At 64.1% G+C, this 42,067-nt stretch carries 39 protein-coding genes, 1 tRNA gene and 2 pseudogenes; 21 read left to right on the forward strand and 21 right to left on the reverse strand.

Annotation, left to right across the window (positions count from 1 at the left end; genetic code table 11):
- Positions 1–66: 66 nt before the first annotated feature.
- Together AU465_RS05620 and AU465_RS05625 are read right to left on the reverse strand one after the other, a co-directional pair.
- A tRNA-Ile gene (locus AU465_RS05620) sits at positions 67–134 on the reverse strand.
- Between the two features lie 292 nt (positions 135–426).
- A complete protein-coding gene (locus AU465_RS05625) occupies positions 427–975 on the reverse strand; it encodes a histidine phosphatase family protein (protein ID WP_192244774.1) in 549 nt (182 codons plus the stop codon).
- A gap of 176 nt (positions 976–1,151) precedes the next feature.
- On the opposite strand from AU465_RS05625, the gene AU465_RS05630 reads away from it, so the two are divergent.
- From AU465_RS05630 to AU465_RS05640, 3 genes are all read left to right on the forward strand, one after another.
- Entirely contained in the window at positions 1,152–2,102 is a 951-nt protein-coding gene (locus tag AU465_RS05630; RefSeq protein WP_192244843.1) for an AEC family transporter, read from the forward strand.
- Between the two features lie 170 nt (positions 2,103–2,272).
- Positions 2,273–3,730: an NAD-dependent succinate-semialdehyde dehydrogenase gene (locus tag AU465_RS05635; RefSeq protein WP_192244776.1), complete on the forward strand. Its 1,458-nt coding sequence runs from the start codon at positions 2,273–2,275 to the stop codon at positions 3,728–3,730.
- 96 nt (positions 3,731–3,826) lie between these two features.
- The gene (locus AU465_RS05640; RefSeq protein ID WP_192244778.1) at positions 3,827–4,864 is read left to right on the forward strand and encodes an aldose epimerase family protein; all 1,038 of its coding nucleotides are present in this window, start codon (positions 3,827–3,829) and stop codon (positions 4,862–4,864) included.
- Here AU465_RS05640 and AU465_RS05645 read toward each other — a convergent pair.
- Entirely contained in the window at positions 4,843–5,763 is a 921-nt protein-coding gene (locus AU465_RS05645; RefSeq protein ID WP_192244780.1) for a sugar kinase, read from the reverse strand. The two genes, AU465_RS05640 and AU465_RS05645, sit on opposite strands and share 22 nt — an antisense overlap.
- A gap of 155 nt (positions 5,764–5,918) precedes the next feature.
- On the opposite strand from AU465_RS05645, the gene AU465_RS05650 reads away from it, so the two are divergent.
- Entirely contained in the window at positions 5,919–6,362 is a 444-nt protein-coding gene (locus AU465_RS05650) for a FixH family protein (RefSeq protein ID WP_192244782.1), read from the forward strand.
- Between the two features lie 7 nt (positions 6,363–6,369).
- Entirely contained in the window at positions 6,370–7,578 is a 1,209-nt protein-coding gene (locus tag AU465_RS05655) for a cytochrome-c peroxidase (protein ID WP_192244784.1), read from the forward strand.
- On the opposite strand, the gene AU465_RS05660 is transcribed toward AU465_RS05655, so the two are convergent.
- Positions 7,579–8,031: an Lrp/AsnC ligand binding domain-containing protein gene (locus tag AU465_RS05660; RefSeq protein ID WP_192244845.1), complete on the reverse strand. Its 453-nt coding sequence runs from the start codon at positions 8,029–8,031 to the stop codon at positions 7,579–7,581.
- 164 nt (positions 8,032–8,195) lie between these two features.
- Between AU465_RS05660 and putA the strand changes: the two genes are divergently transcribed.
- Positions 8,196–11,804 (forward strand): bifunctional proline dehydrogenase/L-glutamate gamma-semialdehyde dehydrogenase PutA, encoded by a 3,609-nt coding sequence (putA, locus tag AU465_RS05665; protein ID WP_192244787.1) that lies wholly within the window; start codon positions 8,196–8,198, stop codon positions 11,802–11,804.
- A gap of 240 nt (positions 11,805–12,044) precedes the next feature.
- Here the strand turns inward: putA and hmuQ are convergent, their stop codons facing one another.
- From hmuQ to AU465_RS05685, 4 genes and pseudogenes are all read right to left on the reverse strand, one after another.
- Positions 12,045–12,359 (reverse strand): heme-degrading protein HmuQ, encoded by a 315-nt coding sequence (gene hmuQ / locus AU465_RS05670; protein ID WP_192244789.1) that lies wholly within the window; start codon positions 12,357–12,359, stop codon positions 12,045–12,047.
- A 68-nt stretch (positions 12,360–12,427) separates the two neighbouring features.
- A complete protein-coding gene (locus AU465_RS05675; RefSeq protein ID WP_312891216.1) occupies positions 12,428–13,528 on the reverse strand; it encodes an energy transducer TonB family protein in 1,101 nt (366 codons plus the stop codon).
- 6 nt (positions 13,529–13,534) lie between these two features.
- Positions 13,535–13,974: pseudogene (locus AU465_RS05680) on the reverse strand (hypothetical protein).
- A 6-nt stretch (positions 13,975–13,980) separates the two neighbouring features.
- Positions 13,981–16,194 (reverse strand): TonB-dependent hemoglobin/transferrin/lactoferrin family receptor, encoded by a 2,214-nt coding sequence (locus AU465_RS05685; protein ID WP_192244791.1) that lies wholly within the window; start codon positions 16,192–16,194, stop codon positions 13,981–13,983.
- A gap of 199 nt (positions 16,195–16,393) precedes the next feature.
- Between AU465_RS05685 and hemP the strand changes: the two genes are divergently transcribed.
- The 5 genes and pseudogenes from hemP (at position 16,394) to AU465_RS05710 (ending at position 20,522) form a co-directional block, all read left to right on the forward strand.
- A complete protein-coding gene (hemP, locus tag AU465_RS05690; RefSeq protein ID WP_192244793.1) occupies positions 16,394–16,600 on the forward strand; it encodes a hemin uptake protein HemP in 207 nt (68 codons plus the stop codon).
- A 50-nt stretch (positions 16,601–16,650) separates the two neighbouring features.
- A complete protein-coding gene (locus AU465_RS05695; protein WP_192244795.1) occupies positions 16,651–17,712 on the forward strand; it encodes a hemin-degrading factor in 1,062 nt (353 codons plus the stop codon).
- An 11-nt stretch (positions 17,713–17,723) separates the two neighbouring features.
- The gene (locus AU465_RS05700) at positions 17,724–18,617 is read left to right on the forward strand and encodes a heme/hemin ABC transporter substrate-binding protein (protein ID WP_192244797.1); all 894 of its coding nucleotides are present in this window, start codon (positions 17,724–17,726) and stop codon (positions 18,615–18,617) included.
- A gap of 6 nt (positions 18,618–18,623) precedes the next feature.
- Positions 18,624–19,726, forward strand: a pseudogene (locus AU465_RS05705) (FecCD family ABC transporter permease).
- Positions 19,727–19,733: 7 nt separating this feature from the next.
- A complete protein-coding gene (locus AU465_RS05710) occupies positions 19,734–20,522 on the forward strand; it encodes a heme ABC transporter ATP-binding protein (RefSeq protein WP_192244799.1) in 789 nt (262 codons plus the stop codon).
- Here the strand turns inward: AU465_RS05710 and rirA are convergent.
- A complete protein-coding gene (gene rirA, locus AU465_RS05715) occupies positions 20,519–20,980 on the reverse strand; it encodes an iron-responsive transcriptional regulator RirA (protein WP_192244802.1) in 462 nt (153 codons plus the stop codon). The genes AU465_RS05710 and rirA overlap by 4 nt on opposite strands.
- Positions 20,981–21,191: 211 nt before the next feature.
- Here rirA and AU465_RS05720 point away from each other — a divergent pair, with 211 nt between their 5' ends.
- From AU465_RS05720 to AU465_RS05730, 3 genes are all read left to right on the forward strand, one after another.
- A complete protein-coding gene (locus tag AU465_RS05720; RefSeq protein WP_192244804.1) occupies positions 21,192–22,487 on the forward strand; it encodes a DUF445 domain-containing protein in 1,296 nt (431 codons plus the stop codon).
- Positions 22,488–22,554: 67 nt separating this feature from the next.
- Positions 22,555–22,983 (forward strand): phasin family protein, encoded by a 429-nt coding sequence (locus AU465_RS05725; RefSeq protein WP_192244806.1) that lies wholly within the window; start codon positions 22,555–22,557, stop codon positions 22,981–22,983.
- 136 nt (positions 22,984–23,119) lie between these two features.
- A complete protein-coding gene (locus tag AU465_RS05730; protein ID WP_192244808.1) occupies positions 23,120–23,617 on the forward strand; it encodes a MaoC family dehydratase in 498 nt (165 codons plus the stop codon).
- Positions 23,618–23,635: 18 nt separating this feature from the next.
- Here AU465_RS05730 and AU465_RS05735 read toward each other — a convergent pair whose 3' ends face one another.
- Positions 23,636–25,033 carry an aminotransferase-like domain-containing protein gene (locus tag AU465_RS05735; RefSeq protein WP_246505891.1) on the reverse strand — a complete coding sequence of 466 codons (1,398 nt, stop codon included), beginning with the start codon at positions 25,031–25,033 and terminating at the stop codon, positions 23,636–23,638.
- Positions 25,034–25,135: 102 nt separating this feature from the next.
- On the opposite strand from AU465_RS05735, the gene AU465_RS05740 reads away from it, so the two are divergent.
- On the forward strand, positions 25,136–26,029 hold the full coding sequence (locus AU465_RS05740; protein ID WP_192244812.1) for a DMT family transporter: 894 nt from the start codon (positions 25,136–25,138) through the stop codon (positions 26,027–26,029).
- A 15-nt stretch (positions 26,030–26,044) separates the two neighbouring features.
- Here the strand turns inward: AU465_RS05740 and AU465_RS05745 are convergent, their stop codons facing one another.
- Genes AU465_RS05745 through AU465_RS05755 form a run of 3 tightly spaced genes read right to left on the reverse strand, consistent with a single transcriptional unit; the run spans position 26,045 to position 28,450 of the window.
- The gene (locus AU465_RS05745) at positions 26,045–27,085 is read right to left on the reverse strand and encodes a zinc-dependent alcohol dehydrogenase family protein (RefSeq protein WP_192244814.1); all 1,041 of its coding nucleotides are present in this window, start codon (positions 27,083–27,085) and stop codon (positions 26,045–26,047) included.
- A 12-nt stretch (positions 27,086–27,097) separates the two neighbouring features.
- Entirely contained in the window at positions 27,098–27,748 is a 651-nt protein-coding gene (maiA, locus tag AU465_RS05750) for a maleylacetoacetate isomerase (protein WP_192244816.1), read from the reverse strand.
- Positions 27,749–27,751: 3 nt separating this feature from the next.
- On the reverse strand, positions 27,752–28,450 hold the full coding sequence (locus AU465_RS05755) for a fumarylacetoacetate hydrolase family protein (RefSeq protein WP_192244818.1): 699 nt from the start codon (positions 28,448–28,450) through the stop codon (positions 27,752–27,754).
- A gap of 226 nt (positions 28,451–28,676) precedes the next feature.
- Here AU465_RS05755 and AU465_RS05760 point away from each other — a divergent pair, with 226 nt between their 5' ends.
- Positions 28,677–29,360, forward strand: coding sequence for a response regulator (locus AU465_RS05760; protein WP_192244820.1), 684 nt, complete (start codon positions 28,677–28,679; stop codon positions 29,358–29,360).
- Positions 29,361–29,497: 137 nt separating this feature from the next.
- On the opposite strand, the gene AU465_RS05765 is transcribed toward AU465_RS05760, so the two are convergent.
- From AU465_RS05765 to AU465_RS05780, 4 genes are all read right to left on the reverse strand, one after another.
- Entirely contained in the window at positions 29,498–29,809 is a 312-nt protein-coding gene (locus AU465_RS05765) for a hypothetical protein (RefSeq protein ID WP_192244822.1), read from the reverse strand.
- Positions 29,810–29,839: 30 nt separating this feature from the next.
- A complete protein-coding gene (locus AU465_RS05770; protein ID WP_192244823.1) occupies positions 29,840–30,334 on the reverse strand; it encodes a hypothetical protein in 495 nt (164 codons plus the stop codon).
- Between the two features lie 356 nt (positions 30,335–30,690).
- The gene (locus AU465_RS05775; RefSeq protein WP_192244825.1) at positions 30,691–32,031 is read right to left on the reverse strand and encodes an ATP-binding response regulator; all 1,341 of its coding nucleotides are present in this window, start codon (positions 32,029–32,031) and stop codon (positions 30,691–30,693) included.
- A 6-nt stretch (positions 32,032–32,037) separates the two neighbouring features.
- On the reverse strand, positions 32,038–33,225 hold the full coding sequence (locus AU465_RS05780) for an FIST signal transduction protein (protein ID WP_192244849.1): 1,188 nt from the start codon (positions 33,223–33,225) through the stop codon (positions 32,038–32,040).
- Positions 33,226–33,484: 259 nt separating this feature from the next.
- Here AU465_RS05780 and AU465_RS05785 point away from each other — a divergent pair, with 259 nt between their 5' ends.
- The 4 genes from AU465_RS05785 to AU465_RS05800 all read left to right on the forward strand — a co-directional run bounded on the left by AU465_RS05785 (position 33,485) and on the right by AU465_RS05800 (position 38,594).
- Positions 33,485–33,985, forward strand: a complete 501-nt coding sequence (locus AU465_RS05785) for a (2Fe-2S)-binding protein (RefSeq protein ID WP_192244827.1) — start codon at positions 33,485–33,487, stop codon at positions 33,983–33,985.
- Between the two features lie 115 nt (positions 33,986–34,100).
- Entirely contained in the window at positions 34,101–36,449 is a 2,349-nt protein-coding gene (locus AU465_RS05790; RefSeq protein ID WP_192244829.1) for a xanthine dehydrogenase family protein molybdopterin-binding subunit, read from the forward strand.
- Positions 36,450–36,562: 113 nt separating this feature from the next.
- Positions 36,563–37,360 (forward strand): FAD binding domain-containing protein, encoded by a 798-nt coding sequence (locus AU465_RS05795; RefSeq protein ID WP_192244831.1) that lies wholly within the window; start codon positions 36,563–36,565, stop codon positions 37,358–37,360.
- A gap of 211 nt (positions 37,361–37,571) precedes the next feature.
- Positions 37,572–38,594 carry an acyltransferase family protein gene (locus AU465_RS05800; RefSeq protein WP_192244833.1) on the forward strand — a complete coding sequence of 341 codons (1,023 nt, stop codon included), beginning with the start codon at positions 37,572–37,574 and terminating at the stop codon, positions 38,592–38,594.
- Between the two features lie 3 nt (positions 38,595–38,597).
- On the opposite strand, the gene AU465_RS05805 is transcribed toward AU465_RS05800, so the two are convergent.
- From AU465_RS05805 to AU465_RS05815, 3 genes are all read right to left on the reverse strand, one after another.
- On the reverse strand, positions 38,598–39,089 hold the full coding sequence (locus AU465_RS05805; RefSeq protein ID WP_192244835.1) for an SRPBCC family protein: 492 nt from the start codon (positions 39,087–39,089) through the stop codon (positions 38,598–38,600).
- Positions 39,090–39,225: 136 nt separating this feature from the next.
- Entirely contained in the window at positions 39,226–39,735 is a 510-nt protein-coding gene (locus tag AU465_RS05810; protein WP_246505892.1) for a GNAT family N-acetyltransferase, read from the reverse strand.
- Positions 39,735–40,496: a copper homeostasis protein CutC gene (locus AU465_RS05815; RefSeq protein ID WP_192244837.1), complete on the reverse strand. Its 762-nt coding sequence runs from the start codon at positions 40,494–40,496 to the stop codon at positions 39,735–39,737. The genes AU465_RS05810 and AU465_RS05815 overlap by 1 nt, the downstream gene beginning before the upstream one ends.
- Positions 40,497–40,730: 234 nt before the next feature.
- Between AU465_RS05815 and AU465_RS05820 the strand changes: the two genes are divergently transcribed.
- Complete coding sequence (locus tag AU465_RS05820; RefSeq protein ID WP_192244839.1) at positions 40,731–41,186, forward strand: carboxymuconolactone decarboxylase family protein; 456 nt, start codon at positions 40,731–40,733, stop codon at positions 41,184–41,186.
- A gap of 68 nt (positions 41,187–41,254) precedes the next feature.
- Here the strand turns inward: AU465_RS05820 and AU465_RS05825 are convergent, their stop codons facing one another.
- A complete protein-coding gene (locus AU465_RS05825) occupies positions 41,255–41,686 on the reverse strand; it encodes a cupin domain-containing protein (RefSeq protein WP_192244841.1) in 432 nt (143 codons plus the stop codon).
- Positions 41,687–42,067 lie beyond the last annotated feature (381 nt).

Genomic DNA, 42,067 nt, shown 5'->3' on the forward strand with positions numbered 1-42,067 from the left:
GTTACCCATGTCTCCGGTATGAACCGTAACCTATGTGTCCAGAATGGACCCCGGCTTATCAGGCCGTTGGAGAAGGATTCGAACCTTCGACAGTCAGATTATGAGTCTGATGCTCTAACCAATTGAGCTATCCGTGTCGTGGGTGTGGGAATTGAACCCTGCCTCCGGACCCAAATCCGGCGCTCTCCATGAGCTACACCCGCAAGTCCCAACACTCCGAAACGGCGCCGTACACAGCGCGGCAAAGCCGCCTGCGCGGGCGGAGACGAAAGCTCCAACCGTTCTGCTCGCTTCGGTTTTCGTGACCGGGAGCGCGCCTATAGACCCTGCGACGGGTTGTCGCAAGCGGCATTGTCGCGGCGGATTTGCGGCTTCTTTCGGCGGTGGCATTTTGGCAACAGTCCTGAGCCGTGCAGGCCGACGCCCTCAGAAGGTGACGCGGCCGAGCACCTTGAGTCCGTCGCCCTCCGGCGCCACGACCACGGCTTCGCCCTCGCGTGGTGCGATGCCGGTGAGCGCCACGATGTTTTCCAGATGCGTGACCAGCACCAGATTGTCGGAACCGGAATAGCCGCGGATCTCCTTCATCACTGCCTCCATCTGGGCAGCCTTCTGCTCCGGGTCGGTCTTGAGCAGATCGAGCGGCGCAAACGGTTCCGGTTCGGCCTCAAAAGCGATGCGGGCCGTATCGAGGCAGCGGCAGTAGCGGCTGGAGAGCACGCGCTCTATTGGCGCCGCGCGCGCCGCGAAGAGGGCGCCGATGCGGCTTGACTGCTGCTTGCCGCGTTCCGACAGGTTGAGCTGAGTGGCGCAGTTGCCGATGTCGAAATTCGCCGGATCGGTCGCCCCGGTGACGAAGGCATGGCGAAGCAGAACGATATGGCCGCCGTCGCGCAGCAGTGCCCAGCCCGCATCGGTTGCGTGGGCAATGCTCGGAACGACAAACAGGAAGAGTGCCAGGGCAAGTCGCAGCATCGAGAGTCCTTTGACGGTCCCAGAAAGGCCGGGGCCGTGAATGGCATATAGGGACCGCAAAGCCGGTCAGAAGACAAGCGGAGGAACCGGTGGTCGACGCTGAGGCGTTCCGCGAGCGCCCGATTGCACCGCGATCCGCGCTCGCCTATCACGGGAAAAATGTCGCCGCCCCAAAAATGACTCCGCTCACCGAAACCGTCCTCTTCGTCTTCAGCCTCGTCGCGCTCGGCTATCTCGCCGGGTTCACCGGCTATCTGAAGCCGGCAAGCGGCGAAGGCATATCCGAATTCGCCGTCAACGTGGCGATGCCGCTGCTGCTCTTCCAGACTATGGTGAAGTCGGACTTCCACGGTGTGGCCCCATGGTCGCTGTGGGGCGTCTACTTTGCCGCGGTCGCCGTCACCTGGGCCGCCGGCCATCTGGTGACGACGCGCATCTTCGGCCGGGATGCCCGCGCGGGAATCGTCGGCGGCGTTTCCTCGGCCTATTCCAATGTCGTGCTGCTCGGGGCGCCTTTCATCCTCGGCATTTTCGGCCCGAACGGCTTCGAGGTCTTGTCGCTGCTCGTCTCCATCCACCTGCCGGTCATGATGATGGCCTCGATCGTGCTGTTCGAGATGTTCGGCCGTGGCGGCAGCGAACCGGTGCATCCGCTGCGCGTCGTCAGGAATTTTCTGAGGCGGCTGTTCGTCAATCCGTTGATCATCGGCATTCTGGCGGGGCTTGCCTGGCGCTTAACCGGCGCGCCGCTGCCGGCGCTGATCGGGCGGCTGGTCGACGCGCTCGCCGATACGGCCGGACCGGTGGCGCTGTTTGCGATGGGGCTCAGCCTGCGCCGCTTCGGCATCTCGGGCAACATCCGGCCGGCGCTCGCGCTGTCGGCGCTGAAGCTCTTCCTGATGCCGGCGCTGGTGCTTCTCCTGGTCTGGCTGCTCGGCCTGCCGCCGCTGACGGCAAAGGTGGCCGTGGTGGCGGCGGCGCTGCCTTCCGGCATCAATTCCTATCTCATCGCCGTCCAGTTCAACACCGGCCAGGCACTGGCGTCGAACCAGATGACAATCGCCACAGCAAGTGCGGTGCTGACCACGTCGTTCTGGCTGACAGTGGTCGTGCACGTGTTCGGCTAGGGCCATTAGCCCAGCCGGCTCTCGCCTTTGCTGGCCTAACCCCTATATGCCATCTTGTGATTGCTTGCCGGGCTTTCCCTAGGTAAGAGCAATGCGCCAGCGTGCGGCCTTGCACGCCCATCGAATATCCAGAAAAACGGCCGATCAGCGCGCCGAACGGAGGCCAGACCATGCTTCAGAAAACCAGTCATTTCATGCGCCAGGCCAATCTCATCAACGGCGAATGGGTGCAGGCCGACAGCGGCCAGACCGTCGACGTCAACAATCCGGCCACGGGCCTCAAGATCGGCACCGTGCCGAAGTCGGGCAAGGCAGAAACGCGCCGCGCCATCGAGGCCGCGGAGGAAGCCTTCAAGAGCTGGCGCAAGACCACCGCGCTCGAGCGCTCGAAGCTGTTGCGCAAGCTGCACGATGCGATGATGGACAATCAGGACGTGCTGGCCGAGCTGCTCACCATCGAGCAGGGCAAGTCGCTGTTCGAATCCAAGGGCGAGATCGGCTCGGCCGCGAGCTATATCCTGTGGTTCGCCGAGGAAGGCCGCCGCACCTATGGCGACATCGTGCCGTCGCCCTGGGGCGACCGCCGCATCCTGGTGACAAAGGAACCGGTCGGCGTCATCGCCGCCATCACGCCGTGGAATTTCCCGTCCTCGATGCTCGCCCGCAAGCTTGGTCCGGCGCTGGCCGCAGGCTGCACGGCCGTGGTCAAGCCGGCTTCGCAGACGCCTTACTCCGGCCTCGCCTGGGGCGCGCTCGCCGAGGAGGTCGGCTTCCCTAAGGGCGTCATCAACATCCTGACCGGCTCGGCCGGCGAGATCGGCGACGAGATCTGTGCCAATCCGCTGGTCAAGAAGATCACCTTCACCGGCTCGACCGAGGTCGGCAAGATCCTGATCCAGAAGTCGTCGGTCACGGTCAAGAAAGTGTCGATGGAACTCGGCGGCAACGCGCCGTTCCTGGTCTTCGACGATGCCGACGTCGATCGCGCCGTCACCGGCGCCATCACCGCGAAGTACCGCAATTCCGGCCAGACCTGCGTCTGCACCAACCGCTTCCTCGTCCAGGCGGGCGTCTATGACAAGTTCGTCGAGAAGCTCGCCGCCGCCAGCGACAGCCTCAAGGTCGGTTCCGGCCTGGAAGAAGGCGTGCAGCAGGGGCCGCTGATCGACGAGAAGGCAGTCGAGAAGGTCGAGGAACTGATCGCCGATGCAACGTCGAAGGGCGGCAAGGTCGTCGCCGGCGGCAAGCGCCATGCGCTTGGCGGTTCATTCTTCCAGCCGACAGTCATCGCCGATGCGACGCCGAAGATGCGCTTCATGAAGGAAGAGATCTTCGGGCCGGTCGCGCCGGTGTTCAAGTTCGAGACCGAGGAAGAAGCGATCGCCTTGGCCAACGACACCGAGTTCGGCCTCGCCTGCTATTTCTACACCGGCGATCTCGGCCGCGCCTTCCGCGTCATGGAAGGGCTGAAATACGGCATGGTCGGCGTCAATGAGGGCCTGATCACCACCCCCGAAGCGCCGTTTGGCGGCGTCAAGGAATCCGGCCTCGGCAAAGAAGGCGGACATCAGGGCATCGAGGATTATCTCGATACCAAATATGTCTGCATCGGCGGGCTCGGCCTCTGACTGCCAGCCACCGGTGGGGCAGGCACCTGGTCTGCCCCCGCCGGAGGCAACCAGCATAGTCCGCGGATCAATGAACTGACGTTTTCGGGCACAGCGATGAAGGACGGCGAGGTCTTCGGTACGACGCAGGCGGGCGAGCGGGTTCGCCGTTTCACCATCCGCGGCGGCGGGCTGACCGCCAACGTCATCGGGCTCGGCGCGATCATCCAGGATTTGCGGCTTACCGGTCACGACGCGCCGCTGGTGCTGGGCTACGACCGGTTCGAACCCTATGAGACCGATCGCGCCTATTTCGGCGCCGTGGTCGGCCGCTTCGCCAACCGCATTCGCGACGGCCGCTTCACCATCGCCGGCAAGCGCTACCAGACGGAGCGCAACTTCCTCGACAAGCACACGCTGCACGGCGGCTCGGAAGGCTATTTCCACCGGCCATGGACCGTCTCGCTGCATGGCCGCGATTTCGTGACGCTGACGCTGCACGATCCGGACGGCACGATGGGCTTTCCAGGGGCGCTGGACGTCACCTGCACCTACCGGCTGAAGATTCCCGGCACGCTCAGCATGGAGTTGACCGCCACATGCGAGGAGCCGACGCTCTGCAACCTGGCGCAGCACTCCTACTTCAATCTCGACGACGGTGGCGCCGGCGACATCCTCGACCACCGGCTGATGCTCAATGCCGGCGCCTACACACCCGTCGATAGCGAGATGATCCCGACCGGGGCGGTGAAGCCGGTCGACGGCACACCTTATGACTTCCGCCAGGCGAGGCCGTTGCGCATGGAAACGGAAGGCGAGCAGCTTCCCTACGACGTGAATTTCTGCCTCGCCTCGAGCCGTGGACCGCTGCACCAGGCGGCCTGGGTGCAAGGCGCCAATTCCGGCATCGAGATGGAAGTCTGGACCACCGAACCCGGCCTGCAGCTCTATATCGGCCAGTATGTGGCGCCGACATCGCCTGGGCTCGACGGCCGCCGCTACAAAACCTTTTCAGGCTTCTGCCTCGAAGCGCAGGCCTGGCCCGACGCGCCGAACCGGCCCTATTTCCCGCAGGCTACGCTGTGGCCTGGCCAGATCTACCGTCAGGTGACGGAATACAGGTTCAGGCTTCCTCAGCCGGCAGACGCTGCTTGAAGCGTCTCAAATGGCGCCAACGCGCCGCGAACCTGCACGACGGCGGCGGCCACTTGATGCGCGCGCCGAGCCGCGTCGGCGGCCGCGTGGCCGGAGAGCCGTGCTGCCAGATAGCCGCCATTGAAGGAATCGCCCGCGCCAGTGGTGTCGACGGGCGAGGCGACATGCACGGCTCCCACTGTTTGCAAGGCTCCATTCATGGCAATCAATGCTGGTTGTTCACCATTCTTGACGACGACCTCGCCGACTAACCTGCCCATGCGTTCGGCGGTCGCCTGCGGCGCGATATCGCCAAAGAGCATCTGTTCGTCAGGGAAGGTCGGCAGCGCAATGTCGGTAACCGCCAAGGCTTCGAGGATCGCGGCCTGCGCCGTCTCGCGGCTCTGCCAGAGCCGTGGACGATAGTTGGGATCAAAGGCGATGAGGGAGCCTGCCGCGCGCGCCATGGCGACCGCCGCCAGCAACGTCTTGCGCGCCGGTTCATCGAGAATTGCCAGGGTGATTCCGGAAAAATAGACAAGCGCCTGGCTTTCAAGGCTTTTCGCCAGCGCAGCAGGATCTGAGGCCAGTTGGCGCGCCGCGGCATCGCTTCGCCAATAGGTGAAGGCGCGCTCGGCTCCGGTGAGCGTGATGGCGTAAAGGCCGGGTCTGGCACCGGCAATGACCGGGCTGTTGCCGATGCCAATGCCGTTCTGAGCGAAGAAACCGATCTGATCGCGGGAGAAGGGATCGTCGCCGAAGGCGGAGACATAGGTCGCCGGCCGGTTCGGGCTCAATGCGTGCAGAGCCCATAGCGTATTGAAGGTGTCGCCGGCAAAGCCCATGCGCCAGTTCGGCCCTGCCTGGCCCGACAGTTCGAGCATGCATTCGCCGATCGACGCGATACCATTGGCTTCCATTCGGCTTATCCTCCTAAGGCTTTGTTGCTGTAGCTTTTTGCAACCGCTAGCGCCATGCTTGGCTAAGGCCGATATTTGCGCCAGAAGCGATTTCCCACAGGCGGGACGGGATGCTGCATGCAGCCCGTGACGTTATCAGCCGAAGAGGAACCGGTTTGGCATCGATATGGCGTTACATTCTTGCGGGTCTCGGTCTGGCTGCCCTGCTGGTCGGCATCCTGGCAGTCGTCTATCTGACGGCGCCGCACTCGGCACCGGGCCCCGACACGTCGCGCTCCAAGAAGACGGCGAGCGGGCTGTTTGTCGCCAGCTTCGAGCCGGAGCGCGGCGTCATCCGGCAAGGCGAGTTGCAGTCCTGGCTGCTGACGCTGAAAACCGCCGCCGGCGCCCCGGTGGAGGGTGCTGCGATCACCGTCTCGGGCGGCATGCCGCAGCACAATCACGGCCTGCCGACCAGTCCGCAGGCGACCGACTATCTGGGCGGGGGACGCTACCGCATCGACGGCATCAAATTCACGATGAGCGGCTGGTGGCAGCTGCGCTTTGGCATCTCAGCGGCGGCGGGGTCCGATTCCGTCGTCTTCAACATCGTCTTGTGAGCGGCCGATGAGGCGTCTTGCCCGCGTCGCAAGCCTTTCCGCTCTGGCCGCGCTCGCTTTGCTTGGCGGCTGCGGCAAGCCCGAGTTCAGCGACGCCGAGAAGAAGACCATCGCTTCGCTGGCGTTGAACACGCTGCCGGCGCTTAAAGCGGACACCACGAACCAGTACGCAGATGTGCCGGCCGCGGCAGCGCTCGGATCGACGCTGTTCTTCGATGTCGGCATGAGCCGCGACGGCACGGTGTCCTGCTCGACCTGCCACAAGATCGATCGCCAATTCCAGGACGACCTGCCGCAGGCCGTCGGCGTCGGCCGCACCAACCGGCGCACCATGCCCTTGGCCGGCGTGGCGCGCGATCCCTGGTTCTTCTGGGACGGACGGCGCGACAGCCTTTGGGCGCAGGCGCTGACGCCGCTCGAAAATCCGCTCGAGCAGGCCGGCAACCGCGCTGCCTTCGCGCACTACATCAAGAACCGGTTCGGCGAGCGCTATGAGCGAATCTTCGGACCGCTGCCCGATCTGTCGGCAGTTCCGGCCAATGCCAGCCCTCTCGGCACCGATGCCGAAAAGGCGGCATGGAACGCAATGCCGGCCAGCGAGCATGAGGACGTCAACCGTGTCTTTGCCAATATCGGCAAGGCAATCGCCGCCTTCGAGCGATCAATCGAGCCGCAACAGACGCGTTTCGACCGCTTCGCCATCGATCTCGCGACCGACAGCAAGCCGCAAGGCGACGCGGCATTCTCGGCGGAAGAGATTCTCGGGCTGAGGCTGTTCATCGGCAAGGCCAATTGCGTGACCTGTCACAATGGGCCTCGTTTCACCGACAACTCTTTCCACAACACCGGCGTGCCGCCAGTCAAGGATCTGCCGCCGGATCGCGGCCGGGTCGACGCGGTGGCTCAGGTTCAGGCCGATCCGTTCAACTGCTTCGGCAAGTTCCGCGACGGCGACGCCAGCGCTTGCCGGGAGCTGCGTTTCATGGTGAAGGATGGGCAGGATTTGGTGCGCGCATACAAGACGCCGTCGCTGCGGGGCGCGGCCGCCCGTTCGCCCTATATGCATGCCGGACAGTTTTCCACGCTCGACGAAGTGGTGGCGCATTATTCGAAGGCAGCGCCCAGCGTCGAAGGCGTTTCGGAAGTCCATCCGCTCGATCTGTCGGATCGAGAGCGGGCGGCGCTGGTGGCGTTTCTCAAGACCCTGTCCGAGTAGCTATCGGTCCTTCACCGTCTCCATCGCCACGAAGGTCGAGGTCTGCGCCACGTGGGGGAGGGCCGAGATGCGCTCGCCGAGCACGCGGCGATAAGCGGCGATGTCGGTGGTGCGGACTTTCAGGAGATAGTCGAAGCTCGACGCCATCATATGGCACTGCTCGATTTCCGGCACGCCCTGCACCGCGCGATTGAAAGCGTCGAGCGCGGTCGAGCGCGTGTCGGAAAGCTTCACCTGGACGAAGGCGACATGGCCTTCGCCCATGCGTTCGCGGTCGATGATCGCGCGATAGCCCCTTATATAGCCGTCCTTCTCCAGCCGCTTCACCCGCGCCTGCACCGGCGTCTTCGACAGGCCGACCCTGGTCGCCAACTCCGACATGGAAAGCCTGCCGTCGCGCCCGAGCGCGGACAGGATATTGCGGTCGATGCGGTCCAATTGATCTTCGATCATCGATTTCATAGTGAAATTGACGGATAGGAGCCATATATCATAGTTCGATCAGACTATCGTGGCGATTTCTTTGGACCGACCTAGATTTCCAATTGTGCTAGCTTGCGCCAATTGGTCCGGTGATCGCCAGACCGCTCCCTAATGCTCGCTTTCATGGACCCGATATGCCGCTCGATGCCATCCGCCAGCAGATCCGCGCCAACTATTTGCCCGACGAAGACGAGGCGGTGAAGCGCCTCTCCGCTGCGGCCGGGCTTTCGGCGGAGGAGCGCAAGGCGATCTCGGCCCGCGCCGCCGATCTGGTGCGCGCTGTGCGTGGCTCGACTGATCCTCGGCTGATGGAGGTTTTTCTCTCCGCCTACGGCCTGTCGACCAAGGAAGGCGTGGCGCTGATGTGCCTGGCCGAGGCGCTGCTGCGCGTGCCCGACGCCGAGACGATGGACGATCTCATCGCCGACAAGATCGCGCCGCATGACTGGTCGGCGCATTCGGGCAGTTCGAGCTCAATCTTCGTCAACGCCTCGACCTGGGCGCTGATGCTTACCGGCCGCGTGCTCGACGAAGGCGAGGGCGGCATCGAAGGCACGCTGCGCGCCATGGTGCGCAGGCTCGGCGAACCGGTCATCCGCAAGGCCGTCGCGGCGGCGATGCGCGAAATGGGCGAGCAGTTCGTGCTCGGCCGCACCATCGCCGAAGCGGTCAAGCGCGGCCGGCCGATGACGCAGAAGGGCTATCTCTATTCCTTCGACATGCTGGGCGAGGCGGCGCGTACCGAGGCCGACGCACTGCGCTATCACAAGGCCTATGCCGACGCGATCTCTTCGCTCGACGCCGGTTCGAATGGCCCCGACATCCGCTACAACCACGGCATTTCGGTCAAGCTATCCGCGCTTCATCCGCGCTATGAGGTGGCGAAGAAAGAAAAGATGCTACCGGTGATGGCCGAGCGGCTCCTGTCGCTGTCGCTCGCCGCGCGGCATTCGCGCATGGGCCTGAATATCGATGCCGAGGAGGCCGACCGGCTCGATCTGTCGCTCGACGTGATCGAAAAGGTCTTGGCCGAACCGGAACTCGCCGGCTGGGACGGTTTCGGCGTCGTCGTCCAGGCCTATGGCTCGCGCGCGGCCTTCGTCATCGACTGGCTCTATGCGCTGGCGAAAAAATACGACCGCAACATCATGGTACGGCTGGTGAAGGGCGCCTATTGGGATACCGAGATCAAGCGAGCGCAGACGCTTGGGTTAACCGGCTATCCGGTCTTCACCCGCAAGACCAACACCGATGTCTCTTATCTCGCCTGTGCGAAGAAACTGCTGTCGATGACCGACCGCATTTACCCGCAATTCGCCACCCACAACGCGCATACCGTGGCGGCGATCTTGTCGATGGCGAAGGATCGCAATTCCTTCGAGTTCCAGCGCCTGCACGGCATGGGCGAATCCCTGCACGAGACGGTGCGCAAGTCCGAAGGCACGCGCTGCCGCATCTACGCGCCGGTCGGCGCGCATTCCGATCTGCTCGCCTATCTGGTACGGCGGCTCTTGGAAAACGGCGCCAACTCCTCCTTCGTCCATCAATTGACCGACGAGGAGGTCGAGCCGGAGGAGATCGCCCGCGATCCGCTTGAGACAGTGGAAAGCCAAGGTCCCGCCGCCAATCCGGCGATCGCGCGTCCGGCCGCGATCTTCGGCGCCCACCGGCGCAATTCCAAAGGTTTCGACATCAGCGATCCGGTGACGCTTGCGGCCATCGACAGAGCAAGGGCGGAATTTGCCGGAGCGGACCGCTGGCACGCCAAGCCGGTCACGCGCGCCGCCGGCTACGGCAAGCAGCGCCAGATCGTCAATCCGGCAAAGCCCGACGAGATCGTCGGCACCGTGCATGAGTCGGCGGCCAAGCAGGTGGCGACCGCCGTGCGCATCGCCGTCGACGCGCAGCCAGCCTGGGCAAAACGCCCGGTTGCCGAGCGCGCCACGATCCTCAACCGCGCCGCCGACCTCTACGAGGCCAATGCCGCCGAGTTCTTCGCTTTGGCCACCCGCGAGGCCGGGAAGTCGCTGGCCGACGGCGTCGCCGAAGTGCGCGAGGCAGTCGACTTCCTGCGTTATTACGCAGCCGAGGCGGCGAGTGCCGAAGCTGGCACCGAGGCGCGCGGCGCTGTCGTCTGCATCTCGCCGTGGAATTTCCCGCTGGCGATCTTCACCGGCCAGATCGCCGCGGCGCTGGTCACCGGCAATTCGGTGATCGCCAAGCCCGCCGAACAGACCCCGCTGATCGCCTTCCGCGCCGTCGAGATGCTGCGCGAGGCCGGCGTGCCGGAGGACGTCATCCAGCTTCTGCCGGGTGACGGCCCCTCGGTCGGCGCGCCGCTCACCGCCGACCCGCGCATCGCCGGCGTCTGCTTCACCGGCTCGACCGAGGTCGCCAAGCTGATCGAGAAGCAACTGGCCGAGACTGCGGCGCCCGACGCCATGCTGATCGCCGAAACCGGCGGATTGAACGCCATGATCGTCGATTCCACCGCGCTGCCCGAGCAGGCGGTGCGCGATATCCTCGCTTCCGCTTTCCAGAGCGCCGGCCAGCGCTGCTCGGCGCTGCGCGTGCTCTATATCCAGAAGGACGTCGAGAAGAAGATGCTGGAAATGCTGAAGGGCGCGATGGAAGCGCTTACCGTCGGCGATCCGTGGGCGATCTCGACCGATGTCGGTCCGGTCATCGACGACGAGGCGCAAGGCTCGATCAGCGACTATTGTACGAAGAAGGGGCTGGAGGGCCGACTGGTCGCCAAGCTGGAGGCGCCGAAGAACGGGCGCTTCGTCGCGCCGCACGTCTTCCGCGTCAAGGGCATCGAGGAGATGGAGCGCGAGGTGTTCGGCCCGGTGCTGCATGTTGCGACCTTCGACGCCGACGATATCGATGCGGTGATTGCCGCTATCAACCGCAAGGGCTACGGCCTGACCTTCGGCCTGCACACCCGCATCGAGGGCCGCGTGCAGCATTTCGTCGACGGCATCCATGCCGGCAACATCTATGTCAACCGCAACCAGATCGGCGCCGTCGTCGGCTCGCAGCCCTTCGGCGGCGAAGGGCTGTCGGGCACGGGGCCGAAGGCCGGCGGGCCGCATTATCTGCGCCGCTTCCGCAAGGGACCGGAGGCCGGTACGGAGGTCGGCGAAGGCCATAAGGTGACGGCGACCGAACTCGCCGACAATCTGCCGGATCCGACGCTGCGCGGCTGGTCGACGCGGCCGGATCGCGTGGCGATCCTGAGAAAGCATCTGCGCGGCAAGGGGGCGGCGGCGATTGCCGCCGCGGCGAGCCTCGATTTCGGCCAGGTCGACCTGCCGGGCCCGACCGGCGAAGCGAACACACTGTCGCTTTCGCCGCGCGGGCGCGTGCTCTGCCTCGGGCCGGATGCCGACACGCTGCTTGCCCAGACCATCCAGGCGCTTGCTGCGGGCAACGCCGTTCTGGCGGTGGCGCCGGGCGCGCCTGCGGCGCTGTCGGCGCTGACCGGCAAGGGCCTGCCGCTTGCGGCGATCGACGGCCGTCCCGACCCGGTCGAAGCGCGATCGCTGCGCGTCGATGTCGTCGCCTTCTCCGGCAAGCCGGAAGCCGCGCGCGTCGTGCGCAAGGTGATCGCCGAGCGCGCCGGGCCGATCGTGCCGCTGGTCAGCGAAGTGCTCAACCCGGCGGCCTATGCGCATGAGCGCGCGGTCTGCGTCGACACGACCGCGGCGGGCGGTAATGCCAGCCTGCTCGCCGCTGCTTAGGGCGTATTGACATTCAGGTGATGCCGGCCTGCGAATGGCGGCTTCCTGCGCTTCCGGCCTTCGCCGGCCGAAGCATTTATGAGTGGCGTGGCAGCTAAGGCTACGGCCGGCGTAGGCCGGTGCTCACGTACTTAAGTACGCTCCGCTCCGGTTCTCCGAAGCCACCATTCTCGACTCGGCCTGACCTGAATCTCAACACACCCTATCCGTCGAAGGAAGTTGGCCATTGCTCGTCAGCGGTCAGGCGCCTTCGACGACTGAAAACCCTTCGAATTGCGGATGGCCGAGATAGTGCACCTGCGAGCTGCCGGCGTTGCGGTGGGCGTCGCGGAAATTCTCCGACTTCGTCCAGGCGACAAAATCGTCGTGGCTCGCCCAGACCGTGTGCGAGGCAAACAACGTATAGCCCTCGGTCTCGTTGACCGGGCCGCGCAGCAAATGGAATTCCTTAAAACCCTTCATCTCGGAGAGGCTGGAATCGCGGTTTTTCCAGACGTCCTCGAAGGCTTCTTCCGAGCCGTTCTGGACCTTGAAGCGGTTCATGGCGATGTACATTGGTTTCCTTCCAGAATGAGTGCCCTGTGGCGATTGGTTGAGGGTATGAAACGGCGAGGCGGCGGTTCTTAAAACGGACCGATGCGGGCTTTGAACACCCAACTCGACCTGCCGGTCTCCGGTGGAATGGGCGGGAACGGGGCTTGCTGGCGCACCAGTTTCAGGGCGAATTGGTCCAGCTCGGCAGACCCTGAACTTTCTGCAAGCTGCAAGTAGCTGATGCTGCCATCGGCCATGACAACGAAAACCACCCTGGCATTGTTGCGGGCCTTTTCCTGAATCGCTTTCGAAACGCGACGGTTGGCGCGGGCAAGCTTCTTCTGGATTTCACCGCTGTAGCGGGATCCCATCGCATTGCCGGCCGCGGCCTCTTTTTTGCCCTTGCTGGAAATCACCGGCTGGTCGCGTTTCTCGCCATCCGCCGCGCCGCGAGAATCATTGGTTTTGCTCGTTCCTTCAAGTCCGGCTGGTCCGCTTGGCCTTGCAGTTGGGACCGGTGGCGTCCCGGTATCGGCAGGAGGCGTCCCGGCGCTTTGCATCTGAACCGCAGACGATGTTTCCTGCGGCTCAGCCCTTGGAGCGATATTCTGATCATCCTGGCGCGGGATGGCAGCCGTCAGCGCGTCCGGAGTGGCGGTCGCCCGTTTGACGGCTTCCGGCGGAGGCTCAGGTGCCGCCGGCTCCTCTACTGCTTGAGGCGTGTCGGTTGGAGGCACGGATCGAACTGCCTCAGGCTTGGCCGGCCGCGGATCAGGCACCAAGGTCACATCCATCACGCCAGGGTCGCGGCCATCCAAAGCGCTGCCGACCACATCAGCGCCTGATTGATCAGAGCCTTCGGACTGGATTGCATCGATGGAATCGATTGTACCGGCAGATGCGATCAGAAATGCCGCCGCGGCAGCGGCATGGAGCAGACAGGAGACCGCAATCGCCACCGTCCATTTGCGCTCCCCGGCCGACTGCTGCGCTTGCGCAAGCGGTTCGGCCGGCACGATCGCCAGTTCGTTGCCAGCGTCGGGGAGGGGGCTGATTTCATGCATGTCTCGCGACGAGACCTGCCGCGAGCGACGTGGAATTGTCAAATCAAGATCGGTTGCCGAAAGTCGCCCGAAGCCGAAGCTAGCCAAGGGCCAGGCAACGGCATTTCGGGTGAGCGTCAGCGCCACGGCTTGTCAGACCCCGAAAGCGATGCCGGTCTTGGTCGAAGTCTTCAGGCCGCGCATGCACGCCGCCGGCTCGACGCCGGTTCCGGCGCATTCCGTCGCGCTGTTGATCAGCACGCGGCTGATCTTGCCGCAGTCGGCCCCGGCAAGATCGAAGCGCGTGACTTTCGTCTTGCCGGCAGGCAGGTCCTTGAAATCGAGCACGGTGAGGCGGTCGACGACGCCGGCCTCGTTGAACAGCGCGATCTCGAAAGCCGCCTTCGACAGGTCGGCGCCGAGCGCGTGTTGACGATGAAGGTCAAGCGGCAGCCCTTGTCGGAGGGTTGCGCGGCGTTGAGCTCGAGGTTTAGGGCCGGGGCCGGCGCGGACTGGGCCCACGCCGGCGCCGTTGCAAGCGACATCGCCAGCGCCGAGGTCAAGAGACGAAGCGATGTCGTTGAACGTAGCATTTCCAATTAGCCTCCGAAACGCATGGTTGCTGCCAGCTTCAGCGTGATGCCGGGTTCGTAGAGAACGGCGGTCGTGCTTCCGTTGAGCGGGTTGGTGTATTTGACGTCGAACAGATTGTCGGCGCGGAAGTCGACCTTGAGATTGTCCGTCGCCTGGTAGCTGGCAAAGGCATTGACCAGCGTGTGGTCCTTGGCCACCGGATTGCCCTTGGGCTTGCCGTTGTATTGCACCTCGCCGCCGACCGTCAGCTTGTCTTCGAGGAAGCGGAGGCCGAGCTGCGCGGTCAGCTGCGAGGAGGGGATGCTGGCAAGATCGGCCCGCTCGCCTTCATACGAGATGGTGTGGCCATTGATGATGGAGGCCGAGAGCCCGGCATAGCCCCAGCCGGCGTCGTAGACGCTTTCCAGCTCGAAGCCGTTGATCTTGGCCTTGGCGAAGTTCTGGTACTGGAAGCAGATCGGGATGCCTGGGCCGAATGGGCAGCCGCTGGTCGGGTCGAAGGCCGAGAGCGTGACGCCGTCGATGTAGTCCTCGACATTGTTGTTGAAATAGGCAGCCTTGAGCCGCAGCGCGTCGCCGGCCTCGACAATGTCGTTCTGCTTGTAGTTGACGCCGAATTCGACGGTCTTGCCGGTTTCGGGCCTGAGATTGGGATTCGGCAGGAACGGGAAGGTGACGCCCGCCGGATGGTTGCCGCTGATGAGCGTCTCCGTCAGCGAGGGCGAGCGGTAACCTTCCGCGTAGGTGCCGTAGAACTGCAGGCCCGCGAGGCTGGCGCTTTCAAAGGGTGAGACCCCGACGGTGATGCGCGGCGACAGACGGTCGCCCGATGTCTCATGCGCGGAGTCTTTCAGGCTATAGCTGTCATAGCGTAGGCCTGTGATGACCTCGAGCCATTCCCAGGTCAGCTTGTCCTGAATGTAGGCGCCCGACACGTTGCGCTTGCCGGACGGCGTATAGAAGCTGTCGCCACCGGCCGTGCCGCCCGTCTCGACGTCGTCGCCGACCCAGTCGCCGCCATAGGTCAGTTCGTGCGCAATGCCTGCGGTCTCGAAGCGCGAGGTGTTCCAGATGTCGATGCCGGTGGTGCCGACATCGAAGGTCGACAGCGAGCCGGCCGGCAGTACGACGGGCAGGCCTGTGCTCGGATCGAACCGATTTTGCGGGACAAGCGTCGTCAGATCGAGAACGGTCTTGTTGTAGGAGGTGTTGATGTGGAGGTCGAGCCAGCTTTTGGCGTCGTCGGTGATGTTGTAGCGGGCAGTGAAGGTGTTCGACTTGAGATCGACATCGTTGGCGGGAACGCCGCTGCTTGTCTCCGTCCATCCGTCGCTGGAGCCGACCCAGCCGAGCTTCAGCTCGCTGTTTTCGGTCGGGTGGATGGTGGTCTTGAGCAGGCCGCTCAGCACGTCGAAGCCGGTGCCGGCCACGGTGTCGCCGCCGCCATTCTTGTAGTCACCGTAGTCCCGATAGACGATGTTGCCCAGAACATCCCAGTTTTCGTTGAAGCGGTAGGCGCCGCTGGCACTGGTGGTCCAGCCCTTGCCGTTGCTTTCATAGCGCCCGGTGACGGAGGCGGCCCAGCTTTCCTTCGGCTTGAGGAAATCTTCGGCGTCCTTGGTGTCGAAGAAGACGACGCCGCCGATGGCGCCAGAGCCGTAGGTGTTGGCGACCGGGCCACGGATCACGTCGACGGATTTGATGAGCTCGGGATCGACATAGAAGGTCGACTGCGTGCCATGGTCCGAGCGCTGGAAATCCTGCCTGGCGCCGTCGACGATCACCGCGACGCGGCCGAAATCCTGCAGGCCGCGGATGTTGATGCTGGAGCTGACCCGCCGCGCGTCGGCCTGCACGGTGACGCCGGGAACGCCGAGCAGCATCTCGTTCGGCGTCGTCGCCATGCGCCGTTCAAGCTGCTCCTCCTGGTCGACATGGCTGGCCGAGGCCAACGACTGGATCGCCGTCTCGCCGGTGCGGCTGATGACCAGGATCTTGTCGAGCAGAGTTCCCTCGGCAGCGGGTTTCTCATCGGCCTTCTTTTTTTGATCGGCCTGCTGGTCGGCCGTCGGCTGCGCGGCCTGTTGCGCTTTCGCGGCCGGCACGCCGAGCGCAATTGCCGCTGCTCCAGTCATTAGTAGGGCGATTGCCTTCGCCATCGATCGGAAGCCCGGGCCGGCATCCGCCTGGCCCGTCCGTCCCCAATTCACCAACCCCATGCCCCAACTCCAGATTCAAGGCTCGATGCTGGCTGGCGCGGGGCTCGCTTGCATTTTTGATCACGTCCGGCGTCTTAAATGTTGACTCATTTAGTCCGGTAATGCACTGACTAGTAAACATGACTATTCAAGTCAAGAATTGAATCGGCAATTTACGAGCGCCTGGCCAGACGGCCGGCACAGCAGAAGGACCGACCCGATGAACACGCATAATCCCAACGACTTCCGCTATCGCGTCCGCCGTTCGGACGACACGCAGCCCCGCTACGACCGGGTGCCGATGGCGGTGCGCACGCTCTCCAGCAACACACTGTTCCAGGGCGAGCATGAGATTGGCATCGAGCATCATGGCGCGCTCTACCGCCTGAAAATCACCCGCCAGGGCAAGCTGATCCTCAACAAGTAAGCACAATCGGCAGGCGGAACAGTGCAGACAAAGGTGGGCAGGTGGACGACATGGACCAGCGCGTGAAGCCGTCGCCGGAAGAGATCCGGCGGGCACGGGAAGGCAATCCGAAGATGCGCGAGCGCGATCTCGCAGCCCAACTCGGCATTTCGGAAGCGGAGCTGGTCGCGGCGCATTGCGACTATGGCGTCGTGCGCGTCGAGCCGCGTGCCAACGACCTGTTGACCGGCCTCGAAGCGGTCGGCGAGGTGATGGCGCTGACCCGCAACGAAAGCGCCGTGCACGAGAAGATCGGCGTCTACGACAAGGTCGTCACCGGCAACCACAATGCCATGGTGCTCGGCGAGAACATCGACCTGCGCATTTTCCCGAAAGTGTGGGCGCATGGTTTCGCCGTCGAGAAGCGGGACGGCGGTGAGATCCGCCGCAGCCTGCAGTTCTTCGACGCGGCTGGCGAGGCGGTTCACAAAGTGCATCTGCGGCCGGCCTCGAACCTCTATGCCTACCAGAAGCTGGTGGCGAGCCTCGAATCGTCGACCCAGGAACCGACGGTCACGATCGCCTCAAGCGCGCCGGGAGGCGAAGGGGAGGCTCAAGGCTCGGTCGCCAGCATCGACGACCTGCGCGACCGCTGGAGCCGGCTGACCGACGTGCATCAGTTCTTCGGCATGCTGAAGACGCTGAAGCTCAGCCGCCGCGAGGCGGTGCGCATGGTCGGCCAGGACTATGCCTGGCTGCTCAACAACGATGCCGTCGGCGCCATGTTTCACCACGCGGCGGAAGGCAAAATGCCGATCATGTGCTTCGTCGGAAACCGCGGCTGCATCCAGATCCATTCCGGTCCGATCAAGTCGGTCAAGCCGATGGGGCCGTGGATCAACGTGCTTGACGAGACCTTCCACCTGCATCTGAGGACCGACCACATCCGCGAGGTCTGGGCGGTGCGCAAGCCGACCAAGGACGGCCATGTCACATCGCTCGAAGTCTATGACGCCCAGGGCGGCATGATCATCCAGTTCTTCGGCAAGCGCCATGAAGGCGAGGGCGAGCGCGAGGACTGGCGTTTTCTCGCCGAGAACCTGCCCCGGATCCCCAGTCCGACCGCTGCATGAGGCAAGACCCAATGCGTGCTCCATTCGATTTTCGCCCGGCGCTCGCGCCGCTGCTCGGCGCTCTGCTGGCTTTCACGACGCTGCCCGCCGGCGCCGAGGAAGGAGCGGCAACCTTCTCCGATACGTCGCGGCTCGTCGCCATCGGCGGCTCGATCACAGAGATCGTCTATACGCTCGGCGAGGAAGGCCATCTCGTCGCCCGCGATTCGACGAGCTATTTCCCGCAAGCCGCGCTCAAGCTGCCCGATGTCGGCTATATGCGTGCGCTGTCGCCGGAGGGTGTGCTCTCGGTCAACCCGTCGGGGATCCTCGCTTTGCATGGCAGTGGCCCGAAGGAAGCGGTCGACGTGCTGAAGAAATCGAGCGTGCCCTTCGTCGAAGTGCCCGAGCACTACAGCCATGAAGGCATCCTCGAAAAGATCCGGGTCGTCGGCAAGGCGCTGGGGGTCGACGCCAAGACCGAAAAGCTTGCAGCGGAGACGGACGCGAAGCTGACGGCGGCCGAAAAGCAGACGGCGTCGATCAAGGATCGCAAGCGCGTGCTGTTCGTGCTGTCGACGCAGGGCGGCAAGATCCTTGCCGCGGGCAGCGACACCGCCGCCGACGCCATCATCAAGCTCGCCGGCGCGATCAACGCGGTCGAGGGTTTTTCCGGCTACAAGGCGATGTCCGACGAGGCGATCGTCACCGCCAGGCCGGACGTGATCCTGACGATGAAGAACGCCGGACCGCCGGTCTCCGAAGATGAGCTGTTCGCCAATCCGTCGATCGCCACGACGCCGGCGGGTGCCGCCCGCAAGGTGATCAGCATGGATGGCGGCTATCTGCTGGGCTTCGGGCCGCGCACGGCCGAAGCCATCCACGATCTCGCCGTTTCGCTCTACGGCAGCCAGGTTACGGACTGAACGGCGATGGCCGAACAGTCGATTGCCGGTGCGGCGGGCATGACGATGGCAGCCGATGGCGACCGCTCGGCACGAGCAAGGATCGTGATCCTGCTTTTGTCTGTTGCGCTTGCGCTGTCAATATTCCTATCGCTGACCTCGGGCGCTTCGGACGCGTCCGCTGTCCGCGTCATCCGCGACTGGCTCACCGGAGCCGTGCCGGCCGATGCGGCGCTTGCCGCGCGCGACCAGCTGATCGTCTATGACATTCGCATGCCGCGCGTCCTGCTCGGCGTGCTGATCGGCGCGGCACTCGCAGTTTCCGGCGCGGTGATGCAGGGTCTGTTCCGCAATCCGCTTGCGGACCCCGGCCTGATCGGCGTCTCCGCCGGTTCGAGCCTCGGCGCGGTGGCCATCATCGTGCTCGGCACGACCTGGCTCGCGCCTGTGACGCTGGCCCTCGGCACGTTTGCCCTGCCGCTGGCGGCCTTCTTCGGCGGTCTTTCGGTGACATTGCTGCTTTACGCCATCGCGACGCGCCAGGGCCGGACCTCGGTCGCCACGATGCTGCTCGCCGGTCTGGCGATCGCCGCCCTCGCCATGGCGCTCACCGGCATCCTGATTTTCATGGCCGACGACAGGCAGTTGCGCGACCTGACCTTCTGGCAACTCGGCTCGCTCGCCGGCGCGACATGGCCGAAGATCGGCACCGTCGGGCCGGTGATCGTGCTGGCGCTGGCCGCAATGCCCTTCCTGTCGCGCGGCCTCAATGCACTGGCGCTTGGCGAGGCGACTGCCGGCCATCTCGGTATTCCGGTGCAGCAGCTGAAATACACCGCCATCGTTGGGGTGTCGGCTGCGGTCGGCGCGTCCGTCGCCGTCAGCGGCGGCATCGGCTTCATCGGCATCGTCGTGCCGCATCTCTTGCGCATCGCGATCGGCTCCCGGACAACCGTTACCTTTTGCCGGCCTCGGCCTTGCTCGGCGCCTCGCTGCTTCTGCTCGCCGATGCGGTCGCCCGCACTATCGTCGCTCCGGCCGAGCTGCCGATCGGCATCGTCACCGCGGTTGCCGGCGCGCCGTTCTTCCTGTGGATCCTGTTGCGCAAGCGCGGCGTCGTCGATTTGTGAACTGCCGATGATCGAAGCACGCAGCATCTCCGTGGCGATCGGCGGCAAGCGCATCGTATCGCATGTCGATTTCGCGGCGCGGCCGGGTGAGGTGACGGCAATCGTCGGACCGAACGGATCGGGCAAGACGACCCTGCTCAAGGCGCTAACCGGCGAGCTTCCCTATTCCGGCACGGTCGCCCTCAACGGCCGCGATCTGTCCGCCATGAAGCCGGTGGAGGCAGCGACGCTGCGCGCGGTGCTGCCGCAATCCACGACACTCTCCTTCCCCTTCACCGTGCGCGAGATCGTGCGCCTCGGCCTGATCGGCGGTCGCTCCGGCGTGCTGCCCGGCGAGGATGCGCGCTTGCCCGAGCGGGCGCTGGCGCGAGTCGATCTCGACGGTTTTGCCGGCCGCTTCTACCAGGAGCTTTCCGGGGGCGAGCAGCAGCGCGTCCAGCTTGCGCGCGTGCTCTGCCAGGTCTGGGCGCCGGTGCTGGAGGGCAGGCCGCGCTATCTGTTCCTCGATGAGCCGGTCTCAAGCCTGGACGTCAAGCACCAGCTCATCATCATGAACATCGCCCGCGACTTCGCCCGGCGCGGCGGCGGCGTGGTGGCGATCCTGCACGACCTCAACCTGACAGCCATGTATGCCGACCGCATTTTCGTGCTGCACGTCGGCCAGCTGGCTGCAGCCGGCTCGCCGACGGATGTGCTCAACGACGAATTGATCGAGAAGGTATTCGACTGCCGCCTCAAGGTCGGTGCGCTGCCGGCGGCTAGTGTGCCGTTCGTCCTGCCGCAATCAGCCGCTTAGGCGGCCGGAGCGCGTTGCTCCAGGAGGTCGATGCCGAGCAGGTGACGCACGTCCGGGCGCGCTGCGACGAGGTCGGCGATCGTGTAGCGGGAAAGCACGGCAAAGAAGGCGTTGAGCGCCTCGCGCAACGCCGAATTCAACGCGCAGCTGTCGACCAACGGGCATTCGGCGGCGTCGTTCTCGAAGCATTCGGCCATGGCGAAGCTCTCTTCGGTGACGCGCACGACATCGAACAGGCTGATCTGCTCGGCCGGGCGGCCGAGTCTTACGCCGCCGTTCCTGCCGCGCACGGTCTCGACTAGGCCGGCCTCGACCAGCGGCTGCAGGATCTTGAACAGGAACAGCTCCGAAACCGAATAGGCGGCGGCGATCTCGGGGATGCGGCTCAGCCTGTCGGTGTTCGCGGCGCAATACATCAGTATGCGCATCGCATAGTTGGTCTGGCGCGTGAGCCGCATGGTATCCTCGCAAAAACATTAGCTTGAGCCGAATATGGCCCATAGTTTGGAACAATTCCAGACTGGAGCGCCACATAGCTGAATAATCGTGTCAACTTTTTGTGCATGCCGACGCGTATGAGCGGCCCGATATGTCCCACAAGCTTTGGGCGAGCGTTTCGCCGCCGAAGGTCCTAGATAAGTGCGGGTGCAAACAGGAAACGGCCTTTCCATGTCACAATCAGCTCCGGCCCTCGCGTCGGTTCGATTCGACGCCGATGCGCAGGCAAAGCTCTCGGCATTGCGGCGGACCAAGTTCACTGCCGCCGCGGCGCTTGGCCTGTGCATCCTTGTCTTCGCGCTCACCAAGTCTTTCCAGGGCAGCCATCCGTGGCTCGGCTTCGTCGCCGCCTTCGCCGAGGCGGCGACCATCGGCGGGCTCGCCGACTGGTATGCCGTCGTCGCGCTGTTCAGGCGGCCGCTTGGGCTGCCGATTCCGCATACCGCCATCATCCCGGAGAACCAGCACCGCATCGCGGACAATCTCGGCCGCTTCATCGAAGCCAATTTTCTGGCGGCGGAGCCGGTGCGGGAAAAGCTCGCCGAGGTCGACTTTGCGGCGCTGGTCGCCGACTGGCTGGCCGACAGCGAACGCGCGGCGGGGCTATCGCGATTCGTCGCTCGGCTGGTGCCGCAGACACTGACGGCTGTAGAGCAGTCCGGGCTGCGCGACTTCGTCGCTAGCCGCATGCTGGAGCAGATCGAAAAGGTGCCGCTGGCGCCTTTAGCCGCGGAGTTGTTGTCGGCGCTCACCGACGATCGCCGCCATCAAAAGCTGTTCGACGAGTTTACCAGGGTGGTCGGGCGTTTTCTGAACGACGAGAAGGCGCTGGCGACGATGCGCGAGAAGATCCGCGAGGAGCTGCCGTCGCTCTTCAACCTGTTTCGCGCCGATGCCTATCTCCTGAAGAAGATCGTCGCCTCCGCCGGATCACTGCTCGATGAGGTGCGGGCCGACCCCAACCATCCGATGCGCGCCGAATTCGACCATTTCGCGCTCGCCTTCATCGAGCGTCTGCGGACGTCGAAGCAATATGCAAGACGCGCTGAGAAGCTGAAGCGCGATTTCCTGGGCCGCCCGGAAGTCAGGGCGCTGGCCGGCGACACATGGGCAAGCATGCGCCTCTTCATCGAGCAGGACGCCAACGCGCCCAATTCGATGATCCGCGAGCATCTCGCCAATATGTTCGTCGAGGTCGGCCGGCATCTGGCCGACGATGCCCAGATCAGAGCCGACATGAACCAGGGTTTTGTCGTGGCGCTCGCTTCGTTCGTCGAGAACCAGAAGACTGGCGTGTCGAAATTCATCGCCGATCAGGTCAAGCGCTGGGACCTGGCCCAGCTGACGCGGCTGATTGAGGTGAACATCGGCAAGGACCTGCAATATATCCGGTTCAACGGCATGGTGATCGGCGGCTTGGCCGGTTTGGTGCTCTATACGGCCGAGCGGATGTTTCTCCTCAATTGACGCGGACCGGGCGCGCACTATTCTCCCTAGCGGGTGCCGCAAAAGCGGCAGATCGGGAGGCGACGACATGGCAAGACAACCGGAATCCGATTCTTTCCTGGACATGTTCAGCAGGTTCGGCCGCGACCTGAAGCTGCCGAAGGTCGACGTCCAGGCGATCCTCGATCATCACCGCAAGAATCTCGAGGCTCTGGACAAGTCGGCCAGGGCAAGTGCCGCGGGCGCGTCGTCCGTTCTGTCGCGGCAGCACGAAATGGTGCAGGAGGCGCTCGGCGAAATCACCCGGATGGCGCAAAACTACCAGGCCCCGGGCAATCCGCAGGAGTTGATCACGAAGCAGGTGGATTTCGCCAGGAAATCCTTCGAGACGACGCTGAAGAATGCCGGCGAGGTCGCCGACCTGGTCCGGAAATCCGGCGCCGAATCGATCGAAATCCTGCGCGACAGGATCAAGGACGCGATGGCGGAAATCCGGGCCGGCTACAACGGGAAGTGATCCAGCGGCGCGTGAACACGCGTTCCCAGCTCGCAGCGAAACCGTCAACTCTAAGAGCAAAATCGCGCGTCCGCGAATTGACAGGAGCCGCCGGTTCATGGTCGGGAGACTGGCAGAAGCCACCGGGAAAGCAGGAATGACGGAAAATCGGCCGAGAACGCCGCCGACCTTCGAACAGTTGCGGACAATGGCCGGCCAGGAGATCGGCGTGTCGGACTGGACCACGGTCGACCAGCAGCGCATCGACCAGTTCGCCGCGTGCACGGGCGATCATCAGTGGATCCATGTCGATCCGGAGCGCGCGAAGCGTCAGAGTCCGTTCCGCACCACGATCGCGCATGGCTATCTGACGCTGTCGATCATCGGCGCGCTGGCGCTCGAGATGGGCATCGTGCCGGAAAACACGCAGGCCGCCTTCAATTACGGCTTCGACAAGGTGCGTTTCCTGGCGCCGGTGAAGTCCGGCGCGCGCATCAGGCTGCGCACAACGCTGCTCTCCATGGAGGATCGCGGCCCGGGCCAGTACCTGATGAAGGCTGCCAACACCGTCGAGATCGAAGGCGAGCAGAAGCCGGCGCTGACCGCCGAGACGCTGGTGATGATGTATGAGCGCCGCAAGCGGGCAGCGACCTGAGCGGCAGACCGTATTCCCTCACGTTGCCATCGCCGTCTCGAGCACCCTGAAGATGCGTTCATCCCCGCATTGGGCGGCATTGAAGCGCATGAAGCGGCCGGCGGTATGCGACAGGCTGAAGGCATTGCCCGGCGCCAGCACGACATTCTCCGCCAGCGCATGGCGAGCGACATCGGCAGCGTCGACGTTGTCGGGCAGGCGGCACCACAGGAACATGCCGGCCGGCTGGTCGATCCAGGGCATGATGCCCATCGCTTTCAACCTGCTGGCGGTCTCAGTCATGGCGCGCGCCAGGCGGGCACGCAACTGCTCGACATGCTTGCGGTAGCTGCCGTCCTTCAGCAGGGTCAGCACCAGCTCGGAGGAGAGCCGCCCGCCGCCGAAACTCGTGGCGATCTTGAGGTCGGTCAGCCCCTCCATCCAGTCGCGGGGTGCGGCGATGAAGCCGCAGCGCACCGAAGCCGACAGCGTCTTGGAGAAGGAGCCGATCTGGACGACGCGGCCGAGGCCGTCGAAGGCCGCCAGCCGCGGCGCCGGCGAGTGCTCGAAATCGGCGAAGATATCGTCCTCGATGATGGCGAGGCCGGATTGGTCGGCAAGCTTGAGCAACCGGTGGGCAACGACCGGCGAAAGCACCGCGCCGGTCGGGTTGTGGAGCGCCGAATTGGTGATGTAGAGGCGCGGCCGATGCTCGGCGAGCGCCTGCGCGAACAGGTCGATATCGGGTCCGGTTGGCGTCATAGGGACGCCGACGACCTTCGCGCGATGGGCGCGCAAAAGCGCATGGAAGTTGAAGTAGCAGGGATCGTCGACCAGCACGGTATCGCCAGGCTCGAGCAGGAAGCGGCACAACAGGTCGATCGCCTGCGTTCCGGATTCGGTGAGCATGATCTGGTCCGGCGAAGCCTCGACGCCATGCGCCGACAGGCGGCGGGCCAAGAGCTGCCGCAGCGCCGGCAGGCCGAGCGGCGTGCCGTAGTCGGCAAGCGTGGCGTCGTCGGTCCGCGCTGCACTGCGCAATGCCCGGCGCAAGGCGGCCTGCGGCATCCATGAGGCTGGCAGCCAGCCGCAGCCTGGCTTCAGCATGTCGCCGCTCGCATCCAGCGACTGCCGTGAGACCCACAGCGGATCGACGGCCCGGTCGAGCCGCGGTCCGATCTCGGCCAGCGACAGCGGCGCGAGCGGGCCGGCGGCATAGAAGCCGGAACCGGGCCGCGAACGGATTATGCCCTCGGCCGCGAGCCGCTCGTAGGCCTCGACCACGGTGGACTTCGACACCTGCATCGCGCCGGCGAAGGCGCGGATCGACGGCAGGCGCGCGCCCGGCGTCAGGATGCGCGCGGCGATCCGCTGCCGGATTGCCGCCATGATCGTTTCGACGAGTGTTCCGCCGGCATTCGGGTCGGGCGTGTCCATCTGTACTTCTCTACAGACCATTACAGTTTTGCGGAATTGTACCCCATTGTCTCTGGCTATGCCATGCGCCGCACCGGTACGAAAGCGCAAACGGAGCAGATGATGGACAAGAGTTTCAACGGCTGGCTGAACGGCTTCATAGGCGTACTGATCTTCAGCGGCTCGCTGCCGGCGACGCGCGTGGCAGTGGTGGATTTCGACCCGACCTTCCTGACCTCGGCCCGTGCGGCGATTGCCGGCCTGCTCGGCATTGCGATGCTGTTGTTGTTCCGCGAGAAGCGCCCGGAGCGAGGCGATCTGGTTTCGCTGGTGGTCGTTGCGCTGGGCGTCGTGGTCGGCTTTCCCTTGCTGACGGCGCTGGCGCTCAAGCACGTCACGGCGGCGCATTCCATCATCTTCGTCGGCCTGCTGCCGCTGGCAACCGCAATCTTCGGCGTGCTGCGAGGCGGCGACCGTCCTCGCCCGGCCTTCTGGCTGTTTTCATGCCTGGGCAGCGCGCTCGTTGCGGGTTTTGCTCTGACGCAAGGCGTGACTGCCTCACCGGTCGGCGATGGCTTGATGCTCGCCGCCATCATCGCCTGCGGGCTGGGCTATGCCGAGGGCGCCGCACTGTCGCGTAGGCTTGGCGGCTGGCAGGTGATCTGTTGGGCGCTGGCGCTGTCGCTGCCGGTCATGCTGGCGCTGACCTTCGTCACGCTGCCGCCGTCCTTCGCCGGCGTCGGCTCCGGCGCATGGATGGGGCTGGCCTATGTCTCGCTGTTCAGCATGCTGATCGGCTTCGTGTTTTGGTATCGCGGCCTGGCACAAGGCGGCATCGCCGCCGTCGGGCAGTTGCAGCTTCTCCAGCCCTTCTTCGGCCTGGCGCTGGCGGCGACACTGCTCCATGAGCAGGTCAGCCCGCTGATGGTGGTCGTCACGCTCGGCGTGGTGATGTGCGTGTTCGGGGCGAAGAAGTTTGCAAAGCCCGGTCCGACACTGCGCGCAGCCGAGCAATGACAGCGTTGTTCCTTACTAAAACTTCGTCACCACGCCGATGCCGATGCCCTCGAAACCGCCCATCGCCATCAGCGCGGCGGGCGCCTCCTCAAGGCTGATCTTCTTGCCGACCAACAGCTCGGGCTTCAGCTTGCCAGTGCGGATCATCTCCATCATCGCGGAATAGCGGTAGGCCTGCATGCCGTGGCTGCCGAGGATTTCGAGCTCGAAGGCGATCACCTTGTCCATCGGCACCTGCGGGCGGGCATGCTCGCCCAGCATCAGCCCGACCTGAACATGGCGGCCGCGCCGGCGCAGATTGGCGATCGAGTTGAACGAGGTGGTCGGGTGGCCGAGCGCATCCATCGACATATGCGCGCCGCCATTGGTGATCTGCTTGACCGCCTTGACCACGTTGGGCGTCGTCGCGGCGTTGATCGTCGCCACCGCGCCGATCTTTTTCGCGAACTCCAACTTCTCATCTGTCAAATCGATGGCAATGACATTGGCGCCCATGGCGCTGGCGATCATGATCGCCGAGAGCCCAACGCCGCCGCAGCCATGCACCGCCACCCATTCGCCGGGCGTCACCCGGCCCTGGTCGACGATGGCGCGGAACGAGGTGACGAAACGGCAGCCGAGGCTGGCGGCGGTGGCGAATTCCATCTCGTCCGGCAGGCGCACGAGATTGGTATCGGCATGTTCGATGCCGACATATTCGGCGAACGAGCCCCAGCCGGTGAAACCCGGCTGCGTCTGGTGCTCGCAAACCTGGTGATTGCCGGAGTTGCATTCGAAGCAGCGGCCGCAGCCGACCGCGAACGGCACCGTGACGCGGTCACCCGCCTTCCAGCGGCTCACCTGCTTGCCGGCGGCGACGACGACGCCCGCCAGTTCATGGCCTGGCACATGCGGCAAGGTGATGCCGTCATCATGGCCCATCCAGCCATGCCAGTCGCTGCGGCACAGCCCCGTCGCCTCGACCTTGATGACGACGCCGTCGGCCGCGGGCTTCGGGTCGGGAACGGTCTGGATGGTCGGCGCCTCGCCGAATTTTTCGAAGACGACAGCTTTCATGGGAGGTCCTTGTTATTCGGCATCGATCTGGTTCTGGGGAGCCGCTTTCTGGAACGCCGGCAGCGCCATGCAGGCGGCGTGGATGCGCGAGATCACCGGGTAGGGCGCCATGTCGACACCGAAACGGGCGTTGTTGGTGACCTGAGCGGCAAGGCAGATGTCGGCCAGTCCGGGCTGGCCGCCATGGCAGAAGGTGCCGGTCTCAGGCGACGAGGACAGAATCTTTTCAAGCGGCTGGAACCCTTCGTTCACCCAGTGCCGGAACCAGTTGACGACATGCTCGTCGCCGGCGCCGAACAAAGTGCGCAGCGAGGTGAGCACGCGCAGATTGTTCACCGGATGGATGTCGCAGGCGATCATCTGCGCCAGCATCCTGACGCGGGCACGGCCCAGCGCATCCTTCGGCAGCAGCGGCGGCTCGGGCGCGATCTCGTCGAGATATTCGATGATCGCCAGCGATTGCGTCAAAAGCGTGCCGTCGTCGAGCACCAGCGCCGGCACCAGGCCTTGCGGGTTGACCGCGAGATAGGCGGGCTCGAGATGCTCGCCATGGCGCAGATGATGCGGCACGTAGGTATAGCTCAGCCCCTTCATCTCCAGCGCGATCCGCACCCGATAAGAGGTGGAGGAGCGATAGTAGTTGTGGAGGACGAGGTCGCTCATCGCTTACGATCTCGGCTGTCTGATCGTGATTTCAATGGTGCCGACAACATCGACGCCGCCGGTGATTCTGTCGCCGGCCTGAACCGCGCCGACGCCGGCCGGCGTGCCGGTGAAGATCAGGTCGCCTGGCTGAAGCTCAACGGCCTCGCTGCAGATCGCAACGACATCGGCAACCGGCCAGATCAGCTCGGCAAGGTCGCCATCCTGTCTGACTTCGCCATTGACCGCGAGCCAGATACGGCCTTTTTCGGGATGACCTGACTTCGCGACCGGGAGCAGCGGGCCGCAAGGCGCGGACTGGTCGAACGCCTTTGACCAGTCCCACGGGCGGGCTGCTTTCTTGGCCTGGTCCTGCAGGTCGCGGCGCGTCAAGTCGATGCCGACGCCGTAGCCCCAGACATGGGCGAGCGCCTTTTCGCGGGGGATGCGGAAGCCGGCCTTGCCGATCGCCACGATCAGCTCGATTTCGTGGTGGAGATTTGAGGTCAAAGGCGGGTAGGGGATCTCGGCGCCGCTGTCGACCACGGCGTCGGCCGGCTTGGTGAAGAAGAAGGGCGGGTCGCGCTCGTCATTGCCGAGCTCGCGAGCGTGTGCCGCGTAATTGCGGCCGACGCAGAAGATGCGGCGCACGGCAAACCGCTCCGCCGAGCCGGCGACGGCAACCGAAGCGATCGCTGGCGGCGGAAGGACGAAGTCTGTCATGGGCTTTCTCTGCGTTGGCATGAATCTGCCCGCACATTCGGCCGATTTCGCCAGCCGGGCAAGGCATTAGGTCCCGCGAAACCATTGACCCTGTCGTTTTGCCGACAAGGCGACTTTCGACGATGTACTATTTGGCAATAATCTGGCCATGGTCACCGGACTATCCTGTGCCCTGAAAAAACCGAACCGATGTCCGAACCTATAAACCGATGTCCGAACCGATAAAATGACCGTCATCAGCGATCGCGCCCGCTTCCTGATCATCGACGACCACCCGCTGTTTCGCGAGGCGCTGCATAGCGCGGTGCAGATGGCCTACCCGGATGTCGACACGGTCGAGGCGCGCTCGATCGCGGAGGCGATCGATCTCCTCGCCGACGCAAAGCCGTTCGATCTCGCGCTGCTCGATCTGAGCATGCCTGACGTGCATGGCTTCGAGGGACTGCTGCAGCTCAGGACCCGTTATCCGCGCCTGCCGGTGGTGATCGTGTCGGGTTACGAGGAGCCGAAGATCATTTCCGAGGCGCTGTCTTACGGCGCCGCCGGCTTCATCCCGAAGTCGGCGAGGAAAAGCGATCTCGCCGCCGCCATCCGCTCGGTGATGGACGGCGCGGTCTACGTGCCGGAAAACTACGAAGGCCAGCCGCCGGACCCCGACAGCACCGACCGCGCCGACATGGTGCAGCGGCTGGCCAGGCTGACGCCGCAGCAGCTGAGGGTTTTGCAGATGCTGCGCCAGGGCATGCTCAACAAGCAGATCGCTTACGAGCTGCAGGTCGGCGAGACCACGGTGAAGGCGCATGTCTCGGAGATCCTGCGCAAGCTCAACGTCTACAGCCGCACGCAAGCGGTGATCGAGGTGTCGAAGCTGGACAATGCGGAGCTGTTTCGCGATCAGGCGGGGTTTTGAGGGCAGCCCTCGGTTACTCATGGCACCACGTCGGCGCGCATCAGCGTCACCCTCCTTATCCGATCTGCATGAGGCTGATCTTCGATGTGTATTGAATGATCCACCTCGTCAAATCGGTCCCAAGGGCCGTACTCGCCCTAAATGGGGTCAGTCCGTGCGGCGCCGCTTTTTGAAGGCACGCCAAAACGGCTCAGCACGTCGTTGCGACTGGATGAAAAGGGAATGTCCCAGAGACCTCGATCCAGATTGTCAGCCTCTATGAATATGCAGTCTATTTTGTCGTGGACATCGGAGGTGATTGAAAAATTATTGGGCGCAGATACGTAGTTAATGCGGATTTCGGGCGGGTCATCATCGACTGTCTTTTTGAATTTCCACGACTCAAACGGCGGTGACGTCAAAAGCGCCGACGCCGGCTTTCCCAGGTAGCTAAGAATATCGTTGGTCATTCCTGTAACATACTCCCATCGTTCGATCCGTTATCTGCGAAAATCCAGTCGTCCGGCCGGCCAGCGGCCGTCGATCCGCTCGTCGTTCACGATCAAACCGATCCAGGGCCGCGTGACTGAGGGATCGCTCAGATTGATGTATTTTCCCACCATCCTGCTGCCTTCGCGCCGCGCTTCGATGAGGCCGTGGCGGGCGGCGTTGTCCCAATTGAAATGCAGATAGACCCGCTCGCCGACGGTTCTCACTTCGGCTTGCCCCTGTTTCCATTTGTCCTTCGCATCGCCGGCGATCGTGGGGTCGGCACCGCCATTCCAGCGGCTGGCCCAGTTGCCTTCGATTGAATCGTTCTGACCACCGGTTGCGCTCCAGGCCTTGGCATTCTCGTCATCGGCGGATCCGGACAGTGTTGCGCCGGCGGCAAAGTCCATCACCTCCTGATCTCCAGGGTTCGGGACGTCCATGACGTCAAACGGGTTGCGTACGCCTGGCTGGATTGCTTCGCTTTTCTGATGTTCCGGGCTCATGGCAAATCCTTCCCGCCTGCGATATGCAGGCCAAGAGGTCAGGTTCGCAGATCGGGTCGAACCCCGCCACCCGTTTCCGGCATTGCGCTATCAAGCCAGCGGATGCGCGCCACGCTCAGCGGCCTGCATATCAAATGCGTTGAGAGGACATCTTAAAAGTGCACTGTCACCTTAATTCGAGTGTCGAAGCTGGAGAATGCTGAGTTCGGGATCAGGCGGGGTTTTGAGGCTTTCTTACCCTCCCCCTTGTGGGGAGCGTCGATCCGCGAAGCGGAGCGGGGTGGGGGTGCCTTGGCTATGTCCACCCCACCCCGGCGCTGCGCGCCGACCCTCCCCATCGAGGGGAGGGTGTGGAGCTAAGCCAGCAGATGCGCCAGCAGCGCGCGCAGCTGCGCCGGCTTCAGCGGCTTGCGCATGAGCTCGATGCCGGCGGCGCGGGCGGCTTTGGCGACGAGCTCGGAGCCGTCTGCCGTGACGATCAGCGCCGGCACCGGGCGGCCGAGATAGTCCCGCACTTCTGTTATTGTTGTGGTGCCGAGATCGCCGCCGTCGAGATGCTGGTCGGCGATGATGATGTCGGGCACCCAGGCGGTGTCGCCGAGCAGGTCGAGCGCGTCGTCGGTCGAAGTCGCGGCGCGCACCAGGCATTGCCAGCGCTCGAGCAGCGAGGTCATGGCGCTCAGCACGTCGGCGTCGTTCTCGACCAAGAGCACCTTGGTGCCGAAAAGGCCGTAGCCGCGCGGCCGCTCCATGTCGGCGGCGCCTGCGGCCGGCTCGACCGCGGCGCTCATGCCGACCGGCACGTCGATGTGGAAGATCGTGCCGCGCCCGACCTTCGAGGAGAAGGTGATGGGGTGGCCGAGTGCCGCCGCCATGCGGCGCACGATCGCCAGGCCTAGGCCCAGTCCGCCGGCCAGCCCTCTGTCGGCAAGAGCCGAGATGCCGCGATGGAACTCCTCGAAGACCGCCTCACGCTGGTCGTCGGGGATGCCGCAGCCGGTGTCGGCGACGTCGATGCGGATGGTGTCGCCGCGATGCCTGGTGCCGACCAGCACGCCGCCGGAGCGGGTGTAGCGCAGCGCGTTGGACAGGATGTTCTGCAGGATGCGGCGCAGCAGGGTGCGGTCGGAGCGCACGACGACATTGACCGGCCGGAATTTCAGCGACAGGCCCTTCTTCTGCGCCTCGGGCAGGAAATCCGAGCGCAGCGAGGAAAACAGCGTCTCCAGGCTCACATCGCTGATTTCCGGCTGCACCACGCCGGCGTCGAGCTTGGAGATGTCGAGCAGCGTGCGCAGCAGATCTTCCATCGTCTCCAGCGAGCGTTCGACCTGCCGCACCAGCTTCTTGCCTTCCTCGCTGGTCTGCACTTCGGCGAGCGCCGAGACCGACAGATGTGCGGCGTTGAGCGGCTGCAGGACGTCGTGGCTGGCCGCGGCGAGGAACCTGGTCTTGGAAAGATTCGCCAGCTCGGCGTTTTCCTTTGCCGCGCTGAGCTCGATGTTCGACCGCTCGAGCCGGCGTAGCGTCGTATGCAACTCCTCGGTGCGGGTGCGCACCTGGTTCTCCAGCGAGATCGCAGTCTGGAACAAAGAGAAGGCGTTGACCTGCTGGTCCATCGAGCGTTCGACGCGGCTGACGAGAGCGGCGTTGATCTTCTTCAGCTTCTCGAGGTCGTCGATATCACGAAGCGGCATGGCAGTTCACTCGGCCGCCCGACGCTCACCGAAGGCGATACCGGTGAAGGTCTGGTTGAGATGCATCGAGCGGTACTGCTCGCCATAGGTGCCGAAACCGATGACGTTGTTGGTCCGGTAGAGCTTGGAAATATCGCGGAAGACCTGGCGGTTGCGTGCATCGAGCCGGCGCAGCACGCAGTCGAAGCCGAGCACCATGTCGATACCGCCGAGCTTGCGCTCGACATCCTGCAACGCGGCGCGCGTAGCCTCGACCATGTTCTTGGGCTGAGCGATGGACAGAACGACGCCGTCGTCGATGGCGCAGAAGAAGGACAGCGAGCCGTCGGCATGCATGCGCTGGATCGAGCGGCAGTAATATTCGCCGCCAACCTTCACCACGACAGGGTGGGACGCGAAGCTCAGCGGTGTCAGCGCCTGCGGCACCATACCGACGGAGGCGGCGTATTCCTCCGCGGCGTTGGTGGCGTTGAATTCGCGCACGATTCGATGATCGGGATCGGACGCCGTCACCACCAGCTTCTCGTCGGTGGGAATGAAATTATCGGTCTTGAAGACATGGAAGGGGACGTCGGTCGCGACCAGCACGACGATGGCGCTGTCGGAAGCGACCTTGCCGTTCGAGATCAGCGTTGTCGTTTCGAATTTCAGGTCGTCGCCCGCCGAGCCGCCAATCAGCGGAATGTCGTCCAGTCCCCAGTGGATGGCAGAGGTGACCGCTTCCTCGGCATAGGACAGCCCATCGATGAAGCAGAGCGCGAACACGCTTTTCGCTCGCTCCTGGCCGGTGCGGCCGCGCAGCAGGCGTCTCAGCGAGGCGACTTCGCCGGTGATCCTGTCCATACCGGACGAGGAGAGATTTTCGACCATGGTGCTGACGGCCGAAAATGATGCCGACGGCAGAAGCAGGGCAAGGATATGGCCTTCCTCCAGCCCTTGCGGCGTGATCTCGCCGGCGGTCGAGCAGCCGGCATAGGCAAGCGAAGGCGCATGCAGTTTCAGCGCTTGCGCCAGCGCATGCGCGTCGATGAGGCTCTGGGAGAAGAAGAGCAGCGCGAAGTCGGCGTAGACGGCCGCGGCTTCGGCCGCGATTGCCCGGGCAAAGGCGTTTGGATCGGGCTCATCCGTGGTGAGCGCCGAGAGGCCGCATGCGTAGCGCGTGCTGGAACTGGCCAGTTTGCCTTCTCCTGCAATTCCTCCAACGCTGTTTTTGTGCGTGTCTTTTTGTGCGTTTTCGGCACGCGTGCGTCGGGGGCATCTTTGCCTTCAATCCCGGTTTTGGCAATGGGCCGATTGCTTGCGCCACACAGCGCTTTTGCCCTAACCGAAAGTACAATGCGAGCGGCGCTGGCAGGGTTGTTTTGCCCGTTGTACGGTGTGCCGATAACGCACTGCCGAAGCGTCAGCACGGCATCGGCAACGCGACGACCAAGGTGATACCCAGGGAGGAAGCATGTCGGACGTGTCGTTGACGGTAAATGGAAGGCGGGTCAGCGGGACCGCCGAGGACCGAACGCTGCTGGTGCATTTCCTGAGGGAACATCTCGGTCTCACGGGAACGCATGTCGGCTGCGACACCTCGCAATGCGGCGCCTGCGTCGTGCATGTCGACGGCAGGGCGGTGAAATCCTGCACGATGCTCGCTGTCCAGGCCTCGGGGTCGACGATCGTCACCATCGAAGGACTTGCGAATGGCGGCGACCTGCATCCGGTGCAGGCGGCCTTCAAGGAGCATCACGGCCTGCAATGCGGCTTCTGCACGCCAGGCATGATCATGGCGGCGACCGACATGATCGCCCGCTACCCGGAAGGTCTCGACGAGGCCACCGTGCGCGCCGAGCTCGACGGCAACATCTGCCGCTGCACCGGCTACCACAACATCGTCAAGGCCATCCTTGCCGCGTCGCAAGCGATGGCGAAGGGCGCCAAGGGCAAGGCCAGGCAAGCGGCTTAGGGTGAATAGTGAATGGTGAATAGTGGGTAGGCTGGCCGCGGCTCCTTCTCCATTTTCGACCATTCACCAATTCACCATTCACTATTCACACCGAATTCCGGGAGGAAATTCCGCAATGGGTATCGAAGGTGTCGGCGCTCGCGTGGCGCGCAAGGAAGACAAGAGGTTCATCACCGGCGGCGGCCGCTATGTCGACGACATGGTGGTTCCCGGCATGAAGCATGCCGTGTTCGTGCGCAGCCCGCACGCGCATGCGCAGATTAAGAAGATCGACGTCAGACAAGCACAAGCGATGCCCGGCGTCGTCGGCGTTCTGACCGGCAAGGAGCTCAAGGCCGATGGTATAGGCAACCTGATCTGCGGCTGGATGATCCATTCCAAGGACGGCACGCCGATGAAGATGGGCGCCTGGTCGCCGCTCGCGGTGGACAAGGTGCGCTATGTCGGCGACGCCGTCGTCATCGTCATCGCCGACACCAAAGGTCAGGCGCGAGACGCCGCGGAAGCGGTCGAAATCACCTACAAGGAGCTGAAGGCGGTGGTCGAGGCGACCAAGGCGCTCGAAAAGGGCGCGCCGCAGGTCCATGCCGAGGCCGAGAACAATCTGATCTTCGACTGGGAACTCGGCGACGGCAAGGCAACCGACGCCGCGATCAAGTCGGCGGCCCATGTCACGCGCATGAAGATCGTCAACAACCGGCTGGTGCCGAACGCGATGGAGCCGCGCGCGGCGCTCGGCCATTACGACAAGGCCGAGGACCACTATACCTGCTGGACGACGTCGCAGAACCCGCATGTCGCCCGGCTGGTGCTCAGCGCCTTCTACAATGTCGCGCCGGAAAACAAGCTGAGGGTCATCGCACCCGATGTAGGCGGCGGCTTCGGCTCCAAGATCTACATTTATCCGGAAGAGATCGTCTGCCTGTGGGCGTCGAAGAAGACCGGTGTTCCCGTCAAATGGGTCGCCGATCGCACCGAGAGCTTCCTTGCCGACGCGCATGGCCGCGACCATGTCTCGACGGTGGAAATGGCCTTCGACAAGGACAACCGGATTACCGGCCTCAAGGTCGACACCATTGCCAATCTCGGCGCCTATATGTCGCTGTTCTCGTCCTGCGTGCCGACCTATCTCTACGCCACGCTTCTGTCGGGCCAGTACGATATCCCGGCGATCCACGCCAATGTGCGCACGGTCTACACCAACACCGCGCCCGTCGATGCCTATCGCGGGGCAGGGCGGCCGGAGGCCACCTACGTCCTCGAGCGCATGATGGAGACCGCCGCACGCGAGCTTGGCGTTTCGCCGGCAGAGCTTAGACGCAAGAACTTCATCGCGTCGTTCCCGCACCAGACGCCGGTGATCATGAACTATGACGCTGGCGACTATGCCGCCTCGCTCGACGCGGCGATGAAGGCGGCCGACTATGCGGGCTTCGCTAAGCGCAAGGCAGACGCCGCCAAGCGAGGCAAGCTGCGCGGCATCGGCATGAGCTGCTACATCGAGGCTTGCGGCCTCGCGCCGTCGGCGGCGGTCGGTTCGCTTGGCGCCGGCGTCGGTCTCTGGGAATCGGCGGAAGTGCGCGTCAACGCGGTCGGCACGATCGAGGTGCTGACCGGCTCGCACAGCCACGGGCAAGGTCATGAGACGACCTTCGCGCAGCTGGTCACCCAGCGCTTCGGCGTGCCGCTCGATTCGGTCTCGATCGTCCATGGCGATACCGACAAGGTGCAGATGAGCATGGGCACTTACGGGTCGCGCTCGGGCGCCGTCGGCATGTCGGCCGTCGCCAAGGCGCTCGACAAGGTCGAAGCCAAGGCCAAGAAGATCGCGGCGCATCTGCTCGAAGCGGATGAAGGCGACATCGTTATCGAGAATGGCGAGGTCAAGGTCGCCGGCACCGACAAGAGCCTGCCATGGTTCCAGGTGGCGCTTGCCTCCTACACCGCCCACAACCTGCCCGCCGGCATGGAGCCGGGCCTGAAGGAAACGGCCTTCTACGACCCGTCCAACTTCACCTTCCCCGCCGGCTGCTACATCTGCGAGGTCGAGATCGATCCTGAGACCGGCCTAACGGAAATCATCCAGTTCGTCGCGGCGGACGACTTCGGCAATATCATCAACCCGATGATCGTCGAGGGGCAGGTCCACGGCGGCATCGCGCAAGGCGTCGGCCAGGCGCTGCTCGAAGGCGCCCACTACGACGCCAGCGGCCAGCTGCTGACGGCAAGCTACATGGACTACACCATGCCGCGCGCAGCCGACCTGCCGCTGTTCAAGGTCTCGACCTCGAACACGCCGTGCCCCGGCAATCCGCTCGGGGTGAAAGGCTGCGGCGAGGCCGGCGCGATCGGCTCGCCGCCGGCGGTGATCAACGCCATCACCGATGCGCTCGGCGTCGTCGACATCGCCATGCCGGCATCGCCGTCGACCGTGTGGTCGGCGATCCACGCCAAGAAGCACTGAAACAGGAGTGAATGGTGAATTGTGAATGGTGAATGGAAGATGTGCCGCGATGCCGTGACAGCCTGACCATTCACGATTTCACCATTTCACCATTCACTTTAGGGGAGGATCCCATGTATGCAGTCAACTACCATCGCGCCGCCTCGGTCTCCGACGCCGCCAAGCTCTTGAAGAATGGCGATGCCAAGCTGCTCTCCGGCGGCATGACGCTGATTCCCGCAATGAAGACGCGGCTCGCGGCACCTTCAGACCTGGTCGACGTGTCGCGGCTGAAGGAATTGCACGGTATCAAGGTGTCCGGCAAGACGGTCACCATAGGTGCAGCGACTACGCATTACGACGTCTCAAGCGACGAGAAGCTGAAGAAGGCCTGCCCGGCGCTTGCGCATATGGCCTCCCTGATCGGCGACCCGGCGGTGCGCTACAAGGGCACGATCGGCGGCTCGATCGCCAACAACGATCCGGCGGCCGACTATCCGGCGGCACTGCTGGCGCTGGGAGCGACGATCATCACCAACAAACGCGAGATCGCCGCCGATAAGTTCTTCAAGGGGCTGTTCGAGACGGCGCTGAAGGACGGCGAGATCATCACGGCGGTGACGTTCACCGCGCCTGCCAAGGCGGCCTACCAAAAGTTCCGCAACCCGGCCTCGCGCTACGCGATCGTGGGAGTGTTCGTGACCAAGGGCAAGGATGGGGTGAGGGCAGCGGTGACTGGCGCCGGCGACGACGGCGTTTTCCGCTCCAAGGAAATCGAGTCGGCGCTGGCGAAGAATTTCGACGCCTCGGCGCTGGATGGGCTCAAAGTGTCGGCAAAGGGCCTGATGAGCGATATCCATGCCTCTGCGGACTATCGCGCCAATCTGATCACGGTGATGGCGAAGCGCGCGGTGGCCGCGGCCAACGCCTGAACGCTGCTGGTTCGGGGAGAAAACGGGGGGCTGTCGCGCCCCTTTTTCTTTTGCAGTCGCAACGGCTTGGCCGGCAAGTCTCGCCAAAATCGAAGCTTCGCACTTGCACAAAGTTATCCCGCACTGCAAAATAAACTGGGCGGAATACGAGGCGGGGTCCGAAGCGCGTGGCGGTTGCCGCGTTCGGGCCTCGAGTTGCGAAGGGACGGGCATGACCGACATCTCCGCGACGGCCGGTGTCCTGCCACGGGCCACAGCCGACAAAGCGGCACGGACAAGGCTGGCCTATCTCGACGGCTGGCGCGGCCTGTCGATCGCGCTGGTGCTGATCGGCCACTTCTTTCCGGTTCCCGGCATCAATCTGGGCGTGCTCGGCGTCGAGTTCTTCTTCGTGCTCAGCGGGCGGCTGATGGGCGAGATCCTGTTCATCGAACGCTTTCCACTGAAGAAATTCTTCAAGCGCCGCTTCTCGCGCATCTATCCGGCACTGCTGGTGTTCGTGATTGCCGCCATGATCGGGCTTTCCGGCACCTTCATCGCCTTCAAATGGAAAGCGGCGCTTACCGCGCTGACATTCACCTACAACTATGCCGGCATTCTCATCAATCGCGCGGGCGCGCTCGACCATATCTGGTCGCTCGCCATCGAGGAGCATTCTTATGTCATCCTGGCGCTGATCAGCGTGGTGGTGTCAGGGCGCGCGAATGTCGTGCGGCTGCTTTTGGCACTTTCCGTGCTGGCGATGGCCAACGGCGCCATCTCCTACTGGGTTCTCGGCATGGACTACGAGACCAGCTATTGGCGCACCGATGTGCATATCGCCTCGATCCTGCTTTCGGCCGCGATCTGCCTGCTCAAGGCCGATGGACGGCTGCCGGCATTCCTCAGGAATCGACACGTGGCGCTGGCGGCGGCCGTAGGTGCGGTCTTGCTGTTCCTCGATCCGGTGCCGACGCCCATGCATTATCTGCTGGGCGTGCCGCTGCTGGCGCTCGCCGTCAACACGCTCGATTTCGCCGGCGGCTATCTGACCGGATTGCTGTCGTCGCGGCCGATGGTGATGCTGGGGCTGTGGTCCTATTCGCTCTATCTCTGGCAGCAGCCCTTCTACAAATTCGTCTACGATCGGGACGTCACGCCGATCCCGATGCTGGCCGCGGTCTTCGCCTGCGCGCTGGCGAGCTACTACATCGTCGAAAAACCGGCCCGCGGCTGGCTCAACCGCAACTGGTAAGGTTCAGTCAGGCGCCTTGCTGTTCTTCCGCGCGGCGAGATAGCGACGAAGCCCGGCTTCACCGCGCGGCGTCGTCCAGCGATGGTTCCAGGCAAAGGCCGGCCTGAGCAGGGGCGCCAGGAGCTCGAGGATCGGCCTCTCCACGATGACCTGCCAGGTGAGCTTCACATGCGTGCCGGTTCCTGACGGCGACAGTTCGGCCCGCCATAGTCCATCGAAATCGCCGAAGGTCTTCACCACCACCAGACGGCCTGGATCGAGCTCGGCGGCCTCGATGATGAAGTTCAGCTCGTAGGGCAGGGCGCCTCGCGCCCTGGCTCGCGCCCGCGAGCCGACGACGCCCTTGCCTTTCCTGTCGAGCGGCTCGACTTCCTTGTAGGCGTCGCCCCACCAGAGCGGCAGCAATTCGGCGTCGGACAGAACGTCCCACACTTCCTGCGGCGTCCCTTCCGGTATGTCCCAGCTCTCGTCGAAGCGGAAGACGTTGCTTGGCATGATGTCGCGCCCCCCCCAAGCCGGCGGAGCATTTACATTAGCTGCAGCTTGTTTTCGTGACCAGTGGCGGGCGCCGCAAGAACCTTGTTTTGCGCATGGTACCATTCCGAAAGCCTCTAGCTTTCGGGGCCATGCGCTAGCCAATCGGCTTGGCGTAGTAGCGCACTGACTTCTTGCCGCCATGGATCACGGCATCGCCGACCTCGGCGAAGCCGAGCGCGGCGTGGAAGGCATCCGAGGCAGGGTTCGGCGGATCGGCGTTGACCTCGCAGGTGACGATCGTGTGGCCAGTGCGCCGGAGATGGTCGAACAGATCCTCGTAGAGGCGGCGGGCATGGCCGCGGCCGCGCGCCTTGGCCGCGACCACCACCCGGTCGACATAGACGAAGCGCGGATAACGCTTGCGGAACCAGAGAAAATTGGGGCTGTCGTAGCGGGCGTCCTGATCGAAGCACATGATGAAGGCTTCGAGCGCGCCGATGCGGCGCGTGTAGAAAGCCTGCCCGATTAGGAACGACAACCGCTCCGGCTCCAGCCAGGACAGTTCGGCGGCATGCTCGTTGTTGAGAACGAGGATCGCGGCCTCGTCGGCGGGCGAAACGCGTTCGATCGGCAGCCGATCCTTCGACATACTCGGTTCCGGCATCAGGCCCTCGCGGCTGCGATCGTTGCCGCAACCAGGGTCTCGTCGGTCACCGTGTTGCGGTATTCGCGGTCGAGATCGGCGCCGCCCATGCCGACATGCGGGTTGCGGTAGCGCATGGCGCTCGGCACGTCGGCGAGTGCGGCGAAATGCATCTCGCTCAGCCCGGTTCGCCTCAGGACTTCGCCTATGTTGTCGGGCGCCAGTCCGCCGCAACCGAGGATGATGATGCGTTCGCCCGCCTGGCGAACGAGTTGCGCAAGCAGGTCGGCGCCTTCCAGCGCCGTATCGCGCTGGCCGCTGGTCAGCACGCGGCCAACCTTCCAGCGGATCAGCGCTTCGAGCGCCTCGGCCGGGTCGCGCGTCATGTCGAAAGCGCGGTGGCAGGTGACATTGAGAGTGCCGGCGGCGCGCACCAGTTCGCCCATGCGCGCCTCGTCGATGGCGCCGTCGGCGGTCAGGCAGCCGACGACGACGCCGGCCACGCCGAGATCGCGCAGCGCGCCGACATCGGCGAGCATCGATTGGTATTCCGCCTCGCTATAGAGAAAATCGCCGCCGCGCGGACGCACGATGACATGGAATGGGATGGTCGCGCGTTCGAGCGCGGCGCGCACCGTGCCAAGGCTCGGCGTGATGCCGCCTTCGACGAGGCTGGCGCAAAGCTCGACCCGATCGGCGCCTGCGGCTTGTGCGGCAAGCAGCCCGTCAATGCCTTCGACGCAGATTTCGATCAGGGGTCTTTTAGCGTCGGTCACCGGCATCCATCCATATTGAAGAGCAGGCGCAGCCCTAGCATCGGGGCGATTGCGGCGAAAGCCGCATCGATCGGTCCAGCAAACGATGCGATCGCTTTCCGTTTCCGGATTTGTCCGATGTCGGTTGACAATCCATAACTGCAAGGTTATGGATTAATTCATAGCCAGATAGTTATTGATCGATCTGCCGATGGCGGACTGATGCACGGCGTCGGCTGCGAGAACCAAAGGAGACAGACCATGGAAGCCAGATTGAAGAACCCGGTGATGCTCATTCCAGGCGCTCTGCAGGCGCTGCTGGCGCTGGACAAGTCGACCGAAGCCGCGGAGGTGCCTTATGTGACGCGCAAGCTCATCCACCTGCGCGCCAGCCAGATCAACGCCTGCAGCGTCTGCGTCGACATGCACGCGCGCGAGCTGAAGAAGGCGGGCGAGAAGGACGAGCGCATCTTCGCGGTATCCGCCTGGCGGGAAACGCCTTACTTCACCAGTGCCGAACGGGCCGCGCTTGCGCTGACGGAAGCCGCGACGCGACTGGCCGACCGCTCCGACGCGGTGCCCGACGACGTCTGGGACGAAGCCGCTCGCCACTATGACGACAAGGCGCTTGCCGCGCTGGTGATCCAGATCGCGCTGATCAATGCCTTCAACCGCCTGAACGCGCCGACCCGGCAGCCGGTGGGCGCCTGGGGCTGAGGGCAGATGATTTAGGCGTCCGCCTTTGGGGCGGGCGCCTTGCTGACGAAGCAGCCTTGCTCGTCAGATTACTGCTTCAAGATCGTGTTCTTGGCGCCCTGCTCGACCTGGTCGATCACCAGGAGCTTCACCGCATCGGTGCCGATGTTGGTGGCCTGGTGCCATTGCCCGATCATCTCGACGATGAAATCGCCGGTCTTGTAGGTGTTGCTGTTGCCGGTCTCGACATTGGTTACCTTGAGCGTGCCGGCCTCGACATAGGCATAGCGCGGGAAGGGGTGCTTGTGCACCGGCAGCGTCGCGCCAGGCGCGATCTGATAGGCCGAGACCTGAACCTCGACATTCTTCTGCGGCAGCGTGATCGGCTGGCCGGAAGCCGTCGTCGTCTTCGATGCCAGCGGCGTCACGACGACCGGAGTGCCGGAACTGTCCAGAGCGTTGGCGGTGGTCGAAGAAAGCGCTGCCGCCAGCAGCAGCGCCGATGCCAAGATATTGCGCATGAGTCCTCCCCGGAAATTGCGCGACCATCGCCCGGTATGCATTCGCGCGCAAGTGCAACGGCGGTGTCTTTAGAGACGTGAGCCGTCCGAACGGCACCGGCCGTGGGAAATCGCTCTTCTACCTGTAGCTAGTCAAACCCGGATCGAGGTCCTGCTATAATCCCGAATGGCCGTCCGAATACTGGTTTTCCTGGCGCTTCTTTTCGCCTTCGCCTACGGATTCGCAAAACTCGTGGAACACTATGGCGGCGTTGGCGATAGGCCCCCTTCGTGTGAGCAATTGTCTGATTGCCCCGACCCGAACGCGCCGCCTCCAGAGCCTAGGACGGGCTAGTGGATGGAATCTAACACTTGGTGCCCACGTTTGACGGCGGCAATGAT

Source organism: Mesorhizobium silamurunense, assembly GCF_014843905.1.
Lineage (GTDB): Bacteria > Pseudomonadota > Alphaproteobacteria > Rhizobiales > Rhizobiaceae > Mesorhizobium > Mesorhizobium silamurunense.

Excerpts from the sequence above, each read along its gene's own strand:
- AU465_RS05685 (WP_192244791.1), bottom strand. The coding sequence starts at position 16,194 with ATGGGGTTGGTGAATTGGGGACGGACGGGCCAGGCGGATGCCGGCCCG.
- AU465_RS05820 (WP_192244839.1), top strand. The coding sequence starts at position 40,731 with ATGGAAGCCAGATTGAAGAACCCGGTGATGCTCATTCCAGGCGCTCTG.
- hmuQ (WP_192244789.1), bottom strand. The coding sequence starts at position 12,359 with ATGTACATCGCCATGAACCGCTTCAAGGTCCAGAACGGCTCGGAAGAA.
- AU465_RS05745 (WP_192244814.1), bottom strand. The coding sequence starts at position 27,085 with ATGAAAGCTGTCGTCTTCGAAAAATTCGGCGAGGCGCCGACCATCCAG.
- AU465_RS05735 (WP_246505891.1), bottom strand. The coding sequence starts at position 25,033 with ATGGACACGCCCGACCCGAATGCCGGCGGAACACTCGTCGAAACGATC.
- AU465_RS05765 (WP_192244822.1), bottom strand. The coding sequence starts at position 29,809 with ATGACCAACGATATTCTTAGCTACCTGGGAAAGCCGGCGTCGGCGCTT.
- AU465_RS05800 (WP_192244833.1), top strand. The coding sequence starts at position 37,572 with ATGACCGACATCTCCGCGACGGCCGGTGTCCTGCCACGGGCCACAGCC.
- AU465_RS05730 (WP_192244808.1), top strand. The coding sequence starts at position 23,120 with ATGACGGAAAATCGGCCGAGAACGCCGCCGACCTTCGAACAGTTGCGG.
- AU465_RS05710 (WP_192244799.1), top strand. The coding sequence starts at position 19,734 with ATGATCGAAGCACGCAGCATCTCCGTGGCGATCGGCGGCAAGCGCATC.
- AU465_RS05655 (WP_192244784.1), top strand. The coding sequence starts at position 6,370 with ATGAGGCGTCTTGCCCGCGTCGCAAGCCTTTCCGCTCTGGCCGCGCTC.
- AU465_RS05640 (WP_192244778.1), top strand. The coding sequence starts at position 3,827 with ATGAAGGACGGCGAGGTCTTCGGTACGACGCAGGCGGGCGAGCGGGTT.
- hemP (WP_192244793.1), top strand. The coding sequence starts at position 16,394 with ATGAACACGCATAATCCCAACGACTTCCGCTATCGCGTCCGCCGTTCG.
- AU465_RS05770 (WP_192244823.1), bottom strand. The coding sequence starts at position 30,334 with ATGAGCCCGGAACATCAGAAAAGCGAAGCAATCCAGCCAGGCGTACGC.
- AU465_RS05790 (WP_192244829.1), top strand. The coding sequence starts at position 34,101 with ATGGGTATCGAAGGTGTCGGCGCTCGCGTGGCGCGCAAGGAAGACAAG.
- maiA (WP_192244816.1), bottom strand. The coding sequence starts at position 27,748 with ATGAGCGACCTCGTCCTCCACAACTACTATCGCTCCTCCACCTCTTAT.
- AU465_RS05740 (WP_192244812.1), top strand. The coding sequence starts at position 25,136 with ATGGACAAGAGTTTCAACGGCTGGCTGAACGGCTTCATAGGCGTACTG.
- AU465_RS05795 (WP_192244831.1), top strand. The coding sequence starts at position 36,563 with ATGTATGCAGTCAACTACCATCGCGCCGCCTCGGTCTCCGACGCCGCC.
- AU465_RS05825 (WP_192244841.1), bottom strand. The coding sequence starts at position 41,686 with ATGCGCAATATCTTGGCATCGGCGCTGCTGCTGGCGGCAGCGCTTTCT.
- AU465_RS05775 (WP_192244825.1), bottom strand. The coding sequence starts at position 32,031 with ATGCCGCTTCGTGATATCGACGACCTCGAGAAGCTGAAGAAGATCAAC.
- AU465_RS05720 (WP_192244804.1), top strand. The coding sequence starts at position 21,192 with ATGTCACAATCAGCTCCGGCCCTCGCGTCGGTTCGATTCGACGCCGAT.
- AU465_RS05755 (WP_192244818.1), bottom strand. The coding sequence starts at position 28,450 with ATGACAGACTTCGTCCTTCCGCCGCCAGCGATCGCTTCGGTTGCCGTC.
- AU465_RS05815 (WP_192244837.1), bottom strand. The coding sequence starts at position 40,496 with ATGCCGGTGACCGACGCTAAAAGACCCCTGATCGAAATCTGCGTCGAA.
- rirA (WP_192244802.1), bottom strand. The coding sequence starts at position 20,980 with ATGCGGCTCACGCGCCAGACCAACTATGCGATGCGCATACTGATGTAT.
- AU465_RS05625 (WP_192244774.1), bottom strand. The coding sequence starts at position 975 with ATGCTGCGACTTGCCCTGGCACTCTTCCTGTTTGTCGTTCCGAGCATT.
- putA (WP_192244787.1), top strand. The coding sequence starts at position 8,196 with ATGCCGCTCGATGCCATCCGCCAGCAGATCCGCGCCAACTATTTGCCC.
- AU465_RS05630 (WP_192244843.1), top strand. The coding sequence starts at position 1,152 with ATGACTCCGCTCACCGAAACCGTCCTCTTCGTCTTCAGCCTCGTCGCG.
- AU465_RS05760 (WP_192244820.1), top strand. The coding sequence starts at position 28,677 with ATGACCGTCATCAGCGATCGCGCCCGCTTCCTGATCATCGACGACCAC.
- AU465_RS05700 (WP_192244797.1), top strand. The coding sequence starts at position 17,724 with ATGCGTGCTCCATTCGATTTTCGCCCGGCGCTCGCGCCGCTGCTCGGC.
- AU465_RS05635 (WP_192244776.1), top strand. The coding sequence starts at position 2,273 with ATGCTTCAGAAAACCAGTCATTTCATGCGCCAGGCCAATCTCATCAAC.
- AU465_RS05695 (WP_192244795.1), top strand. The coding sequence starts at position 16,651 with ATGGACCAGCGCGTGAAGCCGTCGCCGGAAGAGATCCGGCGGGCACGG.
- AU465_RS05660 (WP_192244845.1), bottom strand. The coding sequence starts at position 8,031 with ATGATCGAAGATCAATTGGACCGCATCGACCGCAATATCCTGTCCGCG.
- AU465_RS05805 (WP_192244835.1), bottom strand. The coding sequence starts at position 39,089 with ATGCCAAGCAACGTCTTCCGCTTCGACGAGAGCTGGGACATACCGGAA.
- AU465_RS05645 (WP_192244780.1), bottom strand. The coding sequence starts at position 5,763 with ATGGAAGCCAATGGTATCGCGTCGATCGGCGAATGCATGCTCGAACTG.
- AU465_RS05785 (WP_192244827.1), top strand. The coding sequence starts at position 33,485 with ATGTCGGACGTGTCGTTGACGGTAAATGGAAGGCGGGTCAGCGGGACC.
- AU465_RS05725 (WP_192244806.1), top strand. The coding sequence starts at position 22,555 with ATGGCAAGACAACCGGAATCCGATTCTTTCCTGGACATGTTCAGCAGG.
- AU465_RS05810 (WP_246505892.1), bottom strand. The coding sequence starts at position 39,735 with ATGCCGGAACCGAGTATGTCGAAGGATCGGCTGCCGATCGAACGCGTT.